Source organism: Streptomyces sp. WI03-4A (assembly GCF_033792105.1).
Taxonomy (GTDB): domain Bacteria; phylum Actinomycetota; class Actinomycetes; order Streptomycetales; family Streptomycetaceae; genus Streptomyces; species Streptomyces collinus_A.
Map to the genome: position 1 here is coordinate 1 of NZ_JARAUO010000018.1, position 57,671 is coordinate 57,671.

A 57,671-nucleotide genomic window follows, 5' to 3' on the forward strand; every position below is an offset into this window, starting at 1 on the left:
GGCTAGGGGCGAGCCGCGGCCGGACGGTGGACCGGCGGCCCCGGCGGGCCGCCGGGGCCGCTCCCGTCGCCCGGCCGGCACCGGTCGTCGTCGGGCCGCGCGACCGGCCGAACCGCCGGTGCGGCCCCCACCGCACGGCACCTTCGACGGGAAGGTGAGTCCCCGGCGGCAGAGCTCCCCGGTGGCCAGGGACGCGGGTGGTGACCGACCGCGCTCCGGCCACAGCGGACTCCGGCACGATCCTCGGTACGTTCCTCTGCGGAAGGCTGTTCATGAAGCACCCCGACGACTCCGGCATCGCCGACGGCGGCACCACCCGGCCCGAGGCCACGAACCCGGCCACGCCGCCGGCCGTCTCCTTCGCCGGCCTGGGGCTGCCGACGGAGGTGCTGCGGACCCTGAGCGGACTCGGGGTGCGCGAACCCTTCCCGATCCAGGCCGCCACCCTCCCCGACTCTCTTCAGGGGCGCGACGTCCTGGGGCGCGGGCGCACGGGATCGGGCAAGACGCTCGCCTTCGGTCTGCCGCTGCTGACCCGTACGGCCGGGCGGCGCGCCGAACCGAAGCAGCCCCTCGCCCTGGTCCTCGTCCCCACCCGGGAGCTGGCCCAGCAGGTCACCGAGGCGCTCGCGCCGTACGCCGAGGCACTGCGGCTGCGGATGGCCACGGTCGTCGGCGGCATGTCCATCGGCCGGCAGATCGCCGCGCTGCGCCAGGGCGCCGAGGTCGTCGTCGCCACCCCCGGACGCCTGCACGACCTGGTCGAGCGCAACGCCTGCCGCCTGGGACGGGTGCGGATCACCGCGCTGGACGAGGCCGACCAGATGTGCGACCTGGGATTCCTGCCGCAGGTGGTCGACGTGCTCGACCAGGTGCGCCCCGACGGCCAGCGGATGCTCTTCTCCGCCACGCTCGACCGCGACGTCGACCAGCTGGTCCGCCGCTACCTCCACGACCCCGTCGTCCACTCGGTCGACCCGTCCGCGGGCGCGGTCACGACGATGGAGCACCACGTCCTGGTCGTCCACGGCCCCGACCGCTACGCCGTCACCACGGAGATCGCCGCCCGCGACGGCCGAGTCCTGCTGTTCCTCGACACCAAGCACGCCGTCGACCAGCTCACCCGGCATCTGCGGGCCGGCGGGGTGCACGCCGGGGCGCTGCACAGCGGCAAGTCCCAGCCACAGCGCACCCGGACCCTGGCGCAGTTCAAGGACGGTCAGCTCACCGTTCTGGTGGCGACCGACGTCGCGGCCCGTGGCCTGCACGTCGACGACCTGGACCTCGTGGTCAACGTCGACCCGCCCACCGACCCCAAGGACTACGTGCACCGGGCGGGCCGCACCGCCCGCGCCGGTGAGTCCGGCAGGGTGGTCACGCTCGTGCTGTCGGGCCAGCGGCGTGAGACCAGCCGCATGATGGCCGAGGCCGGCATCGAGGCGACCGTCACCAAGGTGCGCTCGGGCGAGGCGGAACTGAGCCGGATCACCGGCGCCAAGGCCCCCTCCGGCACCCCGCTCGACGGCGGGCCCGCCGTTCCCCGGCCCAGGAACACCAACACCCCCTTCCGCGGCCTCGGCACCAGCAAGGACACCTCCCGCGGCACCGGCGGCAGGTCATCGCGGAAGGCCGGCGAGGCCCGCAAGCTGGCGGAGGCCCGCAAGGCCGCCCGCGTGCGTCGCGGCGGTTGAGAGCCGTTGCCCCGGCAGTGGATGCGCCGGCCCGGGTTCGGCACTCTTCGGCCCGGCCCCGGGCCCACGCCGCGCCCGGCATGACAAGCTGTGCCTGCCCCAACTCGCCCGAACCCCAGGAGGCCACCATGACCGCAGAGCCCGCGCCCACGGAAGGTTCGGAGCCGGCTGAGCCCGGGACGTCCCCCCTGGCGCCGGACAGCGACGGCAACTACGACCTCAAGCGCAAGTTCCGCGAAGCCCTGGCCCGCAAGCGCGGCGCGCAGGCGGACGCCGCTGACACGGCCGCCAACCCCGATGCCTCGAAGGTGCGTGCCGCGCACGGTCCGGCCGCGAGCCAGCGGTCGTTCAGGCGCAAGAGCGGCGGCTGAGCCGTTCCACGGCGACGGCCGCGTACGCCTGCCGCCGCCCTCAGTCGGCGTCCACGCGACCGTCGCTCGGCTTCTGCTCCTTGCCGGCGGCCAGCCGGAGCATGCCGTCGTCCTCGCTCTTCCCGGGGCGCCGGCCGTCGGACTCCTGGCCGCTCAGGTTCTGCCGCACCGATTCGAGGATCGTCAGGCCCTGGGAGACCAGACCGGCGGCGATCTCGCCGAGGCCGTCCGCGCCGTTGAGGACGTTGACATGGGCGCCCGCGAGACCGCCGGCGGCCTCCTTGACGATCTGCGGAAGCTGGTCGATCAGCATCCGGTCGAGTGCGACCCGGTCGTACGAGGCCGCCGCCTCCGCCTGGATCTTCATCCGCTGTGCCTCGGCGGCCGCGAGGACCCTGACTCGCTCGGCCTCGGCCTCGGCGGGTTTCACGATCTCCGCCACCAACTGCTGCTGACGCAACTCGGCCTGTCGTTGGGCCAGTTCCGTCTGCGCGGCGAGCACCTCCTGCTGGGCGTGGGCCTGGGCCAGCGGTCCCGCCTGTGCGGCCTCCGCCTGGGCGCGGTCCACCTCGGCCGAGTACTCGGCCCTGACGATCGCGGTCTGCCGGGCGTACTCGGCCTGCGCGCGGGCCGCCGCCTGCTCCGCCTGGGCCGCGGCCTGGGTGGCCTGCGCCTGGGCGATCTGGGCCTGCCGCTGGATGGCCGCCTTGTGCGGTGCGGACATCGCGTCGATGTAACCGGTGTCGCCGTCGTCGATCGACTGGATCTGCAGGGAGTCGACGGTCAGGCCGATCTTCGCCATCTCGGTCTTGGAGGTGTCCAGGACCTCCGCGGCGAGCTTCTGCCGCTCGGTGACGATCTCCTCGACCGTCATCGAACCGATGATGGCCCGCAGGTGCCCGGCGAAGATCCGGCCGGTGAGCACCGACATCTGCTCCTGGTCGGAGAGGAACCGCTGACCTGCGTTGATGATGCTTTCGTGATCGTTGCCGACTTTGAAGGCGATGACCGCGCGGACGTGCAACGCGATGCCCTGTCGGGTCACGCAGGTCTCGGTGACCTCGGACTCGCACATGGACAACGTGAGGAATCGGACCTTGCGGAAAACCGGGAGCACGAACTTGCCGTGCCCGGTCACCACGCGAAACGGCGCACCTCCCAGGCCCCGCCTGCCTCCCGAGATCAACATCGCCTCGTCGGGAGCGGGGACGCGGTATCCAAGCATGCCTGTACTCCTCAGTCGGCGCCGGCCGGGTCCTCGCCGAGCGCGTCCAATGGATCCACCCACTCGATGACACCGACCTCACGGCATCCACGCGACTCGATCACGAGCACCGTCGCGCCCGCGGACACGGGCTTCTCCGACCAGGCGAGGAAGGTCTCGGAGCCCCCTCTGACCCGGACCAGGATCTCGCCGGGCCCCGCGGATCCGCGAGTTCCGATCAGCACCTTCCCTGTGCAGCCGACCACGGCCTCGTCCTGTGGCATCAACGGCCGACCTCCTCGTGCCGCCCCCGCGATTCGACGATAGACCCAGCCCGGCGCACTGCTCCCCGTACCGGTCCACCGGGCGGGACGTGCGCAGCCCGACAACGGTACCTAGGGTGGGGAGTGCAGGGCTGTGAGACAGCCTGGAACGAGTGACGAAGCAGGAAGACGCGCGACGTAGTGCCCTGTCCGCTGCAGGTCCGGCCGCGACGAGCGACGAGCGGACCGCGCGCACGTCGTCGGGCGTTGGGGATGGACCAAAGGCGGTTCTGAACCATGAGGGACGTTCATCGGCTCGAGCCCCTCTCGGCGGACCCGGGCAGCGGCAGCGTGCTCGCGGCGTGGGAACGGTTCGTGCGGGGCGAGGATCACATCCCGGGTGTCCGGCCTCTGGTGGCGATCTCCTGGCATCGCTGCCGAGAACAGTACCGGGTCGATCCTCACCTCACCGAGGCTCCGGTGGCCGTCGCGGAGCTCGACCGCACGCCCGAGCACGATGTCGTCTTCGCTGAGCTGGGTTTTCGTGCCGCCTCCGTGGCACATGAAGTGGGCAGCCTCGGTGGCGTCGTCACCGTCACCGATGCCACTGGCCGCATACTGGCCGAGTGGGGTGATCAAGCCACGCTCGCCAGAGCGGGCGACTCCAATCTGGCGCCCTGGTTCTGCTGGTCCGAGTGCGCGGTCGGTACGAACGGCATGGGCACGGCGCTCGAGGCGCACGGCCCGGTACCGATCAGGGGCGCGGAGCACTGGTGCCAGGCATTCCACGACTGGGCCTGCGCGGGCATCGCGGTGCGTGACGTGGTGACCAGGGAACCGATCGCGGTCCTGAACATCTGCTGCTGGCGCAGACAGCTTCCCGCGTCCGCGGAAAGCTGGCTGGCGAACGCGGTCACCATGACCCAACACCCGCTGAAGAGGCGCGCCCGGGACAGCGGCGCCGAGTTGGTAGCCGCCTACACCCAGGCCAGGGGACGCTCCGGTCCGGCGCTCGCCGCCGTGGACACCGCGGGCAAAGTGGTGATCGCCGACGACATGGCGAGCGTGCTCCTTGGCGTCCCGGCATGCACCCCGGCGGTCGACCCCACGCTGCGGTGGAACCCCGGGCTGCCGGAACTGATCGCGGCCGCCCGGTATGCCACCAGCCAGGCGGCTCACCATCCTGACTGGGTCGGCTCGACGCAGATCTCCGCCCATCTCGCCGACGAGCCGACATCGATCAGTATTCGCCCCGTCTTCTCGTCCGGACGCCTGATCGGGAACCTGATCTCGTTCGGTGCCTCCGACGGCACACAGTTGCCCCAGGCGGAGGGGCCCGTGCGCCCTTGGGCGCAGCCGCGCCGACTGGTCGCGATGCGCGACAACCGGATGGTGCTGCTACGGCTGCCGGAGGTTTCCTTCGCTGAATCGCAGGGCAGCGACGTGTGGTTCTCCACCGATCAGGGGCGATTGCGAGCCGCCTCTCCGAGCCTGGACAAGCTCGACGGTGAACTGGCGGATGTCGGCTTCCTGCGGGTGCACCGCCGGTATGTGGTCAACCTCAGCCGCATCCGGGAGATCGAGCGGGGACCCAAGGGCGAGCTGATTCTGATCATGGACGACCGGACGAACGAGATGGTGCCGGTCTCCCGGCGGAACGTGTCGGCCGTGCGTCGCGCGCTGGACATCTGAGCAGCCCGGCACGACCTACGGGCCCGGAAGGAGGTTCCCGTGTCTGACAGTCCGGACGCCGTGAGCGGCGACAGGAACCCTGGGAGCGCGGGCGGCCTCGGCCTCTCCGCCTCGGCCGAGCACCGCAGTCGCCCGATCGGGGGTGCGAGCAACCGCGACTGGTGGCCGCACCAGCTCAACCTGACGACCCTCCGCGGACACCCCGCCACGGCCGACCCCATGGACGAGGACTTCGACTACGCCGCGGAGTTCCGGACGCTCGACCTCGACGCCCTGGCGCGGGACGTCGACGAGGCGCTGACGACGTCGCAGGAGTGGTGGCCGGCCGACTTCGGCCACTACGGGCCGCTCGTGATCCGCATGGTGTGGCATTGCGCCGGGACGTACCGGATCGACGACGGCCGCGGTGGCGCGGGCGCCGGCCTGCAGCGTTTCGCGCCGCTGAACAGCTGGCCGGACAATCGCAACCTCGACAAGGCGCGCAGGCTGCTCTGGCCGATAAAGAAGAAGTACGGCCGCAAGATCTCGTGGGCCGACCTGATGGTCTTCGCGGGCAACCGCGCCCTGGAGACGATGGGCTTCAGGACCTTCGGCTTCGCCGGTGGCCGGGCGGAGGTCTGGGGGCCCGACGAGGGGATCTTCTGGGGCCCCGAGCGGGCCTGGCTCGGAGACGAACGCCACAGCGGCGTCCGGGAGCTGGAAAGCCCTCTGGCCGCCGACCAGATGGGCCTCATCTACGTCAACCCGGAGGGGCCGAACACCGTCCCGGACCCGCTCACCGCCGCCCGGGACATCCGTGAGACGTTCCGGCGCATGGGGATGAACGACGAGGAGACCGTCGCGCTGATCGCGGGCGGCCACACGTTCGGCAAGACCCACGGCGCGGCCGCCCCGGACGCCTACCTCGGTCCCGAACCCGAGGGTGCCCCCCTGGAGGAGCAGGGCCTGGGCTGGAAGAGCAGCTACGGCACCGGAAAGGGGAGGGACGCCATCTCCAGCGGGCTCGAGGGTACGTGGACACCCACCCCGACGCGATGGGACAACAGCTTCTTCGAGACCCTGTTCGGATATGAGTGGGACCTGGAGCTGAGCCCCGGCGGTCTGTGGCAGTGGATCCCGAGGGGCGGCGGCGGGGCCGGCACCGTGCCGGACGCCCACGACTCGTCGACGGCGCACGCCCCGACGATTCTGACGACGGACCTCGCGCTGCGATCGGACCCGGTCTACGAGCCGATCTCGCGCCGTTTCCTGGAGAACCCGGACCAGCTCGCGGATGCGTTCGCCCGGGTGTGGTTCAAGCTGACCCACCTCGACATGGGCCCGATCCAGCGCTACCTGGGACCGCTGGTCCCCCGGGAGGCGCTGCGCTGGCAGGACCCGGTCCCCGCCGTGGACCACGAGCTCGTCGGCGTGGCGGACATCGCCGCGCTCAAGAGCCGGATCCTCGCCTCCGGGCTGTCGGTCTCCCGGCTCGTCTCCACCGCGTGGGCGTCGGCCTCGACGTTCCGCGTCAGCGACAAGCGTGGCGGGGCGAACGGGGCGCGGATCCGCCTCGAGCCGCAGCGGGGCTGGGAGGTCAACGAACCCGACTCGCTGGCACAGGTGCTGCGCACCCTGGAGGGGATCCAGGAGTCCTTCAACAGCTCCCAGACCGGCGACAAGAAGATCTCGCTGGCCGACCTCGTCGTGCTCGGCGGAGCCGCCGCCGTGGAGCAGGCAGCCAGGACCGCCGGTCACGACGTCCGAGTCCCGTTCATTCCGGGACGCACGGACGCCACGCAGGAGTGGACCGATGCGGAGTCCTTCGCCCCGCTCGAGCCGAAAGCGGACGGGTTCCGCAACTACCGGGGCAAGGGCGACCGGCTGCCGTCGGAGCACCTGCTGGTCGACCGCGCGGGCCTGCTGAACCTGACCGTGCCCGAGATGACCGTCCTGGTGGGTGGCCTGCGGGTGCTGGGCGCCACCTACCTGCAGTCGCCGCTGGGCGTCTTCACTTCCACGCCCGGGTCGCTCACCAACGAATTCTTCGTGCATCTGCTCGACGCGGGAACGGAATGGCAGCCGACATCCGCGACCGGGGAAACCTTCGAGGGCCGCGAGCGCGCCACCGGCGAGGTCAGGTGGACCGGCAGTCGCGTCGACCTCGTCTTCGGCTCGAACTCCGAGCTGCGTGCTGTCGCCGAGGTCTACGCGAGCGACGACGCACGGGAGAAGTTCGTGCGGGATTTCGTCGCCGCGTGGGACAAGGTCATGAACCTCGATCGGTACGACCTCGCTTGATCCCGCATCGGTCCGAACGGTGCCAATTCGGGTGCGAACGGTAGTCCGTCGCGGACGAACGGCATGAGCCGCCCGAACCGGCGCTCACCCTTGTCGGTGTGATCCATGCGGCGTAGCGTTCCTTTTGAGTACCGATTCGTCACCCTTTTCGGTGTGATTCACCCGGCGTAGCGCGTTCCTTGACCACCGATTGCAGCCGGGTATCGGACGACGCGAAAAAGAAACGTCGAGGTCGATTCGGAGAACAAAGTACACAGACCTTCGGAATGAGGGGAGTGAAGCCCCGATGACGACCGCGCAGGAGCGGGCCGACCTGCTGGACAAGATCGGGTTGGCCACACAGAACAAAGCAGCGCTGGGTCAAGTGCTGGGAACCGGGAGCATTGGACAGGCCACCGAGGGGCCGGACGGCCGCATGCAGGCCACGGTTCGTATCAACCCGGATGAGCTGACCTGGGATCCTTCCATTCTGGTCATGCCCCACGGAGGCGATATCGAGCTGGACCTCGTCAATGACGACCAGAACACGCACTGCGCGCTCCTGCCGAGCAATGGCGACCGGAAATTCATCTGGTTGGTGAACCATTCGCACGGACACGCGCACCTCAACCTCGACGGGCCGGGCTACTACTGGTACGCCTCGCCCACGGGCAACGACGAGGGCAGGGGGCTGACCGGGGCCATCGTCGTCCTGGGGGACGCTCCGCCAGAGGCACGCCTCGACCGTCCCGAACAGCCGCGGCCGTAGGAAGCAGGAGGTGGAGGAAATGACTGTCGACTACGCCGACTACGTCGACGCGGGAGAGGCCGTCGACCAGGGAGTCCTGAGCGGCAAGGTCGCGGGCGGGGAGGTCGCGCCGCCGGTGGTGGCAGGCGTCAACTACGAGCGCATACTCCATGCCCGCGAGGAACCCCAGAACTGGCTCACCTACTACGGCGCCTACAACGGGCAGCGGTACAGCCCGCTGGATCAGATCAACACGGAGAACGTCAAGCGCATGGTCCCCGCCTGGGTCTTCCAAGCCGGCACGACCGGTCTGATCGCGGGCGCGTCGACCTACTCGTTCGAGGCTGCCCCGATCATCGTCGACGGGGTCATGTTCCTCTCCGGCTGGGACGGCTGGGTCTGGGCCCTCGACGCGAAGTCGGGTGTGGAGATCTGGCGGTACAAGCACGCGGTCCCCTTCGACGTGTCCTTGTGCTGCGGGAACGTGAACCGTGGGGTCGCCGTGGCTCAGGGGAAGGTCTTCTTCGTCACGGCGAACGCACGTGTGCTCGCGCTCGACGCCACCACCGGCAAGCGGGTCTGGGACAAGACCTACGGAGACGTCCGAGCCGGGGAGAGCGCCACGGTCGCCCCGCTGATCGTGAAGAACATGGTCATCGTCGGGAGTTCCGGCGGTGAGTTCGGCGTACGCGGCCACCTCGACGCGTTCGACCTCGAGAGCGGCGAGCACCAGTGGCGCTGCTACACCGTGCCGAAGCCCGGGGAGCCCGGCTCGGAGACCTGGCCCGCCGACGGTGAGGCCTGGGCTCGGGGCGGGGCGAACTGCTGGGTCACCGGTACCTTCGACCCGGAGACGAACCTGCTGTACGTCGGCACCGGCAACCCGGCGCCCGACTTCGACGGAGGCGTTCGCGAGGGCGACAACCTCTTCACCGACAGCGTCATCGCCGTCGACGTGGACAGCGGTCAGATCCGCTGGCACTACCAGTGCACCCCGCACGACTTGTGGGACTACGACAGCATCGCCGAGTGCATCCTGTTCGAGCAGGACGGGCGCAAACTGCTCGGGCACTTCGACAAGAACGGCTACTTCTTCGTCCTCGACCGCACGAACGGCGAGAGGGTCCACATCACCCCGTTCGTGGACCGGATCACGTGGGGGGCGATCACGAGGGACGGCCAGGTGACGGCCAAGGTGTACCCGGACAAGGAGGGAGAACCGGTCCACTTCTACCCGGGTCCGGCCGGCGCCAAGGAATGGACCCATGCGGCCTACAGCCCGAAAACCGGGCTCTTCTACGTCCCGGTCCAGGACACCGGTGCCACGGCCACCCGGCGGCGCCGGGAGTTCAAGGAGAGCATTCCGTACTGGGGCGCGGGCGTTCAGGTGGACATCGAGGACATGGCGGGGTCCATCAGCGCGTTCGACGCAGGCGGCGAGGAGAAGTGGCGCTGGCGCAACGAACTCCCGATGTGCGCTTCGGTGCTTGCCACCGGCGGTGACCTGGTGTTCGCAGGTGAAGCCTCCGGGGAGTTCAACGCGCTCGACGCCCGCACCGGGGAGCTGTTGTGGCAGTTCCAGTGCGGAAGCGGCCACCACAGCAGCCCGACCACCTACATGGTCGACGGCAGGCAGTACATCGCCGTGCCGGTCGGCTGGGGTGGCTGGGCCGAGGGGTTCCTCCCCGGCATGCTCGGCGCGGGGCACGGAAGCGCCCTGATCGTCTTCGCCCTCCCCGAATCGTCGTAGCGCGTGACCGGAGCCTGCCGCACGTCGGCAGAGAGGAGGTGAATCCATGGAATCCCAGTTCGCAGTGCCGGAGACGCCTGAGACGGAATCCCCACTCGCGGTGTGGGAGACGCCCGAGTTCGACGAGATCGCAGTCGCCGCCGAGGTGACCATGTACCTCGATCGGTTGGAGGACTAGCGGGCAACGGGAGGGCGCCAGACCTGGCCCGGCGCCCTCCCACGGCTCCGGACGGCCGCGCGGGCGGCGCAAGCGGCATGGAAGTGGCCCAGGGACGGCCTCGAGATCCAGGTGAAGAGCCGTGACGACAACAACCACGAGAACCGGCGCCGACGGATTCGTCGAGACGTTGCGGGCCCACTCGCGGCGGTATCACGACCAGCACCCCTTCCACGTCCGGATGAACGCCGGCCTGCTGAGCCGCCGGCAGATCCGAGGCTGGGTGGCCAACCGCTTCTACTATCAGGAGAACATCCCCCGCAAGGACGCCGCGATCCTCTCGAACTGCCCCGACCTCGACGTCCGCCGCCGGTGGATCCGACGAATCGTCGACCACGACGGTACCGCTGACGGCGAGGGCGGCATCGAGGCGTGGCTGCGCCTCGGTGAGGCCGCCGGGCTGACCCGCGAGGAGGTCCGGGACCACCGGCACCTGGTGCCCGGCGTGCGGTTCGCCGTCGACGCCTACGTGAACTTCGCCCGGACCCGCCCGTGGGTGGAGGCGGTGGCGTCCTCGCTCACCGAGCTGTTCGCGCCTGACCTGATGGCGGCGCGGCTGGCAGCCTTCGAGCGGTGGTACCCGTGGATCGACCCCGAGGGCCTCGCCTACTTCCGCTCCCGCCTGGAGCAGGCCCCCCGCGACTGCGAGCACGCCCTCGACGTGGTCACCGCGCACTGCCTCTCCGATGACTCCCGGGCGCGCGCCGTGGACGCGCTGTCGTTCAAATGCGACGTCCTGTGGAGCCTGATGGACGCCATCGACCAGGCTTACCCGGAGTGACCACCATGGACCCGACCCCTACCGGAACGATCCAGACCAGCAGCAGGATCCCCTCGGGCGTCGGGGCGTCCGGCTCGGACCGGCCCCGGTTGGCGCGCCATGTCCGGCTGACCTTCTGCCGGACCAGGAGGCGTCAGATCCTGCTGCACCCCGAGACGGTGGTGATCCTGAACGGCAGCGGTGCGGCCATCCTCGAGTTGTGCGACGGGCGGCACACCGTGGCCGAGATCGTGACCGAGCTGGGTGCGCGCTACCAGAGCGTCCCCGAGGACCAGGTGCGGCAGTTCTTGACCCGGCTCGTCTCCCGGCGCTGGCTGGAGCTCAGCGATGGATAGCCCGTTCGGATTGCTCGCCGAGCTCACCTACCGGTGTCCACTGGCCTGCCCGTACTGCTCCAACCCGCTGAACATGGCCGGCTACCAGGACGAGCTGACCACCGGCGAGTGGCGGCGCGTGCTGGCCGAGGCAAGCGAACTGGGCGTTCTGCAGTGCCATCTGTCGGGAGGGGAACCTCTGCTGCGGCGCGACCTGGTGGCGCTAGTGGCGCACGCCCACGACCTGGGCCTCTACACCAACCTCGTGACCAGCGCCCTCGGGCTCTCGCGCCCGAGGGCCGAGCAGTTGCGGGCCGCCGGCCTGGACCACGTGCAGATCAGTATCCAGGCCGATGAGCCGGCCGTGTCCGACCGGATCGCCGGGATCCCGTCCTTCCGGCGCAAGATCGAGGCGATGGGAGTGGTCAAGGAGCTGGGCTGGCCGCTCACCATGAACGTGGTGCTGCACCGGCACAACATCGACCGCGTCGCCGACGTGCTCGGGCTGGCCGAAGAGGTGGGCGCCGATCGTCTGGAGCTGGCCAACACGCAGTACTACGGCTGGGCCTGGCGAAACCGTGACGCGCTGCTGCCGAGCCGGGCCCAGCTCGATGCGGCCGAGGTCGTCGTGCGGGCCGCCCGCGAGCGGTTGCGGGACCGCATGGACGTCATCTACGTCATCCCCGACTACTACAGCCGCTTCCCGAAGCCCTGCATGGGCGGCTGGGCCTCCCGGCAGCTGACCGTGACGCCGAACGGCGACGTCCTGCCCTGTCCGGCCGCCCAGTCCCTGCCGTTGCCGCGGGCCAGCGTGCGGGAGGACCCGCTGGCGCGTATCTGGGCCGAGTCCCCGGTGATGACCGCGTTCCGGGGCACCGACTGGATGCCGGAGCCCTGCCGGAGCTGCTACCGGCGGGAGCTGGACTTCGGTGGCTGCCGCTGCCAGGCGTTCCTGCTCACCGGTGACGCCGCCCGCACCGACCCGGTCTGCTACCTGTCACCCGACCACGACCTGGTCGCCCGGGCGGTCGAGGCCGCCAACGCCGACTCGCGGGACGACGGTCCTCCACTGATCCCCCGCCCGCACCGGCCCGGTCTGTCACCTGTCGCCCGCCCACGCGGTCGCCCGGGCGGTCAGGGCTGACTCGCGGGTGTCGCCGATCCTCCGCTGAGTCCCCCCTGCAGGCCGGCCTGCCTCCCGGTGGAGCGGCGGGTCAGCCGCCGAACCACAAAGGCAGCGCCGCAGCGGCGATGATCAAGGTGACCCCGCTCAGCAGGTCCGAGCGGATCCGGATGAGGCGCGCGGCGGCCCGCCCGAGCTGCAGTCCGACCAGCGACAACACCGCCGTCATCACGCCGAAGGTGGCGGCCGAGAACCACGGCGAGAGTCCGAGGACCCCGAGGCTCGCCCCGGCGAACAGGTTGTCAAGACTCAGCGTCAACGGGATGCCGAACAACGCCCACGGATGGTCCAGCTCGTCCGGCTCGGGGTTCCGGAGGGACGAGATGACGAGATAGAGGCCGTATCCGCCGAGCGCGGCCGCACCCACCAGATCGGCGACGTCCCCGACGAACTCCCCGATCTGCCGACCGATCAACAGCCCGACCAGCGGCATGACCGCGTCCCACAGTCCGAAGGTCAGCGCGACCTGCACCGCGCGTTTCAGACCGAATGGGACCGTGCCGAGCGCGATCGACACTCGGAAATTGTCGAGACTGAGCACGAAACCCAGGACGAGTATTTCCCAGGTCATGGCGACGCCGCTCCCCGATGACGGCCGGCGTCGCCGGAGACGACTCTGCCTGGGCTGACATCCACCATATTCTATAGAGTAACGCGTACGTTTCGTGTGATAAACCTGGCAAGCCCCCCTTCCGGGGGGATCGTCGCAGGGCTCGCTGTTTGAATCGCGCGCATTGTTTTCGAAAGCCGTAGCTGGTTCTGTCCGGGTCCGCGCTGAGGCTCGCGGGCCGCCTCGCGCACGTCCCGGGCGGCCGGTGAGGGCCGACCGGGACGTCGGGCTCAGGCGAGGTCGAACCGATCGAGATTCATCACCTTGGTCCACGCGGCCACGAAGTCACGTACGAACTTCTCTCTCGCGTCCTGGGACGCGTACACCTCCGAGAGGGCTCGGAGCTGGGAGTGCGCGCCGAAGATCAGGTCGACGGCGGTGGCGGTCCACTTGACCTCGCCGGTGGCGCGATCCCGGCCTTCGAACACGTTCTCGTCGGTGGCCGACGCCTTCCACTCCGTGCCCATGTCGAGCAGGTTGAGGAAGAAGTCGTTGGTCAAGTCTCCCGGCCGGTGGGTGAGGACACCATGGGGGGATCCCTTGAAGCCGGTGTTCAGGGCCCGCATGCCGCCGATCAGCACGGTCATCTCGGGGGCGGTCAGCGTCAGCAGGTTGGCGCGGTCCAGCATGAGGGTCTCCGGCGACAGCTTCTCGCCCGCCGGAAGGTAGTTGCGGAAGGCATCCGCCTTGGGCTCCAGCACGGCGAAGGACGCCGGGTCGGTCTGCTCCTGCGAGGCGTCCGTACGCCCCGGCGCGAACGGCACCGTGACGTCGTACCCGGCGTTCCTCGCGGCCTGCTCGACGGCCGCGCACCCGCCGAGGACGATCAGGTCGGCGAGGGAGACCCGCGTTCCGCCGCTCTGGGAGAGGTTGAAGTCCCGCTGGATCCGCTCGAGCGTGCGCAGTACCTCGGTCACCTCGGGGAGGTCGTTGAGCTCCCAGTCCTTCTGCGGCGCGAGCCGGATCCGTGCTCCGTTCGCCCCGCCGCGCTTGTCGGTGCCGCGGAAGCTCGCCGCCGACGACCAGGCGGTGGTGACCAGCTGGGAGCCGGAAAGGCCCGAGGCGAGGATCCTCTCCTTGAGGGCAGCGATGTCCTCGTCGCCGACCAGTTCGTGGTCGACGTCGGGAACGGGGTCCTGCCACAGTTGCGGCTCGGGAATCCACGGGCCGAGGTAACGCGAGAGGGGCCCCATGTCGCGGTGCAGCAGTTTGTACCACGCCTTGGCGAACGCCACCGCGAGCTCGTCCGGGTTCTCGTGGAACCTCTTCGTGATCGGGCCGTAGACCGGGTCCACCTTCAGCGCGAGGTCCGTCGTCAGCATCATGGGGGCGTGCCGCTTCGCCGGATCATGGGCGTCGGGCACGGTGCTCCTGGCCGCGGGATCCGAGGGAGTCCACTGGTGGGCGCCGGCGGGGCTGCTCGTCAGCTCCCACTCGTACCCGTACAGGTTGTCCAGGTACCCGTTGTCCCACTTGGTCGGCTCGGTGGTCCACGCGCCCTCCAGACCACTGGTGAGCGCGTGGGGGCCCGTGCCGCTGTTGTATGTGTTCCGCCAGCCGAGGCCCTGCTGCTCGATGGAGGCGGCCTCGGGTTCCGGGCCGATGTAACTGGGGTCGACCGCGCCATGGCACTTGCCGAAGGTGTGGCCGCCGACGATGAGCGCGACCGTCTCCTCGTCGTTCATCGCCATGCGCCCGAACGTCTCCCGAATGTCCCGGGCGGCGGCCACCGGGTCCGGGTTTCCGTTGGGACCCTCCGGATTGACGTAGATCAGTCCCATCTGTACGGCGGCGAAAGGACCGGTGAGGTCCCTGTCGCCGCTGTAGCGCTCGTCTCCGAGCCAGGTGTCCTCGGGCCCCCAGAAGATCTCCTCGGGTTCCCAGATGTCCTGTCGTCCGAAACCGAACCCGAGCGTCTTGAACCCCATGGACTCCATGGCGCAGTTTCCGGCGAAGACCAGGAGATCGGCCCAGGAGATCTTCCGGCCGTACTTCTGTTTGACCGGCCACAGCAGACGGCGCGCCTTGTCCAGGCTCGCGTTGTCCGGCCAGCTGTTGAGGGGGGCGAAGCGCTGTGCGCCGCTGCCGCCACCCCCGCGGCCGTCCTCGATACGGTACGTTCCCGCGGCATGCCAGCTCATTCGGATGAAGAGCGGCCCGTAGTGACCGTAGTCGGCAGGCCACCAGTCCTGGGATGTCGTCATCACCTCGAAGACGTCACGCTTCAGCGCGTCGACGTCGAGGGTCGCGAACTCTTCCGCGTAGTCGAAGTCCTCGTCCATCGGGTTGGATCGGGGCGAGTGCTGGTGGAGAACCTGGAGGTCCAGCTGATTCGGCCACCAGTCCCGGTTCGTCCTGGGGCGCCGAGTCGGTGTGGGCGTCGGTGAAGGGATTGCCGGATTCTCGCTTTCACTGCCGGACATGCCCGTCCTTCTTCCTGTATCGGTGTTCCTTCTGCCGGCTGCAGCTCCTGACGTCGTTGGATTTGCTGGTGTCGAGTACGTCGACCCACACAATCAGCGCGCCATGGCGCCCACCGGCTGGAGAATGTGCTGTGCCGCGTCCGTATGGTCGCGCACCGAAGACCACATCTCTATGAAACACGCAGAGCACCCCGCATGACAGACGTGAGAGAAAAGGTGGCGGCCTTTCTGCTCCGTTGCCGATTTCCGACGCAAGCCGAATCGCGTACGAGAGCCCGGGCTCGCCGGAGCGGCCTGGCTGGTGGCGGCCGCAGGGCGTGGCACGTCTGACGCGGCGGATGGAGTCGGCGGTACTGCGCGGCGTGGGTGTACGCCGACGTCCCGGGGTGCGAACCGTAGCGGGACGGTAGCTGATCAGCCTCCTCACGTGATCACCAGGCATGCTGGCGAGCAGTGGGAACCGGACGACCTCTTCGTGGTCCTCCTGCCCGGGGGTCAGGGCGTTCGCCCGACCTCCCGGGCCTCCCTCGCCGGCTACTTCGTCTTGCGGTTCGCGGAGAGGGCAGGGTCCTTCCCCAGCACCTCGATCGTCTCCTCCATTTCGCGGACCTTACGGCGCAGTTGCACCAGTTCCTCGCGCTCGGCCGTGGTCAGAGCGCCCGCCGGCCCCTGGCCTCGCTCAGCCGCCAGCTCCTCCGCGATCGCCGCCGCGAACGCGTCCACGTCGCCCTCGGTGGTGTCGAAGGAGGTCATCCAGCGAACCTCGCCGGCCTGCTCGTCCCAGGTGTAGAAGCGGAAACGCTTCTGGAGACGCTCGGTGACGGCCGGCGGCAGGACGGCGAAGATCTGGTTGGCCTGCACCGGGCGGGAGATCTCCAGGCCCGGCAGGTGGCGCACCGCCTCGTACAGCCGCTGGGTCATCGCGTTGGAGCGGGCCGCCGAGCGCAGCCAGAGGTCGCCGCCCAGCAGCGCCTCGAACTGCACCGACATGAAACGCATCTTGGAGCCCAGCTGCATGCTCGTCTTGCGCAGGTGAGCCATGCCGCGCACCGCGTCCGCGTTGAGCACGATCACCGCCTCGCCGAAGAGCAGCCCGTTCTTGGTGCCGCCGAGCGAGAGGACGTCCACGCCGACGTCGGTGGTCATCTCACGCAGGGACACGCCGAGGGTGGCGGCGGCGTTGGCGAGCCGGGCGCCGTCCAGGTAGACCAGCATGCCGAGGCCGTGCGCGTGGTCGCAGACGGCACGAATCTCGTCCGGCGTGTAACAGGTGCCGAGCTCGGTGGACTGGGCGATCGAGACGACCTTGGGCCGGGCCCGGTGCTCGTCGTCGAAGCCCCAGGCCTGACGGTCGATCAGCTCAGGGGTGAGCTTGCCGTCCCATGCGGGCACCGTGAGGAGTTTGATCCCGGCGACCTTCTCGGGCGCCCCGCCCTCGTCGACGTTGATATGGGCCGACTCGGCGCAGACCACGGCGTCCCAGCGGTCGAGCATGGTCTGCAGCGCGACCACGTTCGCGCCGGTGCCGTTGAAGACAGGGTACGTGTGCGCGGTGGGGCCGAAGTGGCCGCGCACCACTTCCTGGAGGCGCTCGGTGTAGACGTCGGCGCCGTAGCTGACCTGGTGGCCGCCGTTGGCCAGGGCGATCGCCGCAAGGATCTCGGGGTGCGCACCCGCGTAGTTGTCGCTGGCGAAGCCGCGCTCGTCCGGGTCGTGTCGTCGCTGTACGGTCATGGTGCTCGCCTACTTGTCTCGGTCGTACGGGTGTGACACAGGTGGTCCGGACGGGCGCCGGCCGGCGCCGGCTCCGTCCGCGCGCGGGCCTTCTCCAGGCCGCGCACCAACGGCGGCGCGGCGAGCCCGAGCAGAGCGAAGAGCGCCGCGAGGACCAGCCAGCCGGTCGCCGCCGTGCCGACGACCAGGGAGGTCATCAGCCACGGCCCGGCGAACTGCTGGAGCCCGCGCCCCAGGGAGAACACCGCCTGGTACTCTCCCTGCCGGCCCGCAGGGGCTAGCCCGAAGGACAGCCCCCAGCTCGCCGACGCCTGGTACAGCTCGCCGAGGACGAGCACCAGCGCACCGCCCACCAGGGCCGCGCTGTCCAGGAGCGCGCCGTGCCCGCCGCTCACCGCGAAGAGCATGCAGGACGCCCCCAGCGCCCACCCCGCCCAGCGCAGCATACGTGCCGCTCCCGCCGGAGTACGCGCGCCCCTGCTGACCGCGACCTGGAACAGCAGCACCAGGACGGTGTCCAGCATCAGCAGCCCCGACACCAGCAGCGCGGGCGCGTCGGTGCCGGTGACGATCCACAGCGGCAGACCGACGGTCAGCAGCGGGTGGTACAGCTCCAGAGCACCGCACACCAGCGCGACCGACACATAGCGCACGTCCCGCAGCGCGGCGCTGCGCAGCACCCCGCGCGGCGCCTCGGCGGCGGTGGCCCGGGGCCCGGCGCCCGCGGGCAGCCGCATCCCGAGCAGCACGGCGACGGAGACCAACTGGAGGGCGGCGTTGGCGAGGACCGTGGCGTACAGGGCGGTCGCGGTGCCGGCCGCGATGGCGGCTCCGGCCAGCGCGGCACCGCCGAGAAAGCCCAGGTTGAACAGGCTGCGCATCTGCGCGCTCACCCTGACCCGCTCCGCCTCGCCCACCAGCGCGTCGGTGAGCGACGCCTGCAGCGCGCCCGCCGAGGTCTCCAGGACCGCGATGGCGCAGGCGACCGCGAGGAACGCGGCGAAGCCGTCCACCAGGCAGTACGCGGTGAAGCCGGCGGCCGCGAGCAGGAAGTTGACGGCGAGCACCCGGCCCGCGCCGAGCCGGTCCGCGAGTCGGCCGATGGGTACCGTGCAGACCAGACCGCAGAGCCCGGCGACCGACAGGGCGAGGCCCACGCGCTGGGCGGGGATGCCGATGGTCCGGGTGAAGAACACGGCGCTGGAGGTGAGGAACACCCCGAGCCCCAGGGACTGGATGAGCGTGAGGACGCCGAGTCTGCGCGCGCTCCCGGCGGCCGGGAGGGTCTCCCGGAACCAGGCGCGCAGCACGGCGCCGTACCGGCGTGCCTCAATCATGCGGCTGAGCTTCCTCGGCCCGCTCGGTCCGCAGCCCGTACACCTCCATCGCGGTGTGCACGGCGGCGCGCACCTCGGCGGCGCTCCGCCCCCGGAACCGGAAGATCCCGCAGCCCTCGTCGTAACTGCCGGGCCCGGTCATGATCTGGCCGATGGCGGGCAGTTCCTCGTGGTAGACCTCGGGGACGGCCGACCGGGGCGAGGTACGCGCGACGACCCGGCCGGGCAGCTCGCGCGGAGCGGGGTAGATGAGCCAGCCGCCGGCCCGGGGCCCGACCGGCTCGGACGGCTGCCACAGCGGGGGCAGGCCCAGGGCCGCCCGGAACGCCTCGGCGAACAGGTCGATGCCGTAGAGGTCGACGTGCAGGAACGGCACCTGCGCGCCGCCCGGCCGCAGCCCGACCTCCAGGAACACCAGCTCGCCCCCCGGACGTCGGATCGCCTCCAGGTGGAACGCGCCGTCGCGCAGGCCGAGCGCCCGCAGACAGCGGTCGGCGAACGTGGTGAGCTCGTCGCGCTCGGGGCCCGGGTCGAGCAGGACGGAGCCGAGCGGGCGGCCGTGTGCGTAGTCCAGACAGGTGTGGACGTACTGGGAAGCGGTGACGAAGTGGAGGCGGCCGGAGCGGCGGACGCCGTCGACGTGGAAGACGTCCCCGTCGACGTACTCCTCGCACTCGTACGCCTCGAGGTCGACGCCCCCGAGCGCGTCGCGCAGTTCGTCGGCGCTGTGGACGACCGTGACTCCCTGGGAGCCCGCCGCGGCGCGCGGCTTGAGGACCAGGGGCAGACCGCCGAGGGCGTCGACGACCGCTTCCGCCGAGGGCGCGTCGTCGAGGCGCCGGAACCGGGGAACCCGCAGTCCGGCCGCGCCTACCGCGCTCTTCATGGCGGGCTTGTCCTTGAACCGCTCAACGAGGTCGAGACCGTAGCCGCCGGGGACGCCGAGTGCGGCCGAGAGCCGGGCGGCGGTCAGGATGTCGTACTCGGACTGGCCCAAGACGGCCTCGGGCGTGCCGTGCCGGTCCGCGATCTCCCGTACGAGGGGCAGCAGGTCGTCGTGGGCGAGGCTGTCGCGTACATGGACCTCGGTCGCCCCGTCCTGGTCGAGCGCGGGCAGCCCGCCGGGCGTGGTGAGATACACCGTCCGGCAGGGGTGGCCGTCGAGGAAACGGTGGTATTCGCCGAACTCGTCGCCGGAGCGGTTGAGGACGACGTACAGCGGTGTGGTCCGGTCGGTCACGCGTCCACTCCCGGTCGCAGGGTGTCGGGCAGGCAGGCGTCCAGATCGGCGGCGCTCACCCGGCCGAAGCCGGGCACGGGCCGGTCCCGGAGGGCCGGGGTCCTGGCGAGGAAGGCCGTCGCGCGAGGCTCTCCGACGCCGCCGAGGCGCTGCCAGACGAGCTCGGCGAGGTCCGGCATCACCGGGAACGCCAGCAGGGACAGGCCCTTGAGCCACCAGTAGGCGCCGTCCTCGGCCGCGTGGGCGACCGCGTCGTCGGCGCACCAGCGGTCGAGCGCCGCGACCGCGCGCCGGGTCGAGACACGGGTGCCGTCGAGCGCCGCGGACTGCTCGGCGAGCAGCGATTCCAGGAGGCCGGCGACGGCCGGGGCGAGCGCCTGCGGCGGCCCCTCGGGCAGCCGGCTCCAGGCGACGTCGATCCGCTTGCCGAGGTCGTCGGCGAGCGTGGCGTTCGCGGTCTGGAGGAAGTCCGCCGTCTCGAAGCTCGCCGCCCCGGACTCCAGATCGGCCCCGGCGAGGTAGTACCGGACGGTATCCACGCCGATGGCGGGCGACGCGGCGATGTCCGTCGCCCAGATGGCGTGTCGGGCGCTGGTGGAGAACTTCCGCCCGGCCAACCGGTAGAAGTTGTTGATCAGGCACCGGTCGTACGGCTTCATGCCGCCGTGCAGCAGACTGGTGCCGACGATCGAGACCAGGGTGGGGATCACGTTGTCGATCCCCAGGGTGGTGATGGTGGTGACCCCGGAGTCCGGGTCGAAGGCGTTCACGCCGGTGCCGGAGAGCCGGCCGTGGACGGCGCCGGCGAGGCGGGCGAACATGAAGATCCCGGCATACGGGAAGAGGGCGCGCGGCACGTCCGGCTCGGCCCGGGGCAGCGGAAGTCCCCACGTCTGCGGGGCGCTCAGCCGTACGGTCAGGCCGTCGCGCTCCAGGAAACGCGCCACGGTCGCCCGGTAGCGGTCGGCGACGCCCAGGTTTATGAGCGTGGTGTCCAGGAGCTCGCGGTCGGGCAGCCGCAGGAAGAGGCTGGAGATCTCCCGCCAGGTCAGCGGCCCCTCGTCGAGCAGGGGGCGCGGCTCGACGACCGACTCGGGCAGGAAGTGCGCACTGCACTCCTCGCAGAAGTAACTGGCGATGCCCGCACCGCACTCGGGGCAGCGGCCCTGGAGCCAGCCGCCCACCACCCAGCGGTCCGACGCCGTGCAGTGGGGCACGCGCTCGGTGCGCGTCAGCACCGCGCCCCGGGCCGTCAGCCGCTCGATCGAGGCGGCGACCTCCTGCTCGAACTGCTCTCGCCAGGGCTGCTGATCGGGGACGATGAACGCGTCGACACCGATGCGCAGCGCGGCCAGGTCGTCCTGAATGCGCTGTCCGTAGCGGGCGGCGACCTCGCCGGGCGTGGAGTCCTCGGCGTGCGCCTTGAGCGTCACGTACGACTCGTACACATCGCTGCCGGTGATCACCAACGGCAGGTCGCCCCGGACCCGCAGATGCCGCGCGATCATGTCCGACCACAGGAAGGGGCCGCCGATGTGGCCGAGGTGCAGGGGGCCGTTGGGCGTGGCCTCGGGCGGCACCAGGAGGTAGTGCCGGGGGGTGTGCGCGTCCCCGGTCAGCAGGCTCATGTTCGTGGTCTCCCGTCGAGCAGGTTCAGTGCGTCCTCGGCCATGGCCGGGGCGAGTCGATAGCCGGAGCCGGAGCCGCCGATGGCCATGACCACGTCGTCGCCGCCGACCGTGTCCACGACCGGCAGATGACCGGGGGTGAAGCAGTCGCTGAAGACCCGGCCGCCGAGCAGGTGCGGTAGGAATCCCGGCACGTGCCGGGCGAGCAGGGCCCGGGCGAGTTCCCGGTCGCGGGCGTCGATGGCGAGCGGTTCGTCGGGGCCGCGGTCCCAGTCGGGCGAGGTGATGCTGAAGATCCAGTGGCCGCCGGGGCGGTGGGGCAGCAGGAAGGCGTCGGCGTCCTCCAGGACGAGTGCCGGGGCGCCCGGCGGGGGCGGCGTCATGATGTGGAACGCCACCACCTTCTTGACCCGGGCACCGCGCTCGCGGGCCGCCGCCGCCACCGGGCCGTCGAGGGCCCAGGGGCCGGGCGCGAGGACCGCCTTGGCGGCGGTGATCCGGCTGCCGTCGGTGGCGACCAGTTCCACGCGCCCGTCCCTACGGCGCACTTCGGAGATCCGGAGGCCCTCCAGCATGGTGTTGTCCGGGCGGCCGAGGACCTCGTCGAGAAGCCGGTCGGTGAGCCGTTGGGGCTGGCCTGCCGTCATGGGGTCGCCGGCCAGCAGGACTTGGCCGCTGTCGTGCGCGAGCCCGGGGAACGTCCGGTCGAGCAGGCTCCGCTGCTCCCCGGTGACCGGACGGGTGCGGCCGCCGTCGGCCATGGTGGCGTCGAGCGCGGCCGTGTTCTCGCGCGCCACCAGCCAGCGGACGTCGACCGGCGCGCGTCCGGCGTCGCCGAGTCCGGCGGCGAGTTCGTCGAAGAGCGCGGTGCTGCGGGCGGCCAGGGCGCGCTGGGCCGGGTTGCGCCCCGTGGGCGTGTCGAACCCGGCCGAGAGACGGGTCGCGCCCGTACCCCGGCCGGCGTGCGTGATCACGGCGACGCGGCGGCCCGGGTCCCGGCGCACGGCGTAGTAGGCGGCGAGGGCGCCGACCGCGCCCGCGCCGACGACGGCGAGGTCGAAGTGGGGCGCCTCACTGGCCCCGGTGGTGCGCTCACTCATCGGGCGCCGACCACCAGAAGGAGTAGATGACCAGTTCCTCGCCCTGGTCGGCGAAGATCTCGTGGACGGCCTGCGAGGGGAAGCCCACCATGGAGCCGGGCCCGACGAGCGACCGTTCGCCGTCCACCTCCAGGGTGCCGGTTCCGGCGTGGACCACCCAGATCTCCTGGACCGCGTGCTGGTCGGGCGAGCTGGTCCCGCCCGGCGGCACGGTGAACCGGGCCGCCTTGAACGGCACGCGGGGGAAGACCGAGCGGGCGAAGTCCGCCTCGGCGACGGTCACTCCGTCGGGTTCCACGTCGGTCGGACCGAAGGGGACCAGGACGCCGACCGCCTCGGCCTGGAACTGCGCCACCTGACGAGCGGTCATACCGGATACCTCGTCTCACCGAGCATGCTGTTGAGGATGACCGCGCTGCGCCAGGCGAGCAGGCTGAGATTGGGATCGGCGACGCCCCAGGAGTGCCGGGCGCCGTTCTGGAGGTAGATCCGGTTCTCCGCAGGCCCGTCCCATGCGACCGAGAAGTCGTCGTCGACGACGAGCATCCCGCCGTCCCGTCGCAGCCGAGCGTCCAGTGGAGCCATGAAGTCCGGCAGTGCGTAGGCGTATCCGGTGCTCAGGATCACGAGGTCGGCGGCGAGCACGGCGGGTGCGTCCGGGCCCGGGGACTCGACGACAAGCTTCCATTCGTCGGGGCCACCCTCGATCGCGGTGACCGCGCAGTCCGCCATGAAGCGCAGCCTGCCGGGGTTGTTCTCGATGAACTCGTCGCGGTAGCTCAACCGATAGATGTCTTGGAGGACTTGGAGGTCGATGCCGTCGCTGGTGTACTTCTGCCGAGCCAGGAGTCGGGCCTTGTGGTCGGCGGGCAGCGCGTGGAAGCGGCGTACGTAGTCGGGCGTGTAGAGGTCGTTGGCGAACGGCGAGTCGTCCATCGGCAGGAACGACGAGCGCCGGCTGACCCAGGTGATGCTCTCGGGGGCCGCGCCGGCCGCCAGGTGGCGCACGATCTCCGCGCCGCTCTGGCCGCCGCCGACCACGACGACCTGCCGCCCGGTCACCTCGGGGGCCCGCAGCAGGAACTCCCCGGAGTGGAAGACGGTGGGGCCGAGGAAGGGGCGGAACGGCTCGGGAACGGACGGGGTGAGCCCCGTGCCCAGCACGAGATGACGTGCCATCACTTCCTGCCCGCCGGTGCGGAGGTGGAAGGACCCGTCGTGGAAGTCCACGCTGTGTACGTCCGCCCCGAACGTCAGGCTCGGCAGCCGACCGGCGACCCACTGGAGGTACTGGTTGAACTCGGCGCGCAGGACGGCCGGGAAGTCCGCGGCCAGGAACCGGTAGAGCCGGCCCTCACTCGCGAGGAACGACAGGAACGAGAAGGGACTGGTCGGATCGACCAGCGTCACCAGGTCCTTGAGCAGCGAGACCTGGAGGGTGGCCTCGGGCAGCAGCAGTCCGGGGTGCCAGGAGAAGCTCTCACGGCGTTCCAGGTGGGCGCCGCGCAGCCCCTCGACCGGATGCGCGAGCGCGGCGAGGCTCATGTTCGCGGGGCCGATGCCGACGGCCGCGTAGTCGAGTACGTGTGCGTTCATGGGGGGAACCGCCGGGTCAGGCCGGGACAACGAGGTCGCCGAGCGCCTGCCAGCGGTCCAGGGCGCCCTGCGGCGAGTCGGCGGTGAACAGGGCGTGGCCGAGCCGCGAGCGGCAGTCCTCGACACCTGGGATGGTCTCGCCCGGCGCGAAGTACACGGCGGTCTCGAGGACTCCCGGCAGCACCTCCAGCTCCGGCCACCCGGTGAGCTCCTGGTACGAGGAGCGGCCCGCCGCGGAGAAGAAGCGGATGCCGGCGCTCTCGGCCTGCGGCCGCCCGAAGGCGCCGACCGTCTCCGGCGCGACGCCGAGCGCGGTGGCGACGGCCACCCTGGGCAGGCTGACGCCGGTCACGAGCCGCAGCAGCTCCACGATCCGGTCGCCCGGCAGCCGGGCGCCGATCTCGATGAGCACAGGACCGTCGGCGGTCAGGCGCAGTTCGCAGTGGAAGGGGCCGCTGGTGATGCCGACGGCGCGGACGACGTCGCCGACGTACGCCTCGACGTTCTTCAGCGTGGCGTCGTCGACGAGCGCCGGGGTGAGGTGGCCGAGCTCCACGAAGTCGGGCTCGGGGCCGAGCAGCGTGCGGCTGAGGGCGACGACGTTGATCTCGCCGCTCTCCAGGACATAGCCGTCGGCGCTGAACTCGGGTCCCTGGACGTACTCCTCGACGAGCACCCGGTGCTCGTGCAGCCTGCCCATGTCGGGCTCCGGGTCGGTCACGAGCCGCCGGAACGCGGCGGTGAGCTGGTCGAGGTCGTCGGCGCGGCTGACGTGGATGCTGCCGGAGCAGGCGACCGGCTTCAGCACGCAGGGGAAGCCGACCCGTTCGGCCGCGGCGCGCAGTTCGGCGTCGGTGGTCGCCTGGGCGAAGCGCGGGGTGCGCAGCCCGGCCTCCGCCACGGCGGCTCGCATGACGCTCTTGTCCCGGACCCGGTCGACGGTCGCCACGGGCAGTCCTGACAGGCCCAGTGCCGCGGCGACGCGCGCGGTCGCCGTCACATAGATGTCGGAGCCCGGCAGCACCGCCTCGAACGGCTCGGCCCGGTGCAGTTCGAGCACGGCCGCTTCGAGGGCGGCCTGGTCGTTGGTCTCCACCGTCAGCACCGAGTCGGCCGCCGCGCGCACGGCGTCGGAGAGCCGGCGGTCGCCGGAGTCGGCGGTGGCGACGACGACCCGAAGTCCCATCTCGGCCGCGACGCCGATCAGGGTGGCGCCGCCGGAGGAGGCGGGTTCTACCACGAGGACGCGGGCAGGACGAAGTACATCTGTGTGCGGCAAAGCGGAACCCCCGGGCAGAGCTGTATGGACCGGGCTCGCGATGCCGATCCTGATCATGATCTTTCTATCCGGGCGCCTTGGCCCCGGTCAATGGATCACCGCAAAATTGTCTGCGAGGGCGAACCTGAGCCGCACATTTTTCGGAACAAGGGCTCTGTCGGAGCCTGTTCGGCTCTCGGCGGCGACCGAACGCCTTCGTGAAGGTTCTCAGCGGTGAGCGGACGCGTCGTCATCCGACCGGAGCGCGCAGGGACGTCGAGAGCGCCGTGGAGGCCGGGCTCCGGGACGGTCGGCCGGTCTGCGGGAAGACGCTGCCGTGATCGAGGGCGGGCTGGACGGGATGACCGCCGACCTGGAGGCGATCACGAGGAGGATGGGGGACGATCTCGCGAACATCATCGGTCCCGGTTCGCCGCGGCAACACCCGAGCAGGGGCTCGAAGCCCGCCTGACGGGGCTCCATCCGGACCGTTCGCCCACGCACACGCTCGGCGTGACGTGTCGGGCGGCGCGCGACGGGGTGCTTTCGACGCCCCGTATTCTCGAAGCATGGGCGGCGCAGAGACTCAGAAGGCCGAACGGGGACCGGGGCGGCCGCGGCAGGAGCGGGTCACGGGCGACACCCTTGAGGCGGTGATCGAGTTGGTGACCGAGCAGGGCGTCAAAGCGGTGACCATGGATGCCGTGGCTGCGCGTGCCGGCGTGAGCAAGCCCGCCATCTATCGGCGCTGGCCTTCCAAGCAGGCTTTGATCATTGCGGCGGCCGAGTCGCGCATCGGCCCGCTGTCGGTGCCGGACCTGGGAGACGTTCGTGCCGAACTGCGCGAGGTGCTGACGGCGCGCTTGGAGGCGTACCGGCGACCGGGTACGGCGCGGCTGCTGGCCGAACTCATGGCGTCGGCCACCGAGGCGGGCGAGCCCCGCGGAGAGTACGTGGACTATACGGACCGGTTGATGGCCGCGACGCGCCGCATCCTCCAACGTGGCATCGCCCGCGGCGAGGTGCGGCCCGACATCGACATCCGCTCGGCCGCCACGCTGGTGGCGGCACCGTTGGTGTACCGCCTGCTGGCGGAACGTGAACTGCCCAGCCCGCGCTTTGTGGAGGACCTGGTGGATCTGGTCGTCCGGGCGGTTGGTCACCCGGGAACCTGAGAACCGCCGGCCCGTCCGGCTCGGGTTGCATGCGGAACGTACCGTCCGTCGTCGGGGCGAAACGCTGCAGCGCAGGGTCGGCGGCGACTGTCAGGGGGCCAGGCGGCGGGCGTCGCGCGCCGGGTCGATCAGGGTCACGGCGGCCGTGCCACCCAGCAGGAGCAGTACAGCCGTGAGGAGTACGGCGTGCTGGTAGCCGGATCTGCCCTGGGTGTCGACCAGGTATCCCGTCAGGGCGGGGGCGATCAGGCCGCCTGTGGTGACCACGGCGTTCATCAGGCCGAGAGCGCCGCCGCGCCGGCCGGCCGGGACGACTTCGGCGACCGAGGTGACCGCGACGGTCGACATGGCCCCGCACAGGCCGAAACCGAGGAGCAGGAGCAGCACGGTGAGCGGCCCGCGCGCGGCCTGCGAAAGGGTGGCACACCCGAGCGCCGAGACCAGAAGGGTGATGCCTCCCACGCGGGCACGGGCCCACTGGCTCGTCACGCCGCGGCGCAGCAGCCATCCGGTCACTCCGGCCTGTCCCAGCATCGTGACGGCGCTGACCGCCCAGATCCCGGCGACCAGGCCGGCGGCGGTGGTGGCGGGGTAGCCCAGGCCGTCGTGCAGGTACGAAGGCACCCACACCAGTGAGAGGGCGATCACCCAGTAGGTGCTGAAGTAGCCGATCGTGGCGCCGATCCAGGTCCTGGTGCCCAGGATGCGGCGGTACGAGAGGCCGGGAGAGTGCTCTTCGGCGCTGCCGTCGGGGGCGGTACCGGCGCCCTGACCGCCGGTTTCCGTGGCCCGGTCCTTGCCGAAAACGGCCCAGGCCGCCGCCCACACCACGCCGGCGACGGCGACGGCGGCGAAGGCGGAGCGCCAGCCGTGGTGCTGGATCACCCAGGTCAGCCCCGGTGCGGCAAGCACCACACCAAGGGCGACTCCCACGTTGAGCAGGGCGCCGGGAAGATTGCGTCGCCGGTCCGGGAACCACGCCAGGGCGCTGTGCTGGGCAACGGGGAAGGCGGGCCCCTCTGCGGCACCAAGCACGATCCGCGAGGCGACCAGCGCGGACAGCCCCCCACCGAGAGCCATCGGCATCTGGGCGATCGACCACAGCAGCGCCATGCCCAGCAGCAGCCACCGTGGCCTCACCCGGTCCGCCAGCAGCCCGCCCGCGGCGCAACAGACCGAGAAGAACAGGAAGAACGTGCTGTTGGCCAGCCCGAATCCGGTCGCGGACAGGCCCAGGTCATGGCGTATCGGGTCGGCCGCCAGTCCGAGGACGGACTTGTCGGCGAAGTTGACCATCATGAAGACGACCAGCAGCCCAGTGGCGGTCCAGGCATGCCGTCGGTGGCTGTGGCTCGTCGTGACGGGGTCGGTGAGCGTGACGGGGGTGAGATCGGTGTTGGGCACGGGGTCTCCGCGAAGGTAGCTGCTCTCGGACAGACGTGGTCGGCGTACGGCACGGGAAAGAAGCGCCGACAGATCGAGGCGCGCCGACAGGCGCCGATCGCAGCGGCAAGGAAATCGTTACGTGAAGTATCGATACGGCCCGGGGTGACGGCAAGACCTGTGTGCCGTGAATGCGGGGAGGGCGGCGGGGCGCCCTTGTCGAGGCCTGCTCGTCGGGCGGCGGGGATGGGGGGCGAGCCTCGGACGGTCACTGGCGGCGACCACAGGACGTGCATTCACCGTGCCCCGCGGGCGAGGCTGCGAAATGGTCATGGAGAAACCCTTGCGGTCGCCTCTCGCGATATCGATACTGCCCGTAACGATTTTTGGGATGCGACCGTGGAGGACCTCATGGAGATCACCGGAGCCGACAAGAACCCCCTGCTGGACAAACCGCTGATCCACTTCGGCCGGCGTGTGCTGGAGCGGACCGCGCCCGGTACGGCACCGGCCGAGTACCGGCTGCTGAAGATCGCGCCGATGACTCCGCACATCGGGGCGGAGATCGACGGTGTGGACCTGTCCCGGCCGATCGACGATGAGCTCGCGGAAGAACTGCGGCAGGCACTGCTCGAATGGAAGGTGATCTTCTTCCGTGACCAGCACGACGTCGGCGTCGAGGCCCACCTCGCCCTGGCCGCGGTGTGGGGGGAGCCGGAGCCGAACCCGTTCTTCCCCAAGGGCGACACCGTCGGCGTCTCACGGCTGGCGAAGGACGCGACGGCCATCGGCCAGGAGAACATCTGGCACAGTGACCACTCGTTCATGGCCGCGCCCGCCCTGGGTTCGGTGCTCCGCTCGGTCGAGGTCCCGTCGGCCGGCGGCGACACCATGTGGGCCGACATGGGTGCCGCCTACGACAACCTCACGGCCGAGATGAAGGAGCGCATCGACGGCCTCACCGCCGTACACGACTGGGAGCCCAGCTGGGGTTCGTTCATGACGCCGCAGCAGATCGAGGCATTGCGTGTTTTCCTGCCTCCGGTGGAGCACCCGGTCGTCGTGCGGCACCCGCGTACCGGGCGCAAGACCCTGTACGTCAACGAGCCGTTCACCACCCGCATCGTCGGACTTCCCGAGGACGAGAGCCGGGAATTGCTCCACGAGCTCGGCCTGCAGGCGCGCGTCCCCGAGCTGCAGGTGCGGTTCCGCTGGCAGCCGGACTCGATCGCGATCTGGGACAACATCGCCGTCCAGCACTACGCCATCAACGACTATTACCCCCAGCGTCGGGTGATGGAGCGCATCGCGATCGCCGGCGTCCCGCTGTCCTGAGCACGCCGCCGCCATCGGCACTCCGTGCGATCCAGCGGCTCACCGTCGTGCCTCCCCCTGGTGGCCGTGCTGCCCATATCGGACGGCACGGCCACCAAGCCACCCTGATCGCTTCCGGTCCGCGGCCATGACGCTCGGCTCCGCGCTGCGTGACACCCCTCGTTCTGCCTCCGCTCGTCCGCCCCGCCAAGGAGTGACGTGAACAGCCCCGCCCTCGACACGCCCGTCCTCGACCGCACCCTGAAGGAGCTGCGTGACCACGCCTCGTCCTGGGCGACCGCGCCGCTCACCGAGCGCATCGATCTGCTGGAACGGCTCATGCCCAGAATCCGCGACGGCGCGGCCGACCTCGCCGCGGCGGGCGCACACGCCAAGGGGTACGGCCCGGACGCCCCGTGGGCCGCGGAGGACTGGGCCGGCGGCCCGTGGTCGCTGGCCCAGAACGTCGGCGCGCGGCTGCACGTGATGCGACGCCTGGCCGCGGGCCGCGAACCGCTGCCCGAAGGTGCGGTGCACCAGCGGGGCGGCCGTACCTGGGTGGACGTCTTCCCCGTCACCGGCTGGGACCGTCTGCTGCTGGGCGGCTACTCGGCCCGGGTCCGGATGCAAGCCGGGATCACGGCAGAGCAGGCACGGAGCCGAGCGGCCGGACCGTATCGGGGCGGTGCCCGGCGTCCTGGTGTGGCGCTGGTCCTGGGGGCCGGCAACGTCGCCGCGCTCACCGCGACCGACATCCTGCACAAGCTCTATGCCGAGGGTCAGGTCGTCGTCGCCAAGATGAACCCGGTCAACGCCTATCTGCGCCCGCACTTCGAGCGGATCTTCGCCGAGTACATCCAGCGCGGCTGGGTGCGGTTCGTGGACGGCGGAACCGCCGAAGGCGCCTACCTCACCGCCCACGACGGTGTGGACTCCATCCATGTGACCGGCAGCGACCGCACCCACGACGCCATCGTCTGGGGCACCGACGACCGCGCCGAGCGGCGCCGGCGCGAGGATACTCCGCTGATCGACAAGCCGTTCACGAGCGAGCTGGGCGGGGTCAGCCCGTGCATCGTGGTGCCAGGGCCGTGGAGCAGGGCGGACTTCCGCTTCCAGGCCGAGCACATCGTCACCAGCAAGATGAACAACTCCGGCCACAACTGCATCGCCAGCCAGGTGCTGGTGCTGCCCCGCTCGTGGCCCGGTACCGACCTGCTGCTGGAGGAGATACGGCGGGTGCTGCGCGCCCTGCCGGCCCGCAGGGACTACTACCCCGGGGCCCATCAGCGGCTCCAGGCCGTGCTCGCGGAGCACCCGCAGGCCGAATGTCACGCCGACGACTCTCGGATCCTGGTTCCGGACATCACCGACCGCGACGACATGCTGCTCACCGGCGAGGTCTTCGCCAGCGCCCTGGGCGTCGTCCGCCTGCCCGGCGAGACCCCCGCGCACTTCCTGCAGCACGCCGTCGACTTCGCCAACGCCACTCTCCCCGGCACGCTCGGTGCGACCCTGATCGTCCACCCCCGGACCGAGCGGACCCATCCGGACGCGCTGGAAGGGGCCCTGGCCGAACTGCGCTACGGCACCATCGGCGTCAACACCTGGTCCGGCGTCAACTTCCTGCTCGGCTACACCCCGTGGGGTGCCCACCCCGGCCACACCCGGCAGGCGATCGGCAGCGGGATCGGATTCGTCAACAACGCCTTCATGCTCGAGGACATCGAGAAGACCGTGCTGCGCGCCCCCTTCGCCCCAGCCCCGCGCGGCCTGTTCACCGGATGTCCCTCACTGTCCCCCAAGCCGCCGTACTTCGTCACCAACCGCACCGGCCGCACCACCCTCGCACGCGTCACCCGCTTCACCACCGCGCCGAACCCCGCGCTGCTTTCCGCCGTTTTCGCCTCCGCCCTGCGCGGCTGATCAGGAACCCCGGATGAACCTCAACGACTTCCTCACCCGCGCCGCCGGCACCCGCGGCGACCGGACCGCCGTCGAACTCGGGGCCCAGCGGCTCACCTATGCCGAACTGCACGCCCTCGCCGGCCGCACCGCCGCGCTCCTTGCCGCCCGCGGCGTCCGACCCGGCGATCGGGTCGGCCTGATGCTGCCCAATCTCCCCGAATTCCCCGTCCTGTACTACGGCATCCTGCGCGCCGGCGCCGTCGTAGTACCGATGAACCCGCTGCTGAGACAGCGCGAGATCGCCCACTACGTGCGCGACTGCACCATGACCCTGCTTCTCGCCCACCAGGACGCGGCCGAAGAAGCACGACGCGGTGCGGACGGCGCCGCGACCTCGATCGTCTCCATCGCACCCGGAGGTCTGGTCGACCTCCTCGCCGGGCACCCCGACCCGGAGCCGGCCACCGCCCGCGGGGGCGACGACCTCGCCGTCATCCTCTACACCTCCGGCACCACCGGTGTCCCCAAGGGCGCCACGCTCACCCACGCCGGACTCGCGCGCAACTGCGAGATCACCGCGCGCGTGCTTCGCCTCACCCCCGACGACGTCATGATGGGCTGCCTGCCACTGTTCCACGCCTTCGGCCAGGCTTGCGCCATGAACGCCGCCGTGATCGCCGGTGCCCGTCTCACCCTGCTGTCACGCTTCGATCCGGGCCAGGCGCTGCGCGCCATCGCGGACCGGAAGGTCACCGTCTTCGAAGGCGTACCGACCATGTACGCGGCTCTGCTCGCCGAGCACCGGCGCGACTCCCGCACCGAGACCGACTCGCTGCGCCTGTGCGTCTCCAGCGGAGCCTCCCTGCCGGTCGAGCTGCTGCATGGCTTCGAAGCCGCCTTCGGCTGCTCGGTCCTCGAGGGCTACGGCATGTCCGAAACCTCACCGGTGGTCTCCTTCAACCACCTGGACCGGCCCCGCAGACCCGGCTCGGTCGGCACCCCCATCGAGGGCGTGGAGATGCGCATCCTCGACCCGCAGGACGGCGTCGGGGAGCTGTGCGTACGCGGCCACAACGTGATGGCCGGCTACTGGGGACGCCCCGACGCCACTGCTGAGACCATCGTGGACGGCTGGCTGCACACCGGCGACCTGGCCCGGGTGGACGGCGACGGCTACTACTACATCGTCGACCGCAAGAAGGACCTCATCATCCGCGGCGGCTACAACGTCTATCCCCGGGAGATCGAGGAGGTGCTCTACGAGCATCCCGGCGTTGCCGAGGCCGCCGTGATCGGCATCCGCCACGACCTCCTCGGCGAGGAGGTCGCCGCCGTGGTCGCCCTGCGTCCCGACGCCCGGACCGACGCCGAGGAACTGCGCCAGTTCGTGCGCCGCCGCGTGGCGCCGTACAAGTACCCGCGCGAGATCCGGCTCGTCGACGCCCTGCCGAAGGGCCCCACCGGCAAGATCCTCAAGCGCGAGATCGGGGGCTTCTAGCCGACCGCGGCCGCGCCGGGGCTGCGAGCCATCGCCCGACCGACTTCGCTGCCAGGAGAGTCTCCTCCTCGGCGCCGGAGGTGTTCGCGCACAGGTGTCGGACCCAGGCGGCCACGTCGGTGGATGAACTCACCGCCTTGAGCGGTGCCTCCTGCGGGTTGGAGCCGTCCACCGGCCAGGCACCGGATTTCGCCGACCTACCCTTCGAGCACCCGCTCCGGATCCTCCGGCCGTCGGGGACCACCGGCGTCCCGAAGGGCATCGTGCAGAGCCACGGTGGCATCGTGGTGGAGCCGCTGAAGGCGCTCGGGCTCGGTGCGGACCCGCGCCCCGAGGACCGGTACCTGTTCGTCACCTCCACCAGCCCGCGCGCTTGCTCTCTCCAGTTGCCATCGAGGTGTGCTCAGCGCTTTCTGGAAGAGCGGGTGGAACGGCCCGTTCATCCAGGAGGAGCGCACCATGGCGCAACTGGTAAGTCGGCCGACGATCAGCGCTGAGCAGTTCAGCCGGGTGTGTGACGAGATCAGGAGCACGGCGGCGACCGAGAAGAGCGGCCAGTGCATCCGGGACTGCGCTCTGCGCATCGTGCAGACCCTGGGCCTGGCGCTGTCCACGGATGACCTGAGCGGACTCCTCGCCGAACTCATGGCACCCGGGGCGGCCCCACACCAAGGGACCCCTCACTACACCCGAGAAGCAATCCTGGACATGCCTGACGAACAGGGAGGAGAAGAGGAAGGTCCGGTCAGGTAGAGCTGCACCCTCTCGGTCCGCGCCGACACATCGGGCACCGGCGCCAAGGTCCTGAAGGCAGGAAACCACCTGGTCATTCCCGGCTTTACGGGCCGGTGAGCGGAGTAGTGTGAGGACACCGGGAGTTCTTCGCGCACCGGCTCCGCTGCGGGTGCCGTTTCCGGTGATCGACAGCGCCGGGCCGCACCCACGAGCCCGGGGACAGGTCCGCGCCATGGCCGTGACCATCGACCGTACGACATCGAGCAGACGCGCGCCGCCGCAGCCGGCCCGGCTGTCCCTGACACCCGCGCCGGGCGGCCTGGACGGCGTGTGGTGGCCTCGCTCCCGTGCCCTCACCCGTGAGCTGCCGATCCTCACGGCCGCCCTGGGCGAACGTTGGGGCCGCATCACAGGTGTCACCGTGCACCCGGCCCACTGGCCCGTCACCCCGCTCTGGGTGTCCACCGCCGGGCGTACCGTGCAGGTGGGCTGGTCCACCGAGGAGCAGGATCCGCACAGACTGACCTTTGTCTCCACCGATGGCCGCCGGGACGTGCTGGTGATTCCGCCGGAAACCGGTGCGGACGCCGCCGCGCAGCTGATGGCCGGCGACGGCATCGATGTCCCGGCCCGGGAGGGAGCAGCAGAAGGGATCGCTGCCCGAAGCAGGGAAGAAGCGGGGGAGACCGACGGCGGAGCAGGTCGGCCGTCGTCTCTGCCCCGGCCCATCGGCTCGACAGGGCCTCCGCCCGGCGGGCGGCCGAGGTGAGAGAACCATGACTGTCATCGCCGTGGCCGTACTGCTCCTTCTGGTCGCCGTCGGAGTCGTTCTGATCCACCGGCTCAACGGTCAGCACGACGAACGGATCGCTGCCTTCCACTACAGCGATGTTCTGCCGGGGACCGGGCGTCGGCCCCGGAGGGGCCGTCGGCGGGCGGTGGACGCGAGCGCTCCGACGCGCCCCACCGCGACGGCGGCCGCGGATGACACCGACTTCGGCCCGACCGTGGGCAGTAGAGGAAGGCGCGTCATGGCGATATTGCGAGACCGGAAGACGTACCGCGACAGGATCATGCGGGCTCTGTACCAAGCCGCCGAGGGCAATCGCCTCCTGGGCGTCGACGGGGCGAAGCTCCGCACCGACCTCGGTATCCCTGAGCAGGACATGGCCGCTGCCTGTATGTACCTGGCGGGCGAAGGCTTGGTCGTCGTGGACTGGGGGAGGGGCAACACGCCCGCCATGATCACGCTGACGCACCAGGGGATCCGGCAGATGGAGACGGAAGAGGAAGGGCGTGGCTGAGCCGCCACGTCGGCTTCTGGGACCGAAGCGAACCTTGACGAGGCTCGTTCATGTCGGATCCATCCCTCTGGGCGTAACGTGGGAAGCGGGTCGGCGCACGCTCACGTGCAACGACCCGGAAGGGCGGCTCCGGCGGGTATACGCCGGAGCCGTTGCCTGTTTCCGTGACCGCGCCGTGCGGCGAGGCGCTCGCGCGGGTCGTTCGGGCGTACGGTGAGCTAGCAGGGTCGTATCGCGGTCGCATGCTCTGCGGTCGCACTGATCTTTGCGGACGGGCGGACATCATGACCGACTCAGACACCCCCGACCACCTCCCCCGGCTCCTGCCGGACGCCGTTCACCGGTCGGTGAGACCGGGGACCGCCCTGCTGAGGTTGGAGACGACACGCGCACGCGAAGGAATCCTGGACGGCGCTTGGTGGCCGCGGTCCCGGGACATAAGTGCCGAGCTCCCCTCGCTGATCTCCGCGTTCACCGAGCATCTCGGACCTGTCACCCGGGTCGGTCTGGACGGCAGCGCCTGGGACGAGCTGCCGACCCGGGTGATGGTCGACGGCCGTGTCGTCCACATCGACTCCTTCCCGGTCGGTGACGACACCGTCCTCATCACCCGGGGCGACCGGGACCATTTCTCCCTGATGCTGGTCCCTCCGGACACGTCGCCCGACGCGGCACGCGCCGCGATGGCCAGGGCCGTACGGGCCGACAACGTCACCGGGTCCAGGCAGATCCTCATCGAGACGGGCAGCGACACGCCACCTACGCCGGCCTGACGCATCCGCCGCGGATCGACTCCCATCGGGCTGGACGCTAGATGCGGGCGAACTTCTTCGTCTGCTGGGAGAATTCCTGGGCCATGGCGGCGCTGACCGTGGGCTTGGTGTCGCGGATCGTTTCCAGATAGTCGACGGTGGTGGGGGTGGCCCGGGTTCCGGTGTCGAAGGTGCGCTCGAACTGGGCCTGGGAGACGGTTCGTGCCGCGTGGGCGATGTCGGCGGGGGTGAACCCCTCGCTGGCGGACGCGAGTACCGCGCTGTCGGCCGGCGCGCCCGCTCGGGCCAGGTAGCTCTCCCACAGTGCGGTCCTGGCGGTGTGGTCGGGAGGGCCGATCGGCAGCACGTAGTCGAAGCGGCCGTGCCGCAGGAACGCGGAGTCGAGCGTGGTCACGTTGTTCGTGGCACAGACGAGCAGCCGCCCGTCCTGGCCGCGGAACCGGACGATCGCCTTGAGCAGTTCGTTGACGACGCCCACAGCGGTCGCGTCCGCGCCACCGCGTTCGCCGGCGATCTCCTCGACCTCGTCGATGAACACGAGGACGTGGTCGAGCCGGGCGATCTCGTCGAAGCGCCGGTTCAGCCCGGTCGCCAGGCCGTACTCGGCGGCCAGACGGGCGGGGAACAGTTCGAGGAAGGGCCATCGCAGGCGGCTGGCCATCGCGTGCGCGAACGTGCTCTTGCCGGTCCCGGGCGGGCCGAACAGCATCACCGCCCGTGGCAGTTCCACTCCGTGCTGCGCGGCCAGTTCGGGATGGGCCAGCGGCAGGACCAGGCGCCGCTCGATGAGCCGCTTCTCCCGTTGCATGCCCGCGACTTTCTGCCACAGCCCCCCCGGCGGCAGCTCCGCTCCGAGCGAGGACAGTGTGCCGGCCGACTGCGGGGTCACCGGTCCGCGTTTCTCGAAGAAGACCAGGCCGGGGCGGGCACCGAAGTCGCAGTTGCGCAGGGCGGTGGCACCGGTCCCGCCCTCGGGCAGGGCGGCGTGCACCGCGCGGACGCCGACGGCGAAGAGCCGTTGCTCAAGGGCGGTGATCAGGGCACTGCCCAGCCCGCGCTGCCGCCAGCCGGGCGCCATGCAGATGCGCAGGATCCATGCCCGTTCGCCCTCCACCCTGCTCACCGCGGCACCGATCAGCACGTCGTCGGCCGTGGCCACCACAGCCGGGTGACGGGTCTGGAGGGCCGTCACGGCGTCCGAGAGCGGGAAGAGCGGCGGCTCCTCGGCGGTGCCGCTCTCCATGTCGACACGGATCAGTGCTTCGAGATCGTCCTGGGTGTAGTCCCTGACGCGCCAACCCGTCATGATCAGCTCCACGTGTTCGGCCGTACTCCCATCATCGGCCGATGCCCGGAGGACGCGCGCCCGCCAGGGGCGCGGCGGCGGATCACCTCACGCGGCCCTCGTCCGGTTCGGCTTCCTCCTCGTCGGGCAGGTGGACGTCGTCGACGGCGATGGAGACGCCGTACTGGACCGATGTTCCTCACAATCATCGGCTCCGAAGCGCGTGCCGGTGTACAGTGAAGACCGCCCTTGACCTGCAAAAAGCAGGCAGGGAGCCTTCATTCAGGAGTCCGACATGCTGCGCACCATGTTCAAGTCCAAGATCCACCGCGCCACCGTCACCCAGGCCGACCTGCACTACGTGGGATCGGTGACCATCGACGCGGATCTGCTCGACGCCGCCGACCTGCTGCCGGGCGAGCTCGTGCACATCGTCGACATCACCAACGGGGCGCGCCTGGAGACGTACGTCATCGAGGGTGAGCGCGGGTCCGGGGTCATCGGGATCAACGGCGCCGCCGCCCACCTGGTCCACCCCGGGGACCTGGTGATCATCATCAGTTACGCTCAGGTCACCGACGCCGAGGCACGGGAGTTCCGGCCCAGCGTCGTGCACGTCGACGCCGGCAACCGGATCGTGGAGCTCGGCGCCGACCCGTCCGCGCCGGTGCCCGGCTCGGACCAGGAACGCAGCCCGCAGGCCGTACCCGCGGCCTGACCGGCGGACGAGGACCAGGAGCGCGCGCATGAGCGGCATCGACATCCGTGACGACCGGGCGGCAGGCCGCCTGGAAGCGGTCGGCGACGGCGAAGTCGTCGGCCACATCGAGTACTTCGTGCTCGAGTCGCCTGCGCCCGCCCTGGTCCCGGTCCACACCGTCGTGGAGCCCGCCCACGAGGGCAAGGGCATCGCCGGCTCGCTGGCCCGCGAGCTGTACACCATCGCCGCGCGCGAGGGCGTCCCGGTGGCCCCGCTGTGCCCCTACGTCGTCCAGTGGGCCGCCCGTCACCCCGAGGAGGCCCCGGCGGCCGACCCCGGGCTGCTCGCCGCCGCGAAGGACTGGCTGCGGGCCCACCCCGGGCGGTTCTAGGGAGCCGAGGTTGCTTGCCGGGTCCGCGGGCGGCGGTGCGGTGGGTGGGCTGAGCCGGCGTTCCCGGGCTCTGGGCCGCGTCGGCGTTCGCGGGTGCCGTGCGGCTCACGGGGTGCGGTGCGGCTCACGAGTGCGGTGCGCTTCGGGGCGCTGCTTCGGTCCGGCTCCCGGGCGGACTGCGGCGGGGCTGTGCCGCGGTCCGCGGGCGGCCTGATTCTCCGTGCCGCTGTCGGGTGAGTGGCGGAGCGGGCCTCGGGTAGGCGGGGAAGTAGATCAGAGCCGACGTCCGACGACTGCCCGGAGGACCCCGATGACCAGCCCGTACCCCGACCCCGCCCCACCGGCTCCGACGCCCGGCCCGGGCCCCGGCCCGACCCCGCCGGACCCGTACCCCAGTCCGGTCCCGAGCCCCGGGCCCGGCCCGGAGCCCTCGCCACCGCCGCCGGGTCCCAACCCGACGCCGCCCCCGTCACCACCTGCGCCGGGCCCGCCCGAGCCCTCGCCGTCCCCGATCCCGCCAGGGCCGGAACCCACACCGAGCCCCGAGCCGGGCCCGCCCCTCAGCTGAGCGGCCGGGGGAGGACGAGGGGCCGATGCCCCAGGGGCGGCGGGCGGGGACCGAAGGACCGGCGGCGGTCAACCCCCTCGGCCTCTGGCCACGGCTCGGCGCCCCCGTCCGCAGACGCAGACCGGCCCCCGCCCCACCCCTGGACCGGGGAACGTGGGGAGGGGGCCGCCGCTTGCCGCCTTCGCGGAGCGCTACGCCGAGACCTCCGACCGGTCCCCGCCCCACAGCGTGTGGAACGAGCCGTCCCGGTCCACCCGGCGGTAGGTGTGGGCGCCGAAGAAGTCCCGCTGGCCCTGGGTGAGGGCCGCCGGCAGGCGCTCCGCGCGCAGCGCGTCGTAGTACGCCAGCGCCGCCGCGAAGCCGGGGGTCGGCACACCCTGACGGGTCGCCGCGACCAGCACCTCGCGCCAGTCGTCCTGCGCGGCGGCGATCTCCTGGGCGAACGTCTCGTCCGACAGCAGGCTCGGCAGGTCGGCCCGGGCGTCGTACGCGGCCCGGATGCGGTCGAGGAAGGCCGCGCGGATGATGCAGCCCCCGCGCCAGATGGCGGAGACGGCGCCGAGGTCGATGTCCCAGTCGTACTCCTCGCTGCCCGCCGCGATCTCGTGGAAGCCCTGCGTGTACGACACGATCTTCGAGGCGTACAGGGCCTGCTCGACCCGGTCGGCGAAGGCCGCCGCCTCCGACTCGGACAGCGGGGACGGCTGCGGTCCCGCCAGGCCCCGCGAGGCCTCCCGGAGCGCCGCGTGGCCGGACAGGGAGCGGGCGAAGACCGCCTCCGCGATGCCGGAGACCGGCACCCCGAGGTCGAGCGCGATCTGCACCGTCCAGCGGCCGGTGCCCTTCTGCTCGGCCTGGTCGACCACCACGTCCACGAACGGCTCGCCGGTCGCCTCGTCCACGTGGGACAGGACCTCGGCGGTGATCTCGATCAGGTAGGAGTCGAGGCGGCCCGTGTTCCAGGTGCGGAAGATGTCCGCGATCTGCGCGGGGGAGTACCCGGCGACATCGCGCAGCAGCTGGTACGCCTCGCCGATCAGCTGCATGTCGGCGTACTCGATGCCGTTGTGCACCATCTTCACGAAGTGACCCGCGCCGTCCGGGCCCACGTGCGTGACGCACGGCGCGCCGTCGGCCGCCTTCGCGGAGATCTTCTCCAGCATCGGGCCGAGGGAGTCGTAGGACTCCCGCGGGCCGCCCGGCATGATGCTCGGCCCGTGCAGCGCGCCCTCCTCGCCGCCGGAGACGCCCATGCCGACGAAGTGGATGCCCCGCTCGCGCAGCGCCTTCTCCCGGCGGCGGGTGTCCGCGAAGTGCGCGTTGCCCCCGTCGATGATCATGTCGCCGGGTTCCAGCAGCGGCGCGAACTCCTCGATCACGGCATCCGTCGGGTCGCCCGCCTTGACCATGATGACGAGACGGCGGGGACGCTCCAGGGCCGCCACGAACTCCTTGGCGGACTCGGCCAGGATGAAGTCCCCCTCGTCCCCGAACTCCTCCACCAGCGCCTGCGCCCGCGACACCGTACGGTTGTGCACGGCGACCGTGTAGCCGTTGCGCGCGAAGTTCCGGGCGAGGTTGCGGCCCATGACCGCGAGTCCCGTGACGCCGATCTGCGCTGAAGTGCTCATACCGCCTGCTCCCTAGCTGCCTCGTGACTACGGCTCCGTCAGTACGGGCCCTCGCCCATCCTGACGTGCCGCTACGGCGAGCGCACATCCGACCCGCCAGGCATGTGTACGCACGGAAGGCGCCCGGCGCCTCAGCGTCGCCGCGGCTCGCCGCCGATCCCCGCAAAGAGGGCCCGATACCGGCCACTTGCACGCGTCGAGAGGCTGATTTCCCGTCTTGTCATGGCCTGTTCGCAGCGCTTACTTTTGCCGCTCCTGACGCATGCCGAGGGGATTTCGGACATGGCCGTACGCGGCCGGCATCGCCGGTACCAGCCGACCAGGATCAACCGCGCCTCACTCACCGTCACGGCGGGCGGTGCCGGCCTCGCCCTTCCGCTGGTCGCCACGGGTGTCGCCGACGCGGCCGACGCGTCCACCTGGAACAAGGTGGCCGCCTGCGAGTCCAGCGGCAACTGGAGCATCAACACCGGCAACGGCTACTACGGCGGGCTGCAGTTCACCCAGTCCACCTGGGCGGCCTACGGCGGTACCCGCTACGCGCCGCGCGCCGACCTCGCCACCAGGGACCAGCAGATCGCCGTCGCCGAGAAGGTCCTGGACGGCCAGGGGCCCGGCGCCTGGCCGGTGTGCTCGGTGCGGGCCGGGCTGAACCGGGGCGGCGGCGCACCCGAACCGCACACGGACAGCGCCGGCTCCCGCCCGGCGCACACCACCTCCGCGCGGGACGTGCAGCCGCAGACGACCCCGCAGTCCCGCGCGGGCCGGGCCGAGATGTACACGGTGGTGCACGGCGACACGCTCTCCGGCATCGCCGGCGAGCAGCACGTGCGGGGCGGCTGGCGGCGCCTGTACGCGGGCAACCGCGCCACCATCGGCCCCGATCCCGACCTGATCCTGCCCGGTCAGCGGCTCGACCTGCGCCCCACCGCCTCGCCGGCGCCGGACACGCGCACCGGGAGCAAGTCCAAGTCCCCGAAGAAGAAGCAGCCTTCACAGAAGAAGGCGCCTTCCGAGAAGAAGAGCCACAAGACCCATCCGACTCATCAGAGCCACACGCACACCCACACGCCCACCCACCACACCGACGGGCACACGCTCGTCGCCCCCGTGCACGCCGCCATCGGCACCGGGTACCACGTGGGAGGGTCGCACTGGTCGAAGGGCTACCACACGGGGATCGACTTCCTGGTGCCGACCGGGACCTCCGTCCACGCGGCGGCGGCCGGGCACGTGGTCGCCGCCGGCTGGGGAGGCTCGTACGGCTACCAGGTGGTGATCCGGCACGCGAACGGGCGCTACACCCAGTACGGGCACCTGTCCGCCATCTCCGTGCGCGCCGGGCAGAGCGTCTCCGCCGGCCAGCGCATCGGCCGCTCCGGGGCCACCGGGAACGTCACGGGCCCGCATCTGCATTTCGAGGTGCGGACCGGGCCCGGCTTCGGTTCCGACATCGACCCGCTCGCGTACCTGCGGGCCGGCGGCGTCAGGATCTGACCCGCGCGTACCGCTGCCGCTGCCGGTGCAGGACCGGCAGCGGTACGTAGAAGGTCGCGGACAGCGGGGCGTACGACGGCGGGAGGACGAACGCCGGGGCCGCCGCGTCCGACGCGGGCACCGTGTCGTCGGTCGTGTCCGGGGTCGCGGGCTCGCCGGGGGGCTCCGGCGAGCCCGCGACGTCCGGCTCACCCCGGGTGCCCGGCCCGCCCCCGGCTTTCGGCTCCTCGCCGGACGCCGGGCCCTCCGCGAGGTTCAGAGCGCCCGCGAATCCCGGGCCTCCCGCGTACGTGGCGGAACCCTCGAACCCGGGAGAGCCCGCGAACTCCGGGCCGCCACCTTCCGGGGCCGGGTCTCCCGCGAACTCCGCCATCTCCGTCATCCGCACGACCTCGGTGGCCCACGCGATGCCGGCGATCTCCGCCAGTTCCGCGAGCTCGTCGGGGTCGGGGTCACCGATCTCCACGCGTCCCGCCGAGTCCCGCCCGGACTCCGCCGCGGACCCCCGCTGCCGGGGCACCGCCGTCAGCGCCTCGCGGGCGGCGAACCCGGGCACCGGAGCCTCGTCCTCGGCCGCCGGGGCCAGGGCGGGCACCGCCTCCTGCTCGAAGGACGGGGCCGAGGCGGGGACCGCCTCCTGCCCGGGGACCGGCTCCCGCTCCGGTTCGAGGCGTTCCGTCGTCAGCAGGATCAGACCGCCGCAGGCCACCACGCCGCAGCCGAGGGCCAGCAGGGTGCCCGTGGTGCCGTAGCGGAACGTCTCACCGAACATCAGGATGCCGACCGCGGCGGCCAGCACCGGGTTGACCACGGTCAGCGTGGCCAGCGGGGCGGCCAGCCCGCCGCCCCGGTAGGAGGCCTGCGACAGCAGCACGCCGGCGGTCGCGAACACACCGATGACCGCGAGGGACGGCAGGTCGCCGAGGCCGATCCCGGCGTCCCAGTCGACCGCGACGGTCTTGGTGAACACCGAGGACATGCCGAAGGCGATGCCGGAGGCGGTGGCCAGCAGCACGCTGCGCACCGCCGGGTGCCGGTGCGCGGCCAGGCCGGCGACCGTCAGCGCCGCGACCGCTCCGCCGGTGACCAGCGCGACAGCCACCCGCTGGGCCGGGTCCAGGGAGTGGGTCCCGGCGGAGCCGACCACGGACAGCAGGCCGGCGAGGCCGACCGAGGCCATGACGGCACCGCGCCAGGCGGTCGCCCCGGCCCTGCGGCCCACGCACAGCGCCGCCATGGGCAGGGCGAAGACGATGGTCAGGGCGCCGAGCGGCTGCACGAGGCTGAGCGGGCCGTAGGCGAGCGCCACGACGTGCAGGACGCCGCCGAGCCCGTTCAGGCCCAGCGCCGCCCACCAGCCGGCCCGGCGCAGCGGCAGGTACGAACCGCCGGGCGAGGACAGCGCCACCTGCTCTTGCACGATCGCCCCGCCCGCGTACGCCACCGCGGACACGAACGACAGCAGCACGGACAACGCGAGGGCGCTCATCGGCAGTTCCTTCGCGTGAGGCGGGACCCCTGGGCCCGGCGCGGCGTACGGTCGGCTTCCATGGTCGACACTCTGCCCGTTCGGCCCCTCCCCGTCGTCGTCCCTGAGCACTCAATGGGTCCTACTGCCGATGGAGTACGCGGCCCGGCCGCTCATCCCCAAGGCGGGCGGCCGCCCCGGGGGAACCCCGGCTCGGGGGCGGCGGCGCGGCCTGGTAGTGATGCTCTTCGTGGACCTCGACCCGGAACTCGCCGCCCTCCGGCCGCTCGGCGGCTTCTTCGTCCTGCGCACGACCGCGGGCGCGCGGCGCCCGCCCGGCGCGCTCCCGCCCACCCTCGCGGAGACCTACGCGACGGCCGCGACGGCGGCCGCCGCGGCAACGGCCGTCCCGGGGACGGCGGACGGGACGACGGCGGCGGACGGCGGCGCCCGTGACGCGCTGACCTCGCGGGTCGCCACGGTCGCGGACCGGCTCCGCACCGGTGAGGCCCGGGTCGCCGCCTCCATCGCCCACCAGGGACTGGCCGCCCGCCTGTGGTCCACGGCCCTGGCGTGCGCCGCCCTCTACGGCCGGCTGCCCGACCTCGGGCCCGGGCTGCTGCGCTGGGACGGCGCCGCGCCCGCCCCGGACGACCTGTGGCTGACCGAGGTGCGCGCGGCCCCCGGGGACCCGGCCACCCTGGCGGACACCGTGCTGCACGCCCATCTCCGCCCCCTAGGGGAAGCCCTGACGGCCCGGTACGGAGTCGCTACCGGCCTGCTGTGGGGCAACGCCGGCTCGGCGCTCGCCGGGGCGGCCCGCGAACTGGACCGCTGGGCCCGCGCCCACGGCCGTACCGACGTGGCCGACCGGGCCCGCCTCCACACCGACGACCTCTTCACCCACCCACTGCTGCGCGCCACCGCCACCCACCCCGCTCCGGCCTTCCGCCGTCGTAGCTGCTGCCTGTACTACCGCGTCCCCGGCGGCGGGGTCTGCGGTGACTGCTGCTTCACCCGCCCGCCGCGCTCTTCCCCGCGCGCCGCATCTGGGTGACCATGAAAGGGAACCTGTCGGCGAGACCAGGGGGTTGTCGGGTGCGTGTGGGACTGCTGACCCGGGAGTACCCGCCGGACGTGTACGGCGGCGCGGGCGTCCATGTCGAGTTCCTCGCCCGGGAGCTGAGCGCGCTGGTGGACCTGGAGGTGCACTGCTGGGGCGAGGGCCGCGGCGTCGGCGTGGTGCGCCACCGCCCCTGGTCCGTCCTCGACGGCTCCAACGACGCGCTGCGCACCTTCTCGGTGGACCTGTCCATCGCGGGCGCGCTCGAGGGCCGCGAACTCGTCCACTCCCACACCTGGTACGCCAACCTCGCCGGACACCTCGCCAAACTGCTGTACGGCGTCCCGCACGTGGTGACCGCCCACTCGCTGGAGCCGCTGCGCCCCTGGAAGGCCGAGCAACTGGGCGGCGGCTACGCGCTGTCGAGCTGGACCGAGCGCACCGCCGTCGAGGCGGCCGACGCCGTCATCGCCGTGTCCGGCGCGATGCGTGAGGACATCCTCGCCTGCTACCCGGCGCTGGACCCGGCGCGGGTGCACGTGGTGCACAACGGCATCGACACCGCCCTGTACCGCCCGGACCACGGCACCGACGCGCTCGCCCGGCACGGCATCGACCCGGACCGCCCGTACGTGCTGTTCGTCGGCCGGATCACCCGGCAGAAGGGCGTCCCCCATCTGCTGCGCGCGGTACGGGACATCGACCCGGGCGCCCAGGTGGTGCTGTGCGCCGGCGCCCCCGACACCCCGGAGATCGACCGCGAGTTCCGGGAGCTGTACGAGGAGCTGAGCCGGGTCCGCGCGGGCGTGTTCTGGATCCCGCAGATGCTGCCCCGCCCCGACGTCATCCAACTCCTGACCCGGGCGGCCGTGTTCGTCTGCCCCTCGGTGTACGAACCCCTCGGCATCGTCAACCTGGAGGCCATGGCCTGCGGCACGCCGGTCGTCGCCTCCGCTGTCGGCGGCATCCCCGAGGTCGTCGACGACGGCCGCACCGGTCTGCTGGTCGACGTGGACGACGCCTTCGAGGCGAACCTCGCCCGGGCCCTGGACACGGTGCTCGGCGACGCGGAGGCGGCCCGCCGGATGGGGGAGGCGGGACGGGTGCGCGCGGTCGGGGAGTTCGGCTGGGACGCGGTGGCCCGGCGCACCGCCGGACTCTACGAGGAGATCCTCAAGCAGGCTTAGTCCCGCGTGCTCGGGGCATCCATGGTGGAACCAGGGTGAGGGGAGCGGCCGTGCGTGGATGGGACTACCCCCGCGGGAGCGGTGTGGGCCGGGGCGGACGGCCCTCGGTGCTCGGGATCGTGCTGGCGGGCGGGGAGGGCAAACGGCTGATGCCGCTCACCGCGGACCGGGCCAAGCCCGCCGTCACCTTCGGCGGCACCTACCGGCTCGTCGACTTCGTGCTGTCCAACCTGGTGAACGCCGACGTCCTGCGCATCTGCGTGCTGACCCAGTACAAGTCGCACTCCCTGGACCGGCACATCACCACCACCTGGCGGATGTCCAGCCTGCTCGGCAACTACGTCACCCCGGTACCGGCCCAGCAGCGCCTGGGCCCGCGCTGGTACCTGGGCAGCGCCGACGCCATCCTGCAGTCGCTGAACCTCGTGTACGACGAACAGCCCGAATACGTGGCGGTGTTCGGCGCCGACCACGTCTACCGCATGGACCCGCGGCAGATGCTCGCCCAGCACATCGAGGGCGGCGCCGGGGTGACGGTGGCCGGCATCCGGGTGCCCCGCTCGGAGTCGTCCTCGTTCGGGGTGATCACCCCGGGCTCGGACGGGCGCGGTGTCGAGCGCTTCCTGGAGAAGCCCGCGGACCCGCCCGGCCTCGCGGACGACCCCGAGTGCGTGTTCGCCTCGATGGGCAACTACGTCTTCACCACCAAGGCGCTCATCGAGGCGCTGCAACGCGACGCCGAGGACGCGCAGTCCGTGCACGACATGGGCGGCTCGATCCTGCCCCAGCTCACCGGCCGCGGCGAGGCCCAGCTCTACGACTTCAGCGACAACCACGTGCCCGGCGAGACCAGCCGCGACCAGGGCTACTGGCGGGACGTCGGCACCCTCGACGCCTACCACGAGGCGCACATGGACCTGATAGCCGAGCGCCCCGCCTTCAACCTGTACAACCGGCAGTGGCCCATCTACACCCACTCCAACCAGCTCTCGCCGGCCCGGTTCAACGCGGGCGGCATCGCGAGCGAGTCCATCATCAGCGCGGGCTGCCTGATCCGCGGTCAGGTCACCCGGTCCGTGCTCTCGCCCGGCGTCCGGGTCGACCCGGGCGCGGTCGTACAGGGCTCGGTGCTGCACGACAACGTGCACATCGGCCGGGGCGCGATCGTCCGCGGCGCCGTGCTGGACAAGAACGTCGAGGTGCCGCCGGGCGCGACGATCGGCGTCAACCCGGAACGGGACGCCGAGCTGTACACCGTCTCCGAGGGCGGCGTGATCGCGCTCGGGAAGGGGCAGCGCGTGCCCTGACGCACGCGCCGCCGGACGGCTCCCGCGCGCGACGCGCGCCGCATCACCCTCCCGGAATACCCGGGTTCGCCTCGTTCGCCCGCCACGATGCAGGCAACGATGTCGAACCTTCGGAGGGAATCCGACATGAGAGGGACCCGGCGCACGCGGTTGTGCCTGGCCGGGGTGATGGCAGCGTCCGCGCTGATCGCCACCCCCGCCGCACGAGCCGCCGAGCGGACCGACGGCCACCTCACCGACCTGGTGAACCCCTTCATCGGGAGCCAGAACGAGGGCAACACCTTCCCCGGCGCGACCGTGCCCTTCGGCATGGTGCAGCTCTCCCCCGACACCGGGCACAGCACCGGCTACGACTACACCCAGAACCGCGTCCGCGGCTTCTCGCTGGTCCATCTCTCGGGCGTCGGCTGCCGGATCGGCGGCGACCTGCCCGTGCTGCCCACCACGGGCGAGGTGACCCAGACGGACTACACACGCTACGCGGCGGGCTTCTCGCACGCCGACGAGCAGGCGAGCCCCGGCTACTACGGCGTCGGCCTCGACTCCGGCATCCGCGCCGAGCTGACCGCGACGGAGCGCACCGGGGTGCAGCGCTACACCTTCCCGGCCACCGACCGGGCCAACGTCCTGCTGAACGCGGCCCAGGCGCTGCACAAGCCGGTCGCCGGCTCGGTCGAGATCCTCGACGACCGCACCGTGCGCACCGAGATCACCGGCCACGGCTTCTGCCGTGACACCGGCCCCTACACCGTCTACACGATCACCCGGTTCAGCCGGCCGTTCACCGCCTACGGCACCTGGGACGGGGCGGCCGTCACGCCGGGCGCCCGCACCGGCCGCGGCGGCGCCTACGTCCGCTTCGACACGACGAAGGACCGTACCGTCGAGGCGACCACCGCCCTGTCGTACGTCGACGCGCGCGGTGCCGCGGTCAACCTCCGGGCCGGCGGCGGCCGGTCCTTCGACGCGGTACGGCGGCGGGCCCGCGAGGAGTGGGAGCGGCGGCTGGCCACCGTGCGCGTGCGGGGCGGCGACCCGGCGCTGCGCCGCACCTTCTACTCGTCGCTGTACCGCTCGTTCCTCGCGCCCAACATCGGCAGCGACGCCGACGGCCGGTACATGGGCTGGGACCGCCGCGTCCACCGCGCGGAGCGGTTCACGTACTACCAGAACTGGTCGCTGTGGGACACCTACCGCACCCAGGCCCAGCTGCTCGCCCTGCTCGCGCCGCGCGAGGCCCGCGACATGGCGCTGTCGGTGGTGAAGGTGGACGAGGACGGCGGCTGGCTGCCCAAGTGGGGCTACGGGCCGGTCGAGACGAACTGCATGAGCGGCGACCCGGTCACCCCCTTCCTGACCACCGCCTACCAGACGGGCCTGCTCAAGGGGTTCGAGGAGCGGGCGTACCGGGCGCTGCGCAAGAACGCCGACGGGGTGCCGCCCGCCGGCTACCCGGGCATCGGCCGGGAGGCCAACGCCGAGTACATCGCCCACGGCTACGCCCCCTTCGTCAAGGACCGCCCGCTGTCCAAGCTGGGCGACTCCGACTACCACCACGGCGCCTCCGTCACCCTGGAGTACGCGCTCGCCGACGCGGTGCTCGCCCAGATGGCCCGGGGTCTCGGCCACGACGCGGACGCCGCCCGCTACGCCGCACGGTCGCGGAACTACCGCACCCTCTTCGATCCCTCGACCGGCTTCTTCCGGGCCCGGGACGCCTCCGGCGCCTTCACCGGCCCCGCGGACCCGGCCCGCGGCACCGGCTTCCACGAGGGCACCGCCTGGCAGTACCAGTGGCTGGTCCCGCAGGACCTGCCGGGCATGATCGACCTCATCGGCGGCACACGCGCGGCCAACGAGCGCCTGGACACCTTCTTCGCCTACGACCGGCTGCTGGCCGACCCGGCGCGCACCGCCCGCGAGGTGTGGGTGCACGGGGACGCGTACGACTACTACAACGCCGACAAGTACAACCCGATGAACGAGCCCGACCTCGTCGCGCCGTACACCTACCTGGCCACCGGGCAGCCCTGGAAGACCACCGACGTGGTCCACGCGGCACTCACCCTCTTCACCGACGGTCCGACCGGCATGACCGGGAACGACGACCTCGGCACCATGTCCGCCTGGAACGTGCTGTCGTCGATCGGGCTCTTCCCGGTCCAGCCCGGCTACAACACCTGGGGACTGTCCACCCCGGTGTTCGACCGGGTCGACCTCACGCTCGACCGCCGCTTCTGGCCGGGCGGCGGGTTCACCGTCACCGCACCCGGCACCTCCGCCACCTCCCGCTACGTCCAGGCGGTCCGCACGGACGGCAGGCCGCACGCCCGGACCTACCTGACGACGGACGCGCTGCGCTCGCTGCGCACCGTCGCGTTCACGGTCGGCCCGCGCCCGTCCGAGTGGGGTACGTCACCCCAGGCGGCGCCACCGGTGCTGAAGTGACCTCAGGAGTCTCATGAGTCCCGCCGCTCCCCGAGGGCGGGACTTAATCTGCTGTTAACTGAGCGTAGCCTGATCGTACTTGACCGTAATCTCCCAGCGGGTCTTGACTGTTGTCCTGCACGCTCCATCTCGTCCTCCCGCCCACGCGAGGCAAGCCCTTGACTTCCGACCTGCTCGCCCCCCTCGACCTGGCCTTCTGGAACATGGAGTCCGACCGGCACCCGATGCACCTGGGCGCGCTCGGTGTCTTCGCCACGCACTCGCCCACGGCGGGGGCCCACGCCGCCGACCTGCTCGCCGCGCGGGCCGCCGCCGTGCCCGGACTGCGCATGCGCATCCGGGACGTCTGGCAGCCGCTCTCCTTCGGGGGCGCCACCCGGGAGACCGACCCGGACTTCGACCCGCTGAACCACGTACGGCTGCACGCCCCTACCGCCGACTTCCACGCCGCCGCCGGGCGGCTGATGGAGCGTCCGCTGGAGCGCGGCCGGCCGCCGTGGGAGGCCCATGTGCTGCCCGGCGAGGACGGCGTCTCCTTCGCCGTGCTGTTCAAGTTCCACCACGCGCTCGCCGACGGCCTGCGCGCGCTCAAGCTCGCCGCCGGGGTGCTCGACCCGGTCGACCTGCCCGAGCGCGGCCCGCGTCCCGTCGAGCCGCCGCGCACCCTGCTGTCCGACGTGCGCAGACTGCCCGCCCTCCTCCCCGGCCTGGTCAGGGGCGCCCTGTCGGACGCCGGCCGAGCCCTCGACATCGGCGCCTCGCTGGCCCGTTCGACCTTCGGGATGCGGCCCTCGTCAGCGCTGACCTCCGCGCCCAGCGGCACCCGCCGCACGGCCGGGGTGGTCCTGGACATCGACGACGTGCACCGCGTCCGCAAGAGCGTGGGCGGCACGGTCAACGACGTCCTCATCGCCGTCGTCGCCGGCGCGCTGCGCCGCTGGCTGGACGAACGCGGCGACGGCAGCGAGGGGGTGGCCCCGCGCGCCCTCATCCCCGTCTCCCGGCGCCGGCCACGCACCGCCCAGCCACAGGGCAACCGGCTCTCCGGTTACCTGATACGGCTTCCGGTCGACGACCCCGACCCGCTGCGCCGCCTCGACACCGTGCGCACCGCGATGGTCCGCAACAAGGACGCGGGCCCCGACCGGGGCGCCGGCGCCGTCGCCCTGCTCGCCGACCACGTGCCCGCCCTCGGCCACCGGCTCGGCGGCCCGCTGGTCGGCCAGGCCGCCCGGCTCTGGTTCGACATCCTCGTCACCAGCGTCCCGCTGCCCGGCCTCGGCCTCCGGCTCGGCGGCCACGACCTGACCGAGGTCTACCCGCTGGCCCCGCTGGCCCCCGGCCAGTCGCTCGCGGTCGCGATCTCCACGTACCGAGGCCACGTGCACTACGGCCTGGTGGCCGACGCCCAGGCCGTCCCGGACCTGGACGTCTTCGCCCGAGCGGTCTCCGAGGAGGTGGAAACCCTCCTGACGGCCTGCGACGCCTGAGTCCTGGCCCGGCCGGGGTCTGACACCGGGGGGCCGACCCCCGCCGGGGTCCGCCCCCTCCGCCCCCTGGGTCCGCTCCCGGGCCCCCGGGGTCCGCCCCTGGGGCCCGGCCGCCCCCCCCGTCCCGCCAGGGGGACTCACCCGCGTTGCCCGGGCCCGGCCCGCCCGGGCCCGGCGTCGGACTCCCGCTCGCGCTGTGCGGTGGGCCCCGAACACCCGAAGGTGGCGCCCCGAACGCCCGAAGGTGGCGCCCCGGGTGCCCGCTCGCATCGCCCGTGCCCGGCCCCCGGTCCGTGCCCCGCAGGCGGCCGAAGAAGCCCCCGGCGACATGGTCCGTGGGGCCGTATTCGCGTGGTGTCCGTCACCTCCACGGCGAGGATCCCGTGGCCCGGGCGGGGGCGGGCCGGGAGCCGGGGTCGGCGGGTTTGGTCCGGAGGGCTGCTGCTCCGTAAAATCCCCCGTTCGAAAGCGGGCGCGAGTCGGAGCGCCGCACGGTGATCAGGGAAGCGGCAGCGCGATGACGGTGACAGAGGACGGCGCGGCGTCCGTGGGGTCCATGGACGCCACGGACATGGACCCCGCGGCCGTGGACGAGGTGGTCTACGGGCCCGGTATCGACCCGGAGCGCCTGGCCGTCTGCCTGAGCGTGCTGGAGGAGCTCGACGAGCTCGACGTCGACCACCCGGACGCGATCAAGGTGCGCCGGGCGACCTCGCACGTCTACCGCACGGTCAAGCAGCGCCGCCGCCAGGAGCGCCGCGCCGCCAAGACCGCGCACGACCGCGCCGTCACCGAGGCCACCGCGACCGGCTCCGCCGAGCGCATCGACGACGAGACCGAGGGCATCCTGCCCTCCTCCAAGGTCGAGGCGGGCAGGATCGCGGGCATACTCCAGCGCCCGCGCTCCTGCTACACCTGCAAGGGCAGGTACGTGGAGGTCGACTACTTCTACCACCAGCTCTGTCCGGACTGCGCCCGCCTGAACCGCGAGAAGCGCGACGCCCGCGCCGACCTCACCGGCAAGCGCGCCCTGCTCACCGGCGGTCGCGCCAAGATCGGCATGTACATCGCGCTGCGGCTGCTGCGCGACGGCGCGCACACCACCGTCACCACCCGGTTCCCCAAGGACGCCATCCGCCGCTTCAAGGCGATGGAGGACTCCGCGGACTGGATGCACCGGCTGGAGGTCGTCGGCATCGACCTGCGCGACCCGGCCCAGGCCGTCGCGCTGGCCGACCAGGTCGCCGCGGCCGGCCCGCTGGACATCCTGATCAACAACGCCACGCAGACCGTCCGCCGTCTGCCCACCGCCTACGCCGCCCTGGTCGAGGGCGAGAGCGCCCCGCTGCCCGCGGGCGAACTCCCCGCCCACCACGTCATCGGCGCCTTCAACTCCGGCGCGGTCGACGGCCTGGCCGCGCTGCCCCTCGGCACCAGCGGCCTGGACGCGCAGAAGGTCGCCGACCTCGCCCTGGTCGCGGGCAACGCCAGCGTCGCCCGGCACCTCGACGGCACCGCCATCGACGCCGGCGGCCTCGTCCCGGACGTCGTCGACACCAACACCTGGGTGCAGACGATCGAGCAGATCTCCCCGGTGGAGCTGCTCGAGACCCAGCTCTGCAACTACACGGCGCCGTTCATCCTGATCAGCAAGCTCCGCCCGGCGATGGCCGAGGCCGCCCGCAGGGCGACGAGCGGACGTGCCTACGTCGTGAACGTCTCCGCCATGGAAGGCGTCTTCAGTCGCGGCTACAAGGGCGCGGGCCACCCGAACACCAACGCGGCCAAGGCCGCGATGAACATGGTGACGCGGACCAGCGCCCAGGAGATGTTCGACGCCGACGGCATCCTGATGACCTCGGTCGACACCGGCTGGATCACCGACGAGCGCCCCCACTACGACAAGCTGCGCCTCGCCGAGGCCGGCTTCCACGCCCCGCTCGACCTGGTCGACGGAGCGGCCCGGGTCTACGACCCGGTCGTGCGCGGCGAGGCGGGCGAGGACCTGTACGGCGTCTTCATGAAGGACTACGCGCCGGGCAAGTGGTGAGCCGGCGGTGGAAAACCGGTGGCCCGCCGGGCCACCGGTGATCCACCGCTGCAGCGGGCCCGCCGGCCCTCCGGGGGCCACCCGCGCCACCGCCTAGACCTCGGGCACGCCGCGCAGCCGTGCGGCGAGGACGCCGCCGCCCGCTCCCGAGGCGGCCCGCACCCGCGTGCCGCCGTCGACCAGCAGATCGGCGCCCGTCACCCACTCGGCCGCATCCGAGGCGAGCCACAGCACGGCCCGCGCCACGTCCTCCGGCTCGCCGAGCCGCCCGAGCGGCAGCTCCGCCGCGAGCCCGGCCTCGCCCGGCTCCCACACGAACCGGGCCATCTCGGTGCGGACGAGCCCGGGGGAGACGGAGTTGACCCGCACCCGGGGCGCGAGCTCGCCCGCGAGCTGCCGGGTGAGGTGCAGCAGCGCCGCCTTCGTGGTGCCGTAGGCGCCCACCCGCGGCCCCACGTGCACGGCACCCTCCGTGCACACGTTGACGACGGCCCCGCCGTGCTCGCGCATCCAGCCGTGCCAGGCGCACTGCACCAGGCGCAGCGGAGCCTCCACGTTGACCGCGAACGCCTCCGCCAGTCCGCGGCGGGGGCCTCCATCAGCGGCCCGTACGGCCGGTTCGTCGCCGCGTTGTTGACGAGGACGTCCAGCCGCCCGAACTCGCGCAGCACCAGGTCCGTCAGCTCCTCGGGATGCCCGGCGTCGGCCACGCTCCCGGCCAGCCCGATCCCGCCCAGCTCGGCGGCCGCGCGCCGCACCTCGTCCGGGTCCCGCGCGGTCACGCACACGTGTGCCCCGGCGGCGGCGAGCGCCCCGGCCACGGCACGGCCGATACCGTGCGTGCCGCCGGTGACGACCGCGGCCCGCCCCTTCAGGCCGTACGACGGCGTCATCGCCGTACCGTCTCATGACGGGCCGTCGGACGACAGGGGCATGCACCGGCGCGAGTCGAAGGCGTGTTCGTTCTGCTAGGCCGAGTGGGTGATTCGCGCCGACGGGCGGGTGATGCGGTTTGTGGCAAACGGCGGCATATTGAGGGGGATTGGGGGGTCGCAGGACTTCCGATAGTTACACCTTGTTTGCACTCCCTATCGAGCGGACGTCCGCTCATTTGGTTAACCTATGGGGGACGGACAGCAGTACGGGGTCCCACCCACACCCACCGTCCGTCCTGGGGTGAGCCGGTCGACAACGGCCTGCTCCGACACGAAGTACCGGCGCCACCGCGTCCGAACTGGCCTTCCATCCAGACCCGAGCGGGCGACGAGAGCCGGAGCGCAGATTGTCCGGTAAGCCCCCGAGGGTGAGCCCGACACATAAGGAGTGCGCGGTGACACCGGAGAAGACGAATCGCGAACAGCGCCCCAAGGAACACACGGAGCGCGGGGGCCGCCGGCCTGGAGAGCTCGGCAGCCTCGACGTGTGGGCACGGTCCGCCCCGATCCGCCTCGCGGGGTACGAGGACGACCTCGCCGAGCCGCACATCCTGCCCAGCGTCGACTGAGCCGGGCCGGATCGCCGCGATCGCCGTACGCATGGGCGTGCCAGACTCACGCCCATGCCGATCCGAGAAGCCGTGGCCGGGGACTGGCCGCGGATCTGGCCTTTCTGGCACCGCATCGTCGCCGCCGCGGAGACCTACGCCTGGGACCCCCGCACCCCCGAGGAGACGGCCCGCGCCCTGTGGATGAGTCCCGCCAAGCGTGTCTACGTGGCCGAGGACCCCACCGGGGAAGTGGTCGGCTCGGCCTACCTCACGCCGAACTACGGCGGACCCGCCGCCGGCGTGGCCAACGCGGGGTTCATGGTCGACCCCGACCACACCGGCCGGGGCGTCGGCCGCGCCCTCGCCGAGCACGTCCTGCGCGAGGCCCGGGCCCAGGGCTACCACGCCATGGTCTTCAACGCCGTGGTCGAGACGAACCCCGCCGTCGCCCTCTGGAAGTCGCTCGGCTTCACCGTCCTCGGCACGGTCCCGGGCGCCTACGACCACCCCCGCCACGGCAGAGTGGGCCTGCACATCATGCACAAGTCCCTCGACTGACGGGGGAAGGCTGCGGGGCCGGGCACGACGAGGTCCGCTACGCCGGGTCCGCCAGGGGCGCCGTCCGCCGCCACGGACGCAGGCTCTCCAACTCGTCGGCCAGGGCCAGCAGGGAGTCCTCCGTCCCGGGGCGGCCCGCCAGTTGCACCGCGCAGGGCGCGCCGGAGGGCAGGGTGCCGAACGGCACCGACATCGCCGGCCAGCCCGTCAGGTTCCACGGCGGCGTCAGCGGCGAACAGGCGGTGTTCGCCAGGATGTTGCGCAGCCAGCCCCGCTCGTGCCAGGCGACGGCCCGGGGCGAGCGGCGGGCGAGGGCCGGGGTGAGCAGCACGTCGTGCTCGGTGAAGAACGGCGTCAGCCGGGCCCGCAGCCGCTCGCGCCCGTCCCCGGTGCGGGCCGAGGCCACGAAGCGGCGGCCCACGGCCGCGTGCACCCGGGTGCGCCGGGTCAGCCGCGCCGGGTCCAGGCCCTCGGCGTCGACGGCCGTACCGGCCGTCCAGTGCCGCAGCGAGGTGAGCCCCAGGTCGAGCGGATAGGGCGGCTCGGCCCGCCGGACCAGGTGCCCGGCCCCGGCCAGCACCGCGGCCGCCTGCCGGACCGCGGTCGTGTACGGCGTGCTGATCCGCACACCGGCCAGCGGACTGCGCAGCGCGACGGCGACGCGCAGCGACGGCCGTCGCTCCGGGCGTGCGAACGCGTGGTCGGCGAGGACCGACAGCATCAGCCGCAGATCCTCCACCGTGGTGGCCAGCGGCCCGTTCTCCGCCATGCCGAACCAGTCGCCCTCGCCGATGCCCGCCGGCACCACCCCGCGCCCCGGCTTCAGCGTCACCAGACCGCAGTTGGCCGCCGGGATGCGCAGCGACCCCATGCCGTCGTTGCCCAGCGCGAGCGGCACCAGCCCCGCCGCCACGGCGGCCGCGCTGCCACCGGACGAGCCGCCCGCCGTGCGGGAGGTGTCCCACGGGTTGCGGGCGGTGCCGTGCACGCCCTCCGTGGTGCCGAACACGCACAGTTCGGGCACGTTCGTCAGGCCCACGACCACCGCGCCCGCGGCCCGCAGCCGGGCCACCGTGACATGGTCCTCGGCGGCCGGGGTGTCCGGCGTGGCGGCCGAGCCGACCCGCATGGACTCACCGCGCACCGCGAGGTTGTCCTTGACGGCCACCGGCACGCCCGCCAGCGGCAGTTCGGCCAGATCGGGCCGCCCCGCCACCTCGTCGGCCGCGGCGAGCGCCGACGCGGCCGACACCGTGCGGAACGCGCCGATCCCGCCGTCCAGGCGCTCGATCCGCGCCAGGTGCTCCGCCACCACCTCACGGGGCGTGGCCCGCTTCTCGCGGACGGCGGCGGCGATCTCGGCGGCGGTACGGCCGGCCCAGTTGCTCACAGGTGCTCCTCGAAGGCGACGCTGTTCTCCGCTGCGCGGGAGCGTACCCGTCGGTACGCAGGCAGAACTGTGCACGGTCCCGCGCGCCACGTCGAGAGGCCGCCGGTTCGGCAGGCTCCGGACTTCACACGGGCGGCTCCTCCGGGCGGACGGCGGGAGCCGTGCTGGCCCGGCTCGTCAGGTGGGGGACCGGTACGCCGACCGAGCGGGCCGGTTCGCCGTCCAGCAGGGCCAGGAGTTCGCGGGCCGCCGTGCGGCCGAACGCGGCGCTGTCGCGGGACAGTGCCGACAGCCGCGGGGTGACCATGCGGCACAGGGCCGAGTCCTCCCAGGACACCAGGGAGACGTCACGGGGTACGGCGAAGCCGAGTTCGGCCGCGGCGGCGAGGCCGGCCACGGCCATCACGTCGTTGTCGTAGATCAGCGCCGTCGGGGGAGCGGAGCCGCCGAGCACGCGGCGGGTCACGGCGGCGCCCTCCGTGTCGGAGTAGTCGGTGGTCACCGAGCGCACCCCGGTCAGACCCCGGCGCTCCGCCTGCGCGCGGAGCGTGGCGACCCGGCGCTGGGTGTGGGCGAGGCCCGGGAGGCCCGCGATGTGCACGATCCGGCGGTGGCCGAGCGCCGTCAGCTCGTCGACGACCGAGGCCATCGCGCCCGCGTCGTCCGCCCAGACCGTGGACAGGCCGGGGTGGCGCACGTCGGGGGCGCCGCCGATGACCACGGCGGGCAGGCCGAGCTCGTCCAGCAGGTCGGGGCGCGGGTCCTCGGCGCGCGGGTCGACCACCAGGACGCCGTCCACCCGGTGCTCCGCCCACCAGCGCCGGTAGACCGCGCACTCGTCGGCCACGTCCCGGGCCACCTGGAAGAGCAGGCCGAGGTGGCGCTCGGCGAGCACCTCCTGGATACCGGAGACCAGGTGGAGGAAGAAGGAGTCGACGCCCAGCGTGTCCGCCGGGCGGGCCAGCACGAAGCCGACCGTGGCCACGCCCTCGCCGGAGAGCGCGCGGGCCGCCGTGCTGGGGCGCCAGCCGAGCTGCTCGGCGACCCGGTGGACCCGCGCGCGGGTGGTCTCCGAGACCCCCGGCCGGCCGTTGAGGGCGAAGGACACCGCGCTCTCGGAGACCCCGGCCCGGCGGGCGATGTCCTTCATCGTCGGTCGGCGCGCGGGCGATCGCTTCTCCGGCACCCCACGCCCTCCCTTCCGTACAGGCCGGTACCGGCCAACTGCTAATGCGCTTGAGTGCACTTACTCTAAAGCGCATTAGCGATCGACGGCAACAGATCCCAAGAACCGCTGTGAGCAGGGCATTTGAGTCACTAATGACTTTAGCTGGGTCGAATCCATTGACGCGTCCGGTATTCGGTGGGCACAGTCTGGCCCGGCACCTTCCGCCCGTCCCCCACCGCAAAGGAGCCCAGCCGTCGTGCGTATCTCCCGCAGAACCTTCGCCGCCGCCGCCGCCGTCGCCCTCGTCCTGCCGCTGAGCGCCTGCGGCTCGGGCGGCGACGGCGGCGGCCCGGCCGACGCCTCCGGCAAGGTCGAGGGCGACATCACCTTCCAGACCTGGAACCTGCGCGCCAACTTCAAGCCGTACTTCGAGGGTCTGATAGCGGACTTCGAGAAGAAGTACCCCGGCACCCACGTGAAGTGGGTCGACCAGCC

Annotated in this window: 48 protein-coding genes and 1 pseudogene (1 of these 49 running past the window's edge); 30 read left to right on the top strand and 19 right to left on the bottom strand. The window is 71.9% G+C overall.

From position 1 onward, the window contains the following. The first annotated feature begins 272 nt into the window (after positions 1-272). Positions 273-1,691: a DEAD/DEAH box helicase gene (locus tag PV343_RS19480; RefSeq protein WP_319148225.1), complete on the top strand. Its 1,419-nt coding sequence runs from the start codon at positions 273-275 to the stop codon at positions 1,689-1,691. Positions 1,692-1,819: 128 nt separating this feature from the next. Then, positions 1,820-2,062: a DUF5302 domain-containing protein gene (locus tag PV343_RS19485; RefSeq protein ID WP_319148226.1), complete on the top strand. Its 243-nt coding sequence runs from the start codon at positions 1,820-1,822 to the stop codon at positions 2,060-2,062. A 40-nt stretch (positions 2,063-2,102) separates the two neighbouring features. On the opposite strand, the gene PV343_RS19490 is transcribed toward PV343_RS19485, so the two are convergent. Both PV343_RS19490 and PV343_RS19495 read right to left on the bottom strand, forming a co-directional pair. Further along, positions 2,103-3,287 carry an SPFH domain-containing protein gene (locus PV343_RS19490; RefSeq protein WP_319148227.1) on the bottom strand — a complete coding sequence of 395 codons (1,185 nt, stop codon included), beginning with the start codon at positions 3,285-3,287 and terminating at the stop codon, positions 2,103-2,105. A gap of 11 nt (positions 3,288-3,298) precedes the next feature. Then, complete coding sequence (locus PV343_RS19495; protein ID WP_319148228.1) at positions 3,299-3,550, bottom strand: hypothetical protein; 252 nt, start codon at positions 3,548-3,550, stop codon at positions 3,299-3,301. 276 nt (positions 3,551-3,826) lie between these two features. Between PV343_RS19495 and PV343_RS19500 the strand changes: the two genes are divergently transcribed. The 8 genes from PV343_RS19500 to pqqE all read left to right on the top strand — a co-directional run bounded on the left by PV343_RS19500 (position 3,827) and on the right by pqqE (position 12,434). After that, on the top strand, positions 3,827-5,221 hold the full coding sequence (locus PV343_RS19500) for a DNA-binding protein (protein WP_319148229.1): 1,395 nt from the start codon (positions 3,827-3,829) through the stop codon (positions 5,219-5,221). Positions 5,222-5,356: 135 nt separating this feature from the next. Next, entirely contained in the window at positions 5,357-7,501 is a 2,145-nt protein-coding gene (gene katG / locus PV343_RS19505; protein WP_319148336.1) for a catalase/peroxidase HPI, read from the top strand. A gap of 286 nt (positions 7,502-7,787) precedes the next feature. Continuing rightward, a complete protein-coding gene (locus PV343_RS19510; protein ID WP_319148230.1) occupies positions 7,788-8,249 on the top strand; it encodes an MSMEG_3727 family PQQ-associated protein in 462 nt (153 codons plus the stop codon). Positions 8,250-8,268: 19 nt separating this feature from the next. Then, entirely contained in the window at positions 8,269-9,978 is a 1,710-nt protein-coding gene (locus PV343_RS19515; protein ID WP_319148231.1) for a PQQ-dependent dehydrogenase, methanol/ethanol family, read from the top strand. Positions 9,979-10,024: 46 nt separating this feature from the next. Beyond that, complete coding sequence (gene pqqA / locus PV343_RS19520) at positions 10,025-10,156, top strand: pyrroloquinoline quinone precursor peptide PqqA (RefSeq protein WP_319148232.1); 132 nt, start codon at positions 10,025-10,027, stop codon at positions 10,154-10,156. A 121-nt stretch (positions 10,157-10,277) separates the two neighbouring features. Then, a complete protein-coding gene (gene pqqC / locus PV343_RS19525) occupies positions 10,278-10,976 on the top strand; it encodes a pyrroloquinoline-quinone synthase PqqC (protein ID WP_319148233.1) in 699 nt (232 codons plus the stop codon). 5 nt (positions 10,977-10,981) lie between these two features. Continuing rightward, a complete protein-coding gene (pqqD, locus tag PV343_RS19530) occupies positions 10,982-11,311 on the top strand; it encodes a pyrroloquinoline quinone biosynthesis peptide chaperone PqqD (protein WP_319148234.1) in 330 nt (109 codons plus the stop codon). Then, positions 11,304-12,434: a pyrroloquinoline quinone biosynthesis protein PqqE gene (gene pqqE, locus PV343_RS19535; RefSeq protein ID WP_319148235.1), complete on the top strand. Its 1,131-nt coding sequence runs from the start codon at positions 11,304-11,306 to the stop codon at positions 12,432-12,434. The genes pqqD and pqqE overlap by 8 nt, the downstream gene beginning before the upstream one ends. A gap of 70 nt (positions 12,435-12,504) precedes the next feature. Here the strand turns inward: pqqE and PV343_RS19540 are convergent, their stop codons facing one another. From PV343_RS19540 to PV343_RS19585, 10 genes are all read right to left on the bottom strand, one after another. After that, positions 12,505-13,044: a manganese efflux pump MntP family protein gene (locus PV343_RS19540; RefSeq protein ID WP_319148236.1), complete on the bottom strand. Its 540-nt coding sequence runs from the start codon at positions 13,042-13,044 to the stop codon at positions 12,505-12,507. 269 nt (positions 13,045-13,313) lie between these two features. Next, on the bottom strand, positions 13,314-15,506 hold the full coding sequence (gene katG / locus PV343_RS19545; protein WP_319148237.1) for a catalase/peroxidase HPI: 2,193 nt from the start codon (positions 15,504-15,506) through the stop codon (positions 13,314-13,316). A gap of 534 nt (positions 15,507-16,040) precedes the next feature. After that, positions 16,041-17,240 carry a threonine aldolase family protein gene (locus tag PV343_RS19550; protein WP_319148238.1) on the bottom strand — a complete coding sequence of 400 codons (1,200 nt, stop codon included), beginning with the start codon at positions 17,238-17,240 and terminating at the stop codon, positions 16,041-16,043. Further along, entirely contained in the window at positions 17,237-18,577 is a 1,341-nt protein-coding gene (locus PV343_RS19555) for an MFS transporter (RefSeq protein WP_319148239.1), read from the bottom strand. The genes PV343_RS19550 and PV343_RS19555 overlap by 4 nt, the downstream gene beginning before the upstream one ends. Further along, a complete protein-coding gene (locus PV343_RS19560) occupies positions 18,570-19,817 on the bottom strand; it encodes an ATP-grasp domain-containing protein (RefSeq protein ID WP_319148240.1) in 1,248 nt (415 codons plus the stop codon). The genes PV343_RS19555 and PV343_RS19560 overlap by 8 nt, the downstream gene beginning before the upstream one ends. Then, a complete protein-coding gene (locus PV343_RS19565; protein WP_319148241.1) occupies positions 19,814-21,445 on the bottom strand; it encodes a class I tRNA ligase family protein in 1,632 nt (543 codons plus the stop codon). The genes PV343_RS19560 and PV343_RS19565 overlap by 4 nt, the downstream gene beginning before the upstream one ends. Then, positions 21,442-22,545 carry an NAD(P)/FAD-dependent oxidoreductase gene (locus tag PV343_RS19570; protein ID WP_319148242.1) on the bottom strand — a complete coding sequence of 368 codons (1,104 nt, stop codon included), beginning with the start codon at positions 22,543-22,545 and terminating at the stop codon, positions 21,442-21,444. The genes PV343_RS19565 and PV343_RS19570 overlap by 4 nt, the downstream gene beginning before the upstream one ends. Further along, entirely contained in the window at positions 22,538-22,915 is a 378-nt protein-coding gene (locus PV343_RS19575; protein ID WP_319148243.1) for a cupin domain-containing protein, read from the bottom strand. The genes PV343_RS19570 and PV343_RS19575 overlap by 8 nt, the downstream gene beginning before the upstream one ends. Beyond that, positions 22,912-24,141: a lysine N(6)-hydroxylase/L-ornithine N(5)-oxygenase family protein gene (locus PV343_RS19580; protein ID WP_319148244.1), complete on the bottom strand. Its 1,230-nt coding sequence runs from the start codon at positions 24,139-24,141 to the stop codon at positions 22,912-22,914. The genes PV343_RS19575 and PV343_RS19580 overlap by 4 nt, the downstream gene beginning before the upstream one ends. Positions 24,142-24,157: 16 nt before the next feature. Further along, positions 24,158-25,381 (bottom strand): ATP-grasp domain-containing protein, encoded by a 1,224-nt coding sequence (locus tag PV343_RS19585; RefSeq protein ID WP_319148245.1) that lies wholly within the window; start codon positions 25,379-25,381, stop codon positions 24,158-24,160. Positions 25,382-25,968: 587 nt separating this feature from the next. Between PV343_RS19585 and PV343_RS19590 the strand changes: the two genes are divergently transcribed. Continuing rightward, positions 25,969-26,574, top strand: a complete 606-nt coding sequence (locus PV343_RS19590) for a TetR/AcrR family transcriptional regulator (protein WP_319148246.1) — start codon at positions 25,969-25,971, stop codon at positions 26,572-26,574. Between the two features lie 90 nt (positions 26,575-26,664). On the opposite strand, the gene PV343_RS19595 is transcribed toward PV343_RS19590, so the two are convergent. Further along, positions 26,665-27,978: an MFS transporter gene (locus PV343_RS19595; RefSeq protein WP_319148247.1), complete on the bottom strand. Its 1,314-nt coding sequence runs from the start codon at positions 27,976-27,978 to the stop codon at positions 26,665-26,667. Positions 27,979-28,368: 390 nt separating this feature from the next. Here PV343_RS19595 and PV343_RS19600 point away from each other — a divergent pair, with 390 nt between their 5' ends. The 7 genes from PV343_RS19600 to PV343_RS19630 all read left to right on the top strand — a co-directional run bounded on the left by PV343_RS19600 (position 28,369) and on the right by PV343_RS19630 (position 35,489). Next, entirely contained in the window at positions 28,369-29,292 is a 924-nt protein-coding gene (locus PV343_RS19600; RefSeq protein WP_319148249.1) for a TauD/TfdA dioxygenase family protein, read from the top strand. Between the two features lie 198 nt (positions 29,293-29,490). Further along, positions 29,491-31,197 carry an aldehyde dehydrogenase family protein gene (locus PV343_RS19605; protein ID WP_319148250.1) on the top strand — a complete coding sequence of 569 codons (1,707 nt, stop codon included), beginning with the start codon at positions 29,491-29,493 and terminating at the stop codon, positions 31,195-31,197. A 13-nt stretch (positions 31,198-31,210) separates the two neighbouring features. Further along, positions 31,211-32,677 carry a long-chain-fatty-acid--CoA ligase gene (locus PV343_RS19610; RefSeq protein ID WP_319148251.1) on the top strand — a complete coding sequence of 489 codons (1,467 nt, stop codon included), beginning with the start codon at positions 31,211-31,213 and terminating at the stop codon, positions 32,675-32,677. Positions 32,678-32,796: 119 nt separating this feature from the next. After that, positions 32,797-33,174: a hypothetical protein gene (locus tag PV343_RS40430; protein WP_415923502.1), complete on the top strand. Its 378-nt coding sequence runs from the start codon at positions 32,797-32,799 to the stop codon at positions 33,172-33,174. A gap of 470 nt (positions 33,175-33,644) precedes the next feature. Beyond that, a complete protein-coding gene (locus tag PV343_RS19620; RefSeq protein ID WP_319148252.1) occupies positions 33,645-34,181 on the top strand; it encodes a DUF5994 family protein in 537 nt (178 codons plus the stop codon). 262 nt (positions 34,182-34,443) lie between these two features. Continuing rightward, complete coding sequence (locus PV343_RS19625; RefSeq protein ID WP_319148337.1) at positions 34,444-34,716, top strand: hypothetical protein; 273 nt, start codon at positions 34,444-34,446, stop codon at positions 34,714-34,716. A gap of 284 nt (positions 34,717-35,000) precedes the next feature. Continuing rightward, positions 35,001-35,489 carry a DUF5994 family protein gene (locus tag PV343_RS19630; protein ID WP_319148253.1) on the top strand — a complete coding sequence of 163 codons (489 nt, stop codon included), beginning with the start codon at positions 35,001-35,003 and terminating at the stop codon, positions 35,487-35,489. Between the two features lie 37 nt (positions 35,490-35,526). Here PV343_RS19630 and PV343_RS19635 read toward each other — a convergent pair whose 3' ends face one another. Further along, positions 35,527-36,795: a bifunctional GNAT family N-acetyltransferase/ATP-binding protein gene (locus PV343_RS19635; RefSeq protein WP_319148254.1), complete on the bottom strand. Its 1,269-nt coding sequence runs from the start codon at positions 36,793-36,795 to the stop codon at positions 35,527-35,529. 274 nt (positions 36,796-37,069) lie between these two features. On the opposite strand from PV343_RS19635, the gene panD reads away from it, so the two are divergent. Together panD and PV343_RS19645 are read left to right on the top strand one after the other, a co-directional pair. Further along, a complete protein-coding gene (panD, locus tag PV343_RS19640; RefSeq protein WP_317446600.1) occupies positions 37,070-37,492 on the top strand; it encodes an aspartate 1-decarboxylase in 423 nt (140 codons plus the stop codon). Positions 37,493-37,520: 28 nt separating this feature from the next. Continuing rightward, entirely contained in the window at positions 37,521-37,865 is a 345-nt protein-coding gene (locus PV343_RS19645) for a GNAT family N-acetyltransferase (protein WP_319148255.1), read from the top strand. A 759-nt stretch (positions 37,866-38,624) separates the two neighbouring features. Here the strand turns inward: PV343_RS19645 and gndA are convergent. After that, a complete protein-coding gene (gndA, locus tag PV343_RS19650; RefSeq protein WP_319148256.1) occupies positions 38,625-40,064 on the bottom strand; it encodes an NADP-dependent phosphogluconate dehydrogenase in 1,440 nt (479 codons plus the stop codon). A gap of 282 nt (positions 40,065-40,346) precedes the next feature. Here gndA and PV343_RS19655 point away from each other — a divergent pair, with 282 nt between their 5' ends. Beyond that, positions 40,347-41,561: a transglycosylase family protein gene (locus PV343_RS19655; protein ID WP_319148257.1), complete on the top strand. Its 1,215-nt coding sequence runs from the start codon at positions 40,347-40,349 to the stop codon at positions 41,559-41,561. On the opposite strand, the gene PV343_RS19660 is transcribed toward PV343_RS19655, so the two are convergent. Further along, the gene (locus tag PV343_RS19660) at positions 41,551-43,050 is read right to left on the bottom strand and encodes a DMT family transporter (protein ID WP_319148258.1); all 1,500 of its coding nucleotides are present in this window, start codon (positions 43,048-43,050) and stop codon (positions 41,551-41,553) included. The genes PV343_RS19655 and PV343_RS19660 overlap by 11 nt on opposite strands. A 229-nt stretch (positions 43,051-43,279) precedes the next feature. On the opposite strand from PV343_RS19660, the gene PV343_RS19665 reads away from it, so the two are divergent. From PV343_RS19665 to PV343_RS19690, 6 genes are all read left to right on the top strand, one after another. Next, the gene (locus PV343_RS19665; RefSeq protein WP_319148338.1) at positions 43,280-44,086 is read left to right on the top strand and encodes a (2Fe-2S)-binding protein; all 807 of its coding nucleotides are present in this window, start codon (positions 43,280-43,282) and stop codon (positions 44,084-44,086) included. Positions 44,087-44,127: 41 nt separating this feature from the next. After that, the gene (glgA, locus tag PV343_RS19670; RefSeq protein WP_319148259.1) at positions 44,128-45,279 is read left to right on the top strand and encodes a glycogen synthase; all 1,152 of its coding nucleotides are present in this window, start codon (positions 44,128-44,130) and stop codon (positions 45,277-45,279) included. Between the two features lie 107 nt (positions 45,280-45,386). Further along, positions 45,387-46,586 carry a glucose-1-phosphate adenylyltransferase gene (gene glgC / locus PV343_RS19675; RefSeq protein ID WP_388236151.1) on the top strand — a complete coding sequence of 400 codons (1,200 nt, stop codon included), beginning with the start codon at positions 45,387-45,389 and terminating at the stop codon, positions 46,584-46,586. Between the two features lie 126 nt (positions 46,587-46,712). Then, on the top strand, positions 46,713-49,034 hold the full coding sequence (locus tag PV343_RS19680) for a GH92 family glycosyl hydrolase (RefSeq protein ID WP_319148260.1): 2,322 nt from the start codon (positions 46,713-46,715) through the stop codon (positions 49,032-49,034). 158 nt (positions 49,035-49,192) lie between these two features. Next, the gene (locus PV343_RS19685) at positions 49,193-50,524 is read left to right on the top strand and encodes a wax ester/triacylglycerol synthase family O-acyltransferase (protein WP_319148261.1); all 1,332 of its coding nucleotides are present in this window, start codon (positions 49,193-49,195) and stop codon (positions 50,522-50,524) included. 517 nt (positions 50,525-51,041) lie between these two features. Next, a complete protein-coding gene (locus PV343_RS19690; protein ID WP_387952207.1) occupies positions 51,042-52,574 on the top strand; it encodes an SDR family NAD(P)-dependent oxidoreductase in 1,533 nt (510 codons plus the stop codon). A gap of 93 nt (positions 52,575-52,667) precedes the next feature. Here the strand turns inward: PV343_RS19690 and PV343_RS19695 are convergent. Beyond that, positions 52,668-53,467 (bottom strand): annotated as a pseudogene (locus tag PV343_RS19695) (SDR family oxidoreductase). Positions 53,468-53,904: 437 nt separating this feature from the next. On the opposite strand from PV343_RS19695, the gene PV343_RS19700 reads away from it, so the two are divergent. Continuing rightward, entirely contained in the window at positions 53,905-54,078 is a 174-nt protein-coding gene (locus PV343_RS19700; protein WP_319148262.1) for a hypothetical protein, read from the top strand. Between the two features lie 54 nt (positions 54,079-54,132). Next, positions 54,133-54,618, top strand: coding sequence for a GNAT family N-acetyltransferase (locus PV343_RS19705; protein WP_319148263.1), 486 nt, complete (start codon positions 54,133-54,135; stop codon positions 54,616-54,618). Between the two features lie 37 nt (positions 54,619-54,655). Here PV343_RS19705 and PV343_RS19710 read toward each other — a convergent pair whose 3' ends face one another. Together PV343_RS19710 and PV343_RS19715 are read right to left on the bottom strand one after the other, a co-directional pair. Continuing rightward, complete coding sequence (locus PV343_RS19710; protein WP_319148264.1) at positions 54,656-56,008, bottom strand: amidase; 1,353 nt, start codon at positions 56,006-56,008, stop codon at positions 54,656-54,658. Between the two features lie 124 nt (positions 56,009-56,132). Next, positions 56,133-57,194, bottom strand: coding sequence for a LacI family DNA-binding transcriptional regulator (locus tag PV343_RS19715; protein WP_319148265.1), 1,062 nt, complete (start codon positions 57,192-57,194; stop codon positions 56,133-56,135). 238 nt (positions 57,195-57,432) lie between these two features. On the opposite strand from PV343_RS19715, the gene PV343_RS19720 reads away from it, so the two are divergent. Beyond that, a protein-coding gene (locus PV343_RS19720) for an ABC transporter substrate-binding protein (RefSeq protein ID WP_319148266.1) crosses the window boundary here: on the top strand, positions 57,433-57,671 show its beginning. Its footprint extends 1,054 nt past the window's final position; only the first 239 of its 1,293 coding nucleotides appear in the window; its start codon is at positions 57,433-57,435; its stop codon lies off the right edge, out of view.

Coding starts and splice junctions, on each gene's coding strand:
- PV343_RS19620 (WP_319148252.1), top strand. CDS start 33,645: ATGGCCGTGACCATCGACCGTACGACATCGAGCAGACGCGCGCCGCCG.
- PV343_RS19565 (WP_319148241.1), bottom strand. CDS start 21,445: ATGAGCCTGCTGACCGGGGACGCGCACACCCCCCGGCACTACCTCCTG.
- PV343_RS19600 (WP_319148249.1), top strand. CDS start 28,369: ATGGAGATCACCGGAGCCGACAAGAACCCCCTGCTGGACAAACCGCTG.
- PV343_RS19590 (WP_319148246.1), top strand. CDS start 25,969: ATGGGCGGCGCAGAGACTCAGAAGGCCGAACGGGGACCGGGGCGGCCG.
- PV343_RS19580 (WP_319148244.1), bottom strand. CDS start 24,141: ATGAACGCACACGTACTCGACTACGCGGCCGTCGGCATCGGCCCCGCG.
- PV343_RS19490 (WP_319148227.1), bottom strand. CDS start 3,287: ATGCTTGGATACCGCGTCCCCGCTCCCGACGAGGCGATGTTGATCTCG.
- PV343_RS19655 (WP_319148257.1), top strand. CDS start 40,347: ATGGCCGTACGCGGCCGGCATCGCCGGTACCAGCCGACCAGGATCAAC.
- gndA (WP_319148256.1), bottom strand. CDS start 40,064: ATGAGCACTTCAGCGCAGATCGGCGTCACGGGACTCGCGGTCATGGGC.
- PV343_RS19575 (WP_319148243.1), bottom strand. CDS start 22,915: ATGACCGCTCGTCAGGTGGCGCAGTTCCAGGCCGAGGCGGTCGGCGTC.
- katG (WP_319148237.1), bottom strand. CDS start 15,506: ATGTCCGGCAGTGAAAGCGAGAATCCGGCAATCCCTTCACCGACGCCC.
- PV343_RS19630 (WP_319148253.1), top strand. CDS start 35,001: ATGACCGACTCAGACACCCCCGACCACCTCCCCCGGCTCCTGCCGGAC.
- PV343_RS19645 (WP_319148255.1), top strand. CDS start 37,521: ATGAGCGGCATCGACATCCGTGACGACCGGGCGGCAGGCCGCCTGGAA.
- PV343_RS19500 (WP_319148229.1), top strand. CDS start 3,827: ATGAGGGACGTTCATCGGCTCGAGCCCCTCTCGGCGGACCCGGGCAGC.
- PV343_RS19495 (WP_319148228.1), bottom strand. CDS start 3,550: ATGCCACAGGACGAGGCCGTGGTCGGCTGCACAGGGAAGGTGCTGATC.
- PV343_RS19515 (WP_319148231.1), top strand. CDS start 8,269: ATGACTGTCGACTACGCCGACTACGTCGACGCGGGAGAGGCCGTCGAC.
- PV343_RS19705 (WP_319148263.1), top strand. CDS start 54,133: ATGCCGATCCGAGAAGCCGTGGCCGGGGACTGGCCGCGGATCTGGCCT.
- PV343_RS19690 (WP_387952207.1), top strand. CDS start 51,042: ATGACGGTGACAGAGGACGGCGCGGCGTCCGTGGGGTCCATGGACGCC.
- PV343_RS19510 (WP_319148230.1), top strand. CDS start 7,788: ATGACGACCGCGCAGGAGCGGGCCGACCTGCTGGACAAGATCGGGTTG.
- panD (WP_317446600.1), top strand. CDS start 37,070: ATGCTGCGCACCATGTTCAAGTCCAAGATCCACCGCGCCACCGTCACC.
- PV343_RS19680 (WP_319148260.1), top strand. CDS start 46,713: ATGAGAGGGACCCGGCGCACGCGGTTGTGCCTGGCCGGGGTGATGGCA.
- PV343_RS19610 (WP_319148251.1), top strand. CDS start 31,211: ATGAACCTCAACGACTTCCTCACCCGCGCCGCCGGCACCCGCGGCGAC.
- PV343_RS19550 (WP_319148238.1), bottom strand. CDS start 17,240: ATGACCGTACAGCGACGACACGACCCGGACGAGCGCGGCTTCGCCAGC.
- pqqE (WP_319148235.1), top strand. CDS start 11,304: ATGGATAGCCCGTTCGGATTGCTCGCCGAGCTCACCTACCGGTGTCCA.
- PV343_RS19635 (WP_319148254.1), bottom strand. CDS start 36,795: ATGACGGGTTGGCGCGTCAGGGACTACACCCAGGACGATCTCGAAGCA.
- PV343_RS19625 (WP_319148337.1), top strand. CDS start 34,444: ATGGCGATATTGCGAGACCGGAAGACGTACCGCGACAGGATCATGCGG.
- PV343_RS19540 (WP_319148236.1), bottom strand. CDS start 13,044: ATGACCTGGGAAATACTCGTCCTGGGTTTCGTGCTCAGTCTCGACAAT.
- pqqA (WP_319148232.1), top strand. CDS start 10,025: ATGGAATCCCAGTTCGCAGTGCCGGAGACGCCTGAGACGGAATCCCCA.
- PV343_RS19660 (WP_319148258.1), bottom strand. CDS start 43,050: ATGAGCGCCCTCGCGTTGTCCGTGCTGCTGTCGTTCGTGTCCGCGGTG.
- pqqD (WP_319148234.1), top strand. CDS start 10,982: ATGGACCCGACCCCTACCGGAACGATCCAGACCAGCAGCAGGATCCCC.
- PV343_RS19480 (WP_319148225.1), top strand. CDS start 273: ATGAAGCACCCCGACGACTCCGGCATCGCCGACGGCGGCACCACCCGG.
- PV343_RS19570 (WP_319148242.1), bottom strand. CDS start 22,545: ATGAGTGAGCGCACCACCGGGGCCAGTGAGGCGCCCCACTTCGACCTC.
- PV343_RS19555 (WP_319148239.1), bottom strand. CDS start 18,577: ATGATTGAGGCACGCCGGTACGGCGCCGTGCTGCGCGCCTGGTTCCGG.
- PV343_RS19485 (WP_319148226.1), top strand. CDS start 1,820: ATGACCGCAGAGCCCGCGCCCACGGAAGGTTCGGAGCCGGCTGAGCCC.